The organism is Haloarcula sp. H-GB4, from assembly GCF_030848575.1.
Lineage (GTDB): Archaea > Halobacteriota > Halobacteria > Halobacteriales > Haloarculaceae > Haloarcula.
In genome coordinates this window covers 227062-281320 of sequence record NZ_JAVDDX010000004.1, presented here as the reverse complement: position 1 = coordinate 281320, position 54259 = coordinate 227062, and the positions used below count along the sequence as shown (strand labels likewise).

The following is a 54259-nucleotide window of genomic DNA, read 5'->3' as shown; positions in this document are numbered from 1 at the left end:
ACACGAACACGAAGCCTCGGTGGCCTCGCATTCTAAGCGAGTGACCCAATCCACCACGAGGGTGGCATTGGGGTGTCGTTCCGGGAACGCTGCCCGGCGCGACCTTCGCATTACATCCGATGGGAGGGGAGTATATAAATGGACGGTCTCAGACCCGCCGTGTTCAGGAACCACACGGCACACGTGTAGAATACACACGGGTGGGGTTCCAGTAGTGAATTAGACCAAAAAAGTTGAGCGACAGTTAGAAAAGTGTAGTCAGAATTTGAGGAATATTATCTGGATATCGGTGGAGAATTTCAGTTCTCAGGTTAGCACAATCCGCGGTTCAGAGGTGAGACCCAAATCAGTTGCGCGGAGGAGGTTTACTCTGTCACTGACGGGAACGGACTCGTTACGCTCCAGAGCGGTTGCAGCGATTGCTACATCTTTGCCAATACTAGGTCTTGGCACCTTTCGCGTGTATGCGCGACCCTTCACAACGCTGATGTACAGTTACAAGACTGTCCTCAATCTAATCACTAACGTAACGTTGGCCCTCAACACACATTCCTTCTCAACCGCCGCTTCGACATCGGCGACGATATCCAAAGTGAAGCTCGTATCGCCATCATTCGAATCGCTATGCGACATTACGGACTTCATTGCGGTCACCCTGACCAACTTGCCCGATGGCGTCTCGCATGTCGGCTACCTAGTTCTCATCGAACACACCGCGAAGGTCTCTAAAAGGGCACCCGCCGATGAGCCGTGCCACGGCGTCGCTGAGCGACTTATCGTCCACTTGTTTCTTTGATTCGTTCGTAGACAGCGGTCTTAAGACGGATTTGATGGGATATCTTGCTAACAGCGATAACGCCTGTCGGAATCAGCATTTGGGTGTTGCAAGTCTGGATAGCGGAACTTCCAGCGGCGATCCTACTCTCTGATGTGTTTTATATCGCCCGCGGCCAGATGGGGAAGTATTTTTATTTTGAGGAGTATGTACCACTATGCCACAGACGAACGAAGATGCTGTCCGGACGTACTACACGGCAATCGATGCTGAAGAGTACGATACAGTGTTTGGTCTCTTCGATGAGAATATAGTGTATGAACGGCCTGGCCAAGAAAACATTCGTAATAAAGACGCTCTCAAGGAGTTTTATATCAACCAACGGCCGCTATCTAATGGGGCGCATGAAATTAGCTCGCTCATCAACGAAGGCGAGACTGTTGCGGTGAGAGGGGCATTTAGCGGTATACAAGGTGATACCGAGGTCTCATTTGGGTTTGCCGACTTCTTTGTATTCAATGAGACTGGCCTTATTAAACGTCGGTATACCTACACAGACCGAGATACGGTTTAATTAGTCGAGGCCAATGGTCATAACTGGGATTAACACGCAGGCCGCCTATTTACAGGAACAGGTACAGTAAATCTGTTAATTTATACAAATTCGAGGAAGGGTACAACAAAAAACTCTTCGTTTATTTCTCACGTATGGATTCAAATTAGCAGTATATCTATTAACAGCACAGATATGGTACTATATATCGAGAGTGTAGATCCAACTGGTGGGTGATTCATAGTTATACAACAAAATGGAGAGCTATATGGTTCTTAAACCGTTTCAGCACCCCCGAAGCAGAAACAGTCAACGACTGTCTCAGGTCGTTCAGGTTTGCATGGAATCAGCTTATCTGAGCGCGAGGCAAATGACAGTACGCACGTTTAATAGTCGTGACTCCTTTCATTCGGGTAGAAACAGTATGGGATGTAAGGTCGATACACTTGCCGACCGGTACGACCTCACGGCTCCTGGATCAGGGGACCACTCTCTCGACGAGTATCTCGTGACTCGCTGGACCGGCCGTGACGGACGGTCTGCGGACGGATACAAGTCGCTCACAGAGTGGTTCAACAAACGAGTTCTCAAAGAGCTATACGCCGAAGCCGACCGGGAGACACTGAGTGTCCATCTGGACCGGGAGTACGAACTCATCATCGGTGAAGACGACGTAGCGTACGACGAGTTGGCGGCCGCGCTTGCTGCTGATGGACTCGACATTGAGCGCATCGAGAGCGAACTCATTTCCTGGAGCACGATGCGCCATCACCTCAAGGGGTGTCTCGAAGCAGAAAAAAACACTGGCGAGGCGAAGACCGATTGGGAGTCAAACACCGTCGAGGTAGCCAGACAGCGGACCGAGGAAAAGGCCCAGTCGGTTCTCTCCTCGCTGGCATCGAAGGAGCGACTCGCAGACGCTGAGTCCGCCGAGGTAGATGTCCAGGTGAAACTCGGCTGCTCGGACTGCTCGGTTCGGGTCCCGTTCGACGAGGCGGTCGAACGTGGCTACGTCTGTGAACAGCACGTCTCAGTTGAGGACGAAGAGGGAACTCCGTTGAACAGCTGGAAAAACACTCTCTCATCGGTTATTACACCCTATGGTGCGATCGAAGCGGTTCAGAGTCTGTTGCTCGAAGAACCGTCCCTCGTGGAGACACTCCTGCTCCCGGTACTCTGAACATGACGTGGGACCTCACAGTCGAAAATATCGCCGGGATTCGTAACGCAAACGAGGCAATTGAACCCGGAGTGAATGCCGTCCGAGCGAGCAACTGGCAAGGGAAATCGAGCTTTCTACAGAGTATCCAGACAGTATTCGGGACCGAGACGCCGCTCACCGAGGGGGCTGACCAAGGGCGGGTCGAACTCAACGCGGACGGCGACGCGTTCGAAGTTCGACTTGAACGGGATGGCGTGGCGGTCAGTCGCCGCGGGACCCCGTACCTTTCGTCCGAATACGACCGCATCTGTGCGGACCTGTTCGCGTTTCTCGACGAGAACAACGCTGTTCGAAAAGCAGTTCGGGACGATGAACCGCTGGAGCCGGTGCTCACGAGCCCGCTTGATTTCGAGGACATCGACAGCCAATTGGCTGAACTGCGATCCGAGCGAGATCAGGTCGAACACGAACTCGAACGGGCTAACAATGCGGCAGAGCGACTTCCCAAACTGCAGGAGCGGGAAACCAAATTGGAGGCTGAGCTTGAAGACCTACGAAGCGAATTGGAGTCACTCAACGCTGACAGCGGCGACACCGCGGATAGAGAAGAACTCAGCGACCTTCGTGCAGAGCGAGAACGTGTACAGCGACGCGTTAACCGGCTCGAGCAGACTGTCGAGCGAGTAGAAGACCGACTCGCCGAGAACCGCGACGAACTCTCTGAGCTTACCGTCCCCGAAAGGGGAGAGATAGAGACGGAGTTAGAGCAGGTCCGTGAGCGTCTCCAATCACTCGAGCGGGATCGGGAGCTGTTACAAGGGGTCTTCGAGGCCAACAAGCGGGTACTCGACTCGGACCGAACTGAGTTGCTAACTGAGGTCTCTCGAGATATGCTCGAGGACACAGTCGAGTGCTGGCTCTGCGGAACGGAAACGACGAGTGACGAGATGACAGATCGACTCGACGCACTCGACGAGCGAATTACTGAACTACGACAGGAGGAATCAGAGTACCGGACACGAGTCGAAGAGCTTGAAGCCCGCCGCGACGAGGTCAAAACCGCCCGCCGGCAGGAAGCGGACTTGACGGACCGTATCGGCGAGTTGGAGGCTTCTCTCGACGAAAGAACCGAGGAACTCTCTTCGGCCCGCGACCGACTGGCTGATTTGGAGGCTCGCGTCGACGAGATGGCAGACTCCGTAGAGACAGAATCGGAGCGGCTCACAGACATCGAGAGTGAGATCAAATATACAGAAGCAGAACTCGAAGATGTTCGGTCGGAACTGGCCGACGCCAAGTCTGTAGCCGAGCAGCGTGAGATGCTTAGCGCGGAGTACGACGATCTCACGGGCGAAATTGCTTCGCTTCGGAACCGTAAAGATGAGATTAAGCTGGAACTCCGCGAGTCGTTTTCGACGGCGCTAGCGGACCTGTTCGAACGCTTTGATACGGGATTCGAGATGGCTCGGTTGACCAGCACGTTCGACCTCGTCGTCGCTCGTGATGGACGCGAAACGACGCTCGATGCCCTTAGCGAGGGTGAGCGGGAGCTACTTGGTTTCGTCGTTGCACTGGCTGGTCACGAGGCATATGACGTGGGTGAACGCGTCCCGGTGTTGCTCCTTGACGGACTGGGGAGTCTCGCCAGCGAGAACATCGCCACCTTCGTCGAGTACACTGCGAATCGGGTTGACTATCTTGTCTTGACAGCGTATCCTGAGCACGGTGGGTTCGACGCGAATGAACTGTCACCATCTGACTGGAATGTCGTCTCTCATCAGGCCGAAACCAAAGTGTAACTCTCATCCAAGCAACGGCCTGTCTGGTTTGTGATAACGTGTAACGCCTTCTCGTCAGAATTATATCTCCGGTTACAATATCTGTTGACGCGGTGAGCGAGTTTACCGAGGCCCACCAGCGTGGAGTTCACGCGTTCACGCAGAGTTTACTCCACAAGGAACAGACGTGCAACAACTGTAGTTTCCACGACACAGTCCTTCACAGTAATTGGCAGACTCATGTCGAGACGGACCACCAGTCGGGCCACATATAGTATCAACTCACGCGTCCGGACTGTCAGACCCAGAAAGTGCTCGATATCGATATTTAAGTCCGATGGACCTGTGTGGGTAGTCCCGAGAGTGGCCAGTAATAACAATCCCTTAGTCATTGTTATAGACAGTCCGATAACTCGGAGTCCACTGTCCACTGTGTCACTCCTGTGGAACGGCGTATGCGCCGACGGCGAAAACCAGCGCGGCGAACACCCCCAGTACGAGCAAGTCAGATCCGGCTGGTTGATTGAGGTAGGTGACGTTCCTGACCCCTCGAGAAAAGTACGTGAGTGGTGACAGACTGATCGCCGGGCGGAACCACATCGGAAGCCGCTCCGGCATCACGAATGTCTCGGAGAGGAACACGAGCGGCAGTGCGACGGCGTTACTGGCGGCGACAACACCGTCTTGTGAATCGGTAATCCGTCCCAGTATGGCCCCGAGCCCGCAAAAGATTACCACTGCGAGGATGATAAACGGGAGTAACAACGGTGAGAGTCTGATAGTACCCCCCGCGAGCAGTTCCAGTACCCCTAATACCACGGTACTCGCGAGAACGATGATAGCGATATTGACGAGTGTGTGTGCCGCCAACCACTCGCTCGGTCTCGCAGGTGTGGTCGACAGCTTCTGAAACCGGTTCCCCTCGCGATATCGTGCCAATGAACTCCCGATTCTGGACAGCGGCGTAAAGAGGACAATAACCGCCAGATAGCCCGGCACGTAGAAGTTGGTCGGGTGTCCGAACAGACCACCGCCCGCTGGATTTGCCTGAACAACGATGCCGAAGATTGCGACGAGGATGAGCGGAAATCCGAAAGTGAAGAAGACCGCTGTCCGACGACGAAGGAACGTTCGCCACGCCGCGCCGGCCTCGGCAGTGACACGACTCGTCCGACTCATTGAGACTGACTCCTAGCGGTAATGGGCTCTCGCGAGGGCTCGTCCTCGTCGATACCCTCATCGGTGAGACTCAAGTAGACATCTTCGAGAGAGGGGTCCGTCCATGTGAGCGTCTCATACGTGACTCCTTGCGTGTCCAACTGTCCGACGATCCGCCCGATATCGGCTGTCGCAACGTCCGGAATTCGTATGCCGTCTTCCGTCGGCTCGACCTCAGCGTCAAGTCCCGTCAGTTGCTTCGGGGAGGTTTCTGTTTCGACGAGGAGATGCGTACCGCCGCCGTGGGATTCGATAAGGGCGGTCGGCGAGCCGACTTCGACGAGCATTCCGTCATCAAGCAAGGCGACTCGATCTGCGAGTTGCTGGGCTTCTTTCATGTAGTGGGTCGTGAGAAATATCGTCGTCCCCCCGGCTGCCAAGTCGGCGATGAGCGACCAGAGTGACTGCCGGCCAGTCGGGTCGATGCCCGTCGTTGGCTCGTCGAGGAAGAGAAGGTCAGGGTCGTTAATGAGGGCAATGCCGACACAGACACGCCGCTTTTGCCCACCCGACAGGTTCGTGTACCACGTGTCGTCGGCCGATTCCATGCCGACGGCAGCGAGCACGTCGTCAACGCGCCGGGGGTCGTCGTAGAGTCCCTGATAGTAGGTCACCAGTTCACGTGCTGTCAGCCGTTCCGGCGGCGTAAAAGACTGAGGCAGCAGTCCGACACGACTGTTCTCGACACGGGTCGGTGACTTGCCGAAGATGCTAACCGAGCCCGAATCGGGTGTCGTCGTTCCGGTAAGGGCTCCGACGAGGGTTGTCTTTCCCGCTCCATTCGGGCCAACTAGCGCGAATATCTCCCCGCTGTCGACATCAATCGACACGTCGTCGAGTGCGACTGTGTCGTCGTAGCGTTTGCTGATACTCTCCGCTAGAACTGCTGGGGGCATAACTGAACGTGTGCTGTCTTCGGACCTAAGCTATTCGCTTCGCAACGACGGTAGTACGAAAACGGCCGGACAGAAGAATTGATAACGGTTCAGTCTTAGCATCACTTATCGGAATGCCAGAGAAACCGGTACCATCGGTTATAGACGATCCAGCGATGCGTGACGCTCTCGCTACGGTGGTTGAGCACAGCGATAACGGAAACGAATCGCTCCAGTGGAACGACGTGAGCGAGTCGCTGTCCAGTGAGGAATGGGGACGGCTCGTACGGGAGGAGGTGCTTGTCAGTGACGGCACTGGATTTACCTTGACGAATCCAGAGCAGGTGCGGGAGGCACTTCAACCGGATGAACCGATGGACACAGCAACGGACGAGGGTGGAATCGAAGCCGAATCGTGGGCCTGGTACGATAAGGTAGCCGGACTGGTGACTCTCTCGCTCTTTGCGGGGTACTGGAGCACCGGTATCAGGGATACCATCGCATCGTACGACGACCTCCTTCTCGCGCCAGTCACGGATGCGCTCCCGTTTTTCGCCGTCATCATACTACTCGCAATCGTCACCGGACTGTATTCAACCGTGTTGCAGTCACGGCTGAGAGACACCGAGAAGATACAGGCCTATCAGGAACGGATGAAGGAGTTGAAAGAGCGCAAGGAGGCAGCAAAAGAGCGCGGCGATGACGATGCCCTAGAGGAGCTTCAGGCGGAACAGATGGAAGCCGCCGGCGACCAGCTTGGGATGTTCAAACTACAGTTTCGACCGATGGTGTGGATCATGCTTTTGACCATCCCGGTGTTCCTCTGGCTACGGTGGAAAGTTCGCGGTGGCCACCTCGGTGCGAGTGAATTCGGGTTGATTGTGCCGCTGGCCGGCGCCGTTGGCTGGCAAGAGCCGTTGTTCGGACCGATGAAAACATGGATTGTCTGGTACTTTCTCTGCTCGATGGTGGCGCGTCAACTCATCCAGAAGACGTTCGATATTCAGCCGTCCCCCTCGCCGTCAGATTGACAAGGGCTAAGTGGTTGTTAATCTGCGTCGAGAAAGCAAAGGCGAAACTGATTAACAACACGACGACAGGATGTCGAGTGATGCCGTCGTCACGCTTGCGTCTCCAATCACCGGTATCGATAGTTGTCTTCAGCATCGGCGTCTGTTTCCTCGTATTGGGAGCATTGGGGGTACTGGCCGACACTCACCCGGCGATCGGTGTCTCAGGGTGGGGACTGTATGCAGACAGGAATCTGGAAGTCATCGGAGTGCTTACCGGCAGTGTTGCACTCCTTGGGGAGTCTGTCCTTATACCGGCGGGCTGTGATACACCGCCAACGCTCGATTGCCAGACAGTGTACATGACCGAGCCATTGCAGGAGATGCTCCTTTCGCTTGCCGCGGAAGCAGAGCCGGACACAGTGTCGTTCGGCCTCGCGGTCACACCGGCGGGCGACCTCGCAGCCGGTACCAACGTACCTGATCAGACCCCGGTCTTTTCAGACGTCTATCTGCCCGAAGAGCCGAACTCAGTCAGTTCCGTGTTCGGCATCGACTTGTCGACACCACCACAGCGGACACAGGGTCGGTTCATCTCTCACCCACACTCCGGACTGGAGGTGACCAAGCGCGATGACTTACACGAAGTCGTCTTTGTGGCTGTGCCACCCTGGGACGATGCATCTATTGCGGCGTTTGATCGGGCAGGCCGGCGCCACCGTCTCGAAACGGTGGACGCTACGGCGCTCCCAGACGTTCCCGAACCAGTAAACATTTGAAAGGCCACACAAGAGATACCGACAACCACCGCGTCAGCAGTATCATCGGCAGCGCTACGTAGAGTAGCAGCCGTAGAGCCGTCTGTGACCTGTTCTGGCGTGGGGTCCCACAAGCATGACGCATATGATTCGTTGTCGGTATAGCTGTCAGTATGGTATCGTCACCTGGCCATGCGCTGGAGGACAGCGATGAGCTGGAAAGACACTGCAGAACCCGTGCTTGTCCGGATGCCAGCCGTCCGTAAGCCGGACCGACACATCCCGTTCAAACGGAAACTGGCATGGACGGCAGGCGTGCTCTTGTTGTATTTCTTCCTGACAAACGTGATGTTATTCGGGCTTGATATCACCCGTGACCAAGCCGTGTTCGGTCGTTTCAGCTCGATACTTGCGTCCGGCCAGGGATCAGTGCTGCAGCTCGGTATCGGACCCATCGTCACGGCGAGTATCGTCTTACAGCTACTGGGTGGGGCTAATCTCCTCGGACTCGATACGCAGAACGATCCACGCGACCAGATACTCTATCAGGGCCTTCAGAAGTTGCTTGTGCTGGTGATGATTTGCCTGACCGGCTTGCCGATGGTGTTTGCAGGGAATTTCCTGCCCGTGGACACCCAGGTGGCCCAGTCGCTAGGTGTTGGAACCGCCGGTGTCCAGTGGCTCATCTTCGCACAGATGTTCGTCGGCGGGTTGCTCATTCTCTTCATGGACGAAGTGATCTCCAAGTGGGGGGTCGGCTCCGGTATCGGCCTGTTTATCGTCGCTGGCATCAGTCAGCGGCTCGTCGGTGGGTTGCTTACACATCCAGCTATCGGCGGCCAACAGTACGGTATCATTCTGACTTGGATACGGATGGCAACCGGTGCCGTTTCCATCGGCCCCGTGTTCAGCTCTGAGGGGCTACAGGCACTCCTATTCACACAGGGCCATTTGCTCCAACTTTTCACGACACTCCTCATCTTCGCTATCGTGGTCTACGCCGAATCCGTGCGTGTGGAGATTCCACTTTCGAACGCGAGAGTAAAGGGTGCGCGTGGTCGGTTCCCAGTGAAACTGATTTATGCTAGCGTCCTCCCGATGATATTCGTCCGCGCGATACAGGCGAACATTCAGTTCTTGGGCCGTATTTTGCGGGCGCAACTGGACAGTATGCCATCGTGGCTCGGAGTCTACGCGAACGGGCGCCCCGTCGAGGGGCTGTTTTATTATCTCGCACCAATCCACTCACCGCGTGACTGGATGTGGTTCCTCGGTGGGGTTACCCAACCTGTCTGGAAAGTACTGCTTCGGATGGGAATCGACCTCACATTCATGATCGTTGGTGGCGCTATCTTCGCCATCTTCTGGGTCGAGACCGCTGATATGGGACCTGAGTCAACAGCACAGCAGATACATAGCTCTGGGATGCAGATACCTGGCTTCCGCCAGAACGTCGGCGTCATCGAGAAGGTTCTGGAACGGTATATCCCACAGGTCACAGTCTTGGGAGGCGCGCTTGTCGGTCTGCTCGCGGTCCTAGCGAACATGCTTGGTACCATCGGTGGTGTTGGGGGGACGAGCCTTCTGCTCACCGTCTCAATCACTTATAAATTGTACGAGGAGATTGCTGAAGAGCAGCTCATGGAGATGCACCCCATGATGCGCCAGCTGTTCGGGTAGTCTCACAAGGGCGTGTGTTCGTCTTCTTCAGATAACCGAGGCCAGCGCCTCAGGGAACGGCCCCGTGTGAGCCATGCCTTCCGAAGCTGGGGAATTACACGGACGATCAATAAAAACAATCACTCAGCCCCTGTTAATATGTTCTAACTTCGAGGGGTATAGCAGCATGGAGTACGTTATGGTCTGCATGGGCAAAGAGAACAGTCCTCCAGCACCACCCGTGGACTTGCCGGATGACATCGGTTCTGTATTACAAGATGCCACTGTTCATGACCTCCGGGAGAGTTTGATATATGCACAGGAGCTACTACAGTATAATCATGAACCGACCGAGCAGATAGAGCCGTTACCGGGCGAAGAAATCGTCGAAATCAAAGGCGAAGGCAAGCGGTTCACGGTGCTGAAACGCCAGCCGTGTGCGGATAGTTGTCCCAACTGTCCACACGGGCCGTACGTTTACGAAGTGACACAAGAAAAACGACTGAACGGCGATACGCACTTTCACTGGGCGTTTATTGGCCCGTATGTTGATGAGGAATAGATCATTCGTTGCCGCCATTGCTATGCGGTGGTTCGGCGTATTTGAGTTGGAAACGCTGTACCTCCGACTGTCTGGGCGAACTGCCATCTATCCATCCACATTCCGGTCGGCTATTGGGATGGCTGAGTGGCATCATATTCTCGTTATGATGAGGACTGCAGGCCTGGTTGCGAACGCAATGCTCGAGTGCACCCAGCGACTCTGCCCGAAACATGGAAGCATTAGTGACTGCACTTGCATCGAGCAACGTGCCGGTCAAAGAAACGCCGAGATAATGCTCGAAAATCTCGAACAGCCATTCGACAGGCCCGTCGAAACGAGAGTTGCGCACGACTCCGTCGAACGTTTTCTCGAACGCAACGCTACTAATTATGACCTTGTCGTAGTCGTGGCGAGCACCGATCGTAGTTCGTTTTCGCGCTTGCTCTCTGAACGACACACGAATCGCTTTGTAACCTCGATTGAGACCTGGCTGTCGTCCACCAGAGTTAATTGTCCGCCGTGAAGCGAAAGAGCTGACGAGAACCGTACTACCAAAGGACACGAGCTGTACGACTCTCGTCGTTCAGAACCGCTCTCGCGGTCGGCGGCGTATTGGATTGCCGCACGGTTATGTTAGTATGACAGCCACTTAGTGGTTGTTACTCGATGAGCGGTGTAACGCTCTCCAGATGGGGAGCCTAAACAGCTCCGAGACGCTTCCCCGTATTTTCATGCTGGTAAACAGTGATTTGAACTACGCCTTGCGTGAGCTGAGCAGTGCACTCCCGCAGCGGCGACCATGTTTCCCGAGATGCGGATAATCCATCTGTGTGGTTGTGTTCATACAGCAGTTGATGACTACAACGGGTGGCAAACGATTGGTATCGGCCCGCGGAGCCGAGTGCACAGGTGAATCAGTCCCGTCGGTCGGACACCCGCTCGTAGACGACGAATCCGTTGTGTTCCGCGACCGGTTCGTAGTTGGCCTCGATGTACGCGACTAGCGGCTCTCGTGCGTTGGGGTAGTAGCCATGGGTCGAATCGATACGACCGTCACCGACCTGCTCGCTCCTTACGAGCACGTAGGGTACTTCGTCTCGCTCGAGTTCCGTCACGACCCGGTCAGCGAGTGGTTCCCCGTAGGGGGGCGTAATGAACGTCCGTACGGGGCGAGCCTCGCCGAAGTATGCCAGTTCGTAGCTCGTGGGTGGGCCAAGCGAGTAGAATCGTCCGTCGACGACTTCGTCGAGTTCCTCGGCGGTAGCCGATTGCGTTTCGATGTGTTCGCCGCTGAGCCTGATTTCTCTAACCCCATCAACGGCCACCGTCCCTCCAAGCGCGGAGAGCACGAGGAAAACACCAGCGACCAGTGCAACCCATTGGCTGGTGTCAAGTCGGCCGAGGCTCCCGGCCCACCGAACGACGCTGTAACTCAGGACGATAGCACCGACGAACATCATAGCGAAGCCGAATTCTAAAAGGAACAAGTACTGATACCCACTGTTTGCCGCGACGAGTGTAAGGACTGTCTCGGAGGCAGCGACAGCGACCGTCAGACCGGCCCACTCCCCCCGTGAGAGTCGCCTCGGCCCGTTAGCGAGGAAGCTGACAAGCCGGCGAAGGCCGACGCCGGCGAGCACAGCGGCCGCCGGCATGACAAAAATATACCGGTGGCCGCCATGGAACGCCTGCAGGCCCGGAACCGACATGACGACGAGCCACAGCGAGAGAAATGCGAGTCGGGTGTCGAACGACCGCGAAGGTATCGACCGGAACACGTAGAGGGCGGTCCCGCCCGCGAGCAGCCACACCGGAAGGTAGGAGGCCGCGCTCAGCAACTGCCCGTCGAGGAAATACGGCGGGTTGTAGTGGTTAAGGGGCAGAACGAAGGTGTACCAGAGCGTCGCATCAAGAGTTCCCCGGCTCGCCATGAACAGCGCCACGAGCCCGAGCGGCGTGAGGAAGGCCGCCCCGACTCGGCTGTAGCGGCCCGCGACGGTCCGCAGGTCGGTCTCGCCAGCGTAGAGGCAGGTGAGCGACCAGCTGATGATGACCAGCCCAAACAGGAGAACGGTCTGGTTGAACAGCACCCCAAACGCAAGTGACAGCCCAACGAGGAGGTCGGTCATGCGCCGCTCGGCGAACAACCACAGCACCGCTACGGTCAAGAACAGTGCGGCGAACGGCTCAGTCATGACGATGAACCCGTCGAATACCGGCGCGTACACCCCGAACAGGTACGCGAGAGAGCCGACGGCCGCGACCGGGCGTCCCCACAGCGAACCGAGACGGAAGACGAGCAGTGCTGTCGTCGCGTGGACCGCGTAGACGAGTATCCGTCCGGCGAGGTACGGTTCAGGAACCGTCTCCCAGAGCAGTGCTGTCAGGTAGTATATGGCTGGGGTCTTGTGGTCCGCGATACCAGCGTAGAGCGTCCCTCCGGAGGCTATCTCACGGCCGATGACGAGATAGGTCATCTCGTCGTGCAACAGCGGCTGTCGGAGGTAAATCAGAGGTGGGATGACCGCCAGCGCTATGAACACGACGTAGAATGCCGGCATTCCCCAGGACTCGAGAGCGCTCCGAAAAGTGAGGGCGGGGCTACGTTCCGTCTCGAGCATCGGCATGCTTATCCGCCGTATCGTCAACTATCTGTTTAGTTACTCGGCGGTTAACTCCAATACGCTCGTAGCCGGTAACATTATGCGTCAGGCTGTCTCCGGCGTGCCTCAGATTAAACCGGTAGGACCAAGCTACGGGGACGCTGCCGTCCAGAGAAATCGTTGAGCGTGGAGGAGTGAGCGTTTCTGCGTGATTTCGTTCCCGACGCCGTTGACACGTAGCTGGAGTCATATCTGGAACTGATCGAGATCTCTCCAGGGGTTGCTCACACCGATCGTAGGAATCGGAGCCATTTTCGTCTCTTTTGGGGGTTTCCAGTTACTCTCCTACGAATACACCGACATCAAAGTGGTATCAAAACTATGAAGGCGAGAATTTACCCTTCGATAGCCATATCGACAATTATCTACGTCCACGTCGCGTTCGTGACGACGACAATCTTATCGCCCGAGGGATACTCCAGTTCAACGAGACCGTGCTCGCTGTTGCGGCGAGCAGGCTCTTTACCGATTCGCTGATTCAACAGGCAGCTTTCGTTCTCGTCGCGGTTGGCGCGCTGTTTTCGACGACGTCGGCGATTAACGCCACGCTGTTCGGCACAGCACGACTCGCACACAAGGTAGCGAATGCGGGTGCCCTGCCACAGCCGTTCTCGTTCCGGAACGAGAAGGGGGTCCCCGCGTGGAGTTTGCTCATCATCGCCGGCGAGCGCGTCAACCTCGGTGAGACACTCATCGCAGGGGTGTGTCGCCACAATGGCGCGCGGATCGTTACGCGTGGCAGGCGCTTTGACCGCGTTCAGGGCCTAGAAGTTCAACAGTACTGATGAGCGAAGATTTCTGACTTGGGGACGCTCTCGCTGCAGTCGCCATCGATGGCACTGATTTCGTAGCAGGCCGTCACCGCAGGCAGTCAGCTATCGCCGTTGATTATGTCCGCCACCCGTTGCCGGTCGAACAATGTCTCATCGGAAAATTCGTCGGAGTAAATCCGCTGGGCCGCGACTTCTGTCTGAAAGAGATTGATGATCGGCCCCTGATCGAGATAGCCACCACGGTAGACCGCGTCATTCTGGACGGCGCTCAGTTCACTGGCGACAGGGTTGTTCCGTAGCGACTCAACGATAGTCTCCTCGAAAGTCGCCTGATCCTTTTCGACCTGCCCGCGGACCAGCAGGACATCCGGGTCAATATCCAGCAGCGTCTCGAAATCCACTTTGAGACTCGTGTTGCCCGAATAGTGTCCGACGTCGGTCCCCTCGAAAGCGTCCCGGAGCCGTAGATCACGCCAGTGTTTCTTTCCGACACCACCGTCGTAGAGCTGGTAGGGGTAGAACGTCTCCGGTGTCTCGTCTGCGGGGTAGAGCAGTGCCGCTTCTGGAGTCGTTTCGGGCAGTCGCTCCTGGAGGTTCGTCAGGAACTCCTCGTGGAACGACGCGAACTGCTGGTAGCGCTGCTCGCGGTCGAAGACCTGTGCAATCTTCTCGAAGGCCTCATACAGCGAGTAGTATGGGTAGTCGTGCCAGTCGTCGCTCCGCCGCCGGATGAAGTTCCCGAAGAAGGGACCGATGTTCTCTTTGACTTCCTGAATGTCCCGCTCGTCCCAGTCGTACCAGTTGCGTAGCTGGTTTGGTTCCATGAAGTGGACGTCAGCATCCATCTGGTAGAACCGCTCCTTGTCGACACCGTCCTGATTGAGTGTCGTCACCGCATCGGGGTCGTACTCGACACCGGGAAGTTCTTCGTAAAACTCGGTGGCATACCGGTATGGCAACTGTATTCCGAGCGTCTGGCCTGCGTCAAGGGCCATTCCCATGTCGGCGTAGCTCGGGAGCAGTGCCACCCAATCTTCGGGAGGCCCATCGAAGGTTACGGGCCCCATAGGTTCCATCGAGACAGTGTAAGAGTCGGCCGCTTCGGGCGTTGACTCACTCTCACTGCTCCCACTACGACAGCCTGCCAGCAGACCACTTGCGATTACTGTTCCACTTGCGAGATAGGTTCGTCGTCGCATATTTTTAGGCTTGCCTAAAACAATAAAAGCCTATTGGAATGTGTCTCCAACTGAAATTAGTCTGCCCTGCTGTGCAGAACCACAGCATCCTCCGCCGACTGTCGTTACTCCGGCGTGTCCGAAGCACAACGCTTATTATATTTAGGCCTGCCTAAAATTTTATGAATGACAGCGAGGCGACATCGGTGACGAGGCGTCGCATCCTGCGAACGAGCGTCGGTGCTGTTGGGACGCTGGGGGTAGCTGGTTGCCAGTCCGGGGCCGAAGAGGCGGCGTCCGCAACTGGAGATACGCCAGCAGAGAACGATGGCACGGCGACAGTCACCGATGGGCAGGGGACTACGACCGGGGACGCGGCGACCGCGAGCAGTTCTTACTCGGTGTCGATGGAACCGGTTGGGGAGGTCACCTTCGAGTCCGGCGTCGAGCAGTTGCGTGACGACCCGGTCGGAAGCCAGCTAACCGCCGTCGACGAGGACCGACTCTACCGCGGCGGCACCGAGTATCAGGGCCCAATCATCAACCTCTTCCAGACGGAGGCCGCCGCAAAGCAACTGTATCCCGACCAGTTCGGCGCGTGGAATGGCCTCGGGGAACCCCTGCCCGAAGCGGAGCGCCTGTTCGACTACCAGCGCGTTGCGGACGCGATCAACGGCCGGGTCTGAGGGGAAGCGACTGGCGCTGTGTCGGGGCCTACACCTCTTCTCGAGACAGCGATGTTTAGAGCAGGTCCTGTGTGGTTGTTTCCGGCGCGCTGCCCTCACTCGTGATCTCTCCGGTCTTCTACGCTGGCTACCATGTGATACTTTGTCCGCTCGAAACCGAGCTTCTCGTAGAAGGCGTTGGCTCGGTCGTTGTCTACGTGCGGGTCGAGACTGAACTCCTCACACCCGGCGTCGTGTGCCCAGTCTCTTGGACGGTCAAACAGGTCGTCTGCTAGTCCCGTGCCGCGATATGGTTCGCCAACGTAGATGTCACAGATGAACATTCGGTCGGGGCGGTCAAAAACACTCGGCGCTTCATCTATTTCGGCCGCGATATACCCGGCAAACTCGCCATCGGTATCGGCAAGCGGAGTCCCGTCGGTGAATCCATCGATGGCGATCCATGTCCGATATTCCGCCGAATCGAGGCGGTCGACGCGGAACGGGAGTTCCGCTGCGACGAGGTCGACATCGTCGGCGAGTGAGAACGTATCGACAGTTGCTTCGAGTTCGCGGTAGTACGGGAGCCAGAGCTCCTTGATAAAGCGACGGACAGCAGCCTCCTTCGGGGGGAGTTCCACAATCTCCATACCTGTCCGGACCAGTCTCCGGCACTTATTTCTGTTACTCTCGGCGTCGACGGTGGTTGACATGATTCCCATATGCTACGTACGCGTCACCTCGAATCGGTGAGGCCACAATGTCACTCGATTGAGGACGACAAACGGTACTCAAGATCTGAACCAATCTATGGGTTGGAACTGATTCACAAATTCGCTGGTTGCCGTGCGGTACCCAGTGTGTCGTTGAACCACCCTCCGTCGTAGATCTCTATGCACAGCCAAAATAGTCGTCTCACGGAGCGGATGTTCTGTATAAGTGGCTCTGTTGGAACCCTAGTTTCGACACTTCTGACGCTGAAACAGCCGTGAGGTAGCTACTGCATATAATACAGAGCTTTCTAAGAAGAACCAGTCAACAATATGAATCAATCGTCGTCTTCAACGATCTCCACCACGTTGTTAAGCGGTTCCAGAGCGTGTTCCAGTTCTTTATTCAGTTCAGGGTCGTCTATATCTTCCTTGACAATCCGAATCTGCTTTATTGCTTCCCCCAGTCTGTTTAGCATTTGTGCTTGACAAATCAAACTCCAATCATAATAATGTCTGTGTTTGCTGTATTCACTATAATCGGGTCAGGAATTGTCACCTGTTAAGGGTTTCAGCAGAGCCGTATAAGTAGATGGTACAGAGGGCGAGGATAGCCTCAGCTGCCTTTGAGACGACAGCCAGCGGATTCAGGTTCCCCTGCATATAGAACGCGTCAAGGCTGAAACCCTGAAATGCAAACAGTGCGAGAATAGTGGCAATGGCATATCCCGCAGCGACAAGAAACAGTTCTGGTCGCCAGTATCGGCTACTATACAGGAAGATCCCTCCAAGAAATCCAAGCCCATTCAGGATGAACAGCGACCCTAATGTCTGGCTGAATCCCATGACACGTGGACCAAGCAGTAAGTGGATACCAGCAGTGGTAAGCGTAGCTACGATTGCGAGGTACCCCACCGGATGCGATGGGAGCGTAAAAAACGAGTCTTGTCGTTGTGTCGATTGAGCAACCATAATTCAGAACTGTCACCGAAATGTATTAAATCTATGTGAGTTTCCTAACAGTACGGAATCAGGCAGAACGCATATCATCGGCTACGGTACTGGTTCAACACTGGGAGCGAGAAGTTATCAATCCAGACATTTACTGGATGACTATGTAGCTGGTACCCCCCTGCAGGAAGTCGCACCGTTTACCACACGGTGGATTCCATCCCAAGGATTATAAGACGAAATCAGAGACGCTCTATGCCGGTCTATCGGTCTCTCTGATCGCTCCTATCGAGAGACATTCGATGCATGGGAATTATTGCTTCCGGCTCGTTATCTCCTTGTTCGACTGTCCCATCAGGTTCGGAGATATTCCAGTAAATCAGCAGCCAATCCAACATCAAGAGACTGGTTATACGAGGGGCCGTAATTTTCCTCCACCTATATATGCCGCTTGATCGAAAGCAGGGTATGTACTGTCAATTGACGCCACTCGACCGTTATTCACTCCGATAGAATGAGTGGGTTGTTTCGCCGATATCTAGTCGTTTTCATCCGGTTTCTACCCTTCGCGCTGGCATTTCTCCGCGATCGGCGGCGGTTCATCCTATTTGGCTCACGACGGCAGGTCCCGGACGAGAACCATCGACAACGGGCCGAGGAGATCCGGGACACAATGCTCGAACTCGGGCCGGCATTCATCAAAGTTGGGCAGGTACTCTCGACCCGCCCCGATATCGTCCCGCCGGTCTATGCCAACGTTTTCGGAACCCTTCAAGACGAGGTTCCCGAAGGCGCGGGGGGAGATCCAAAGCACGTCATTGCCGAAGAGCTTGGCGACGAACTCGATCAGTCGACACTCGAGCCGGTCGCTGGCGGGTCGCTCGCGTACGTCTATACCGCTGCCTACCGAGGTGAGCGAATCGCGCTGAAGGTGCGGCGTCCTGAATTGAAGCCCGTGATTACGCGTGACCTTCGAGTCGTCCGGGGACTGGTTCCACTGATTCGCCCCTTCGCTACCGAGCGCCAGCAGTATTCGATCGAAAACGCGGCTGACGATTTTGAGGACATAATCCTGGACGAACTGGATTTTGATCGCGAAGCGACGGTCATGGCTGATATCAGGGAGAATTTCGACGGCGATGAGCGAGTCGTCATCCCTGCCGTCTATGAAGACCTGTGCTCGGAACGGGTGCTGGCGATGGAGTATCTGACCGGACAGAAGATAACCGACAGCGACGCCTTCGACGGTATCGACATGACGCCACACGAGATGGCGACACGGGTGATCAATGTGTATCTAGAGATGGGGCTCATCGACGGTGTGTTCCACGCTGATCCCCATCCGGGTAACCTCGCCGTCACGGACGACGGCCGGCTGTTGCTCTTCGATTTCGGTATGAGCGAACGCCTTCCACCCACGGTTCAGGAAGATATTATCGCGCTCTATCGGGCACTCGTCCGTCGTGACGTGGACGACTTGGTAGACGCGCTCGTCGCGCTCGATGTCCTCGAGCCACACGTCAACCGTGCCGAGGTCGGTCGGGTGCTTGAACTCGTCATCGAGAACCTCGAAGGCCGCTCAGAGATTACCTGGCGGATGATCATTACGGAATTGACGACGAACCTCCGTGCGTTCCCATTTCGAATTCCGCCGGACGTAATGTTACTCATCCGGGTTGGGACCGTCGGTGAGGGTGTCTGTCGGCAGCTTGATCCGGAGTTTGACTTTCTCACCGCTGTGCGTTCATTCCTCGTCGACCAGGGGCTCATCGAGAGCGAACTCGACGCACTCATCGAGGAAACGCGGGCAGATATTCGCCGGTCGCTCCCCGCACTGGCACGGGTCCCGTCCCGTGTCGATAGAACGTTGGCCCGGCTTGAGCGGGGCGAACTGGTCGTCCGGACAGACCCTGTCGAAGGTCGCGGAACGGGTGAGCAAAAGCTTGGATACGCGGTGATCGCCGGCGCGCTCATCGTGGCCGCAGCGGTTCTGACATTCCACGAGCGCCCGTACGAGATTCCTGCAGTTGCCGTCGCAGCCGGCTTTCTCCTCGTCTATCTCGTCGATATCGAGTCATGACTCCCAGACACACCGGTTCCCCAGAGGAACAGACAGCAGTCCGACCTCCAAACAACTCAAACCGAGCACGGTCCCGTAGCAACCACAGCAGACAATTGATTCGGCCCTCACACCCGAAGTTTGACACCTTGGAGGATTGAACTATAGAGAATGGTAGAGATCATCGACTCACTCCTTCTTCGTCTCCTCGTTGCATTCGGTATTGGCGCTCTCATCGGACTGGAACGGGAACAGGCGAAATCTGGAGGAACGTTTGCGGGCAGCCGGACATTTCCGCTGTTTGCCCTCGTCGGCGCAACCGTGCAGGCGTTCTTTCCTGCTCTCTTCCCCGTCACAGTCCTCGCTATTGCGATCCCTCTAACCGTCGCGTATGGCGGGAAAGTTCTGACCGAAGGGGATATCGGACTCACAACGGTGACCGCTGCGTTGCTCACTGTCCTCCTAGGCGCGTTAGCAGTGTCCTCCGAACGAGGGACGCTCTTCGCGATCATTCTCGGCGGACTTGTCACTGTCCTTTTGTCAGCAAAGCCGACGATCCACAGGTTCGTCGACCAGATTGACGAACGGGAGCGCCGTGCTTCCCTCAAATTCATCCTCGTCGTATTGGTCGTGCTGCCGATCCTGCCTGATCGTGAACTCGATATCCTGTACGGTCTCAATCCACGGTTCATCTGGGTAATGGTCGGCTTCGTCACCGGGCTGAGCTTCGTTGCCTACATTTTGAGCCGGGCTGTCGGAGCCAAGTGGGGAATCGCCCTCACGGGAATCCTTGGCGGATTCGTTTCTTCAACCGCGACGACGGTCTCCGTGGCCGAGCGAATCAGTGAAACTCCCGATCTCTACAGGATCGGCTCGTTTTCGATTGTTGTCGCATCTATCGTCATGTTTCCGCGCGCACTTCTTGAGGTCGCTGTCGTGAACCCGGCACTCCTTCCACAGGTCGCTGTGCCGCTCGGAGTGATGACTGGTGTCGGCGTGTGTATCGCCGGCATCGTCTACTGGCAATCGACCACAGAGTCGGCGGTCGAAAGCGATCTCAAGAACCCGTTTCGTCTCCGACCGGCACTGTTTTTCGGCGCTGTCTTCGCGATTGTGCTCCTAGTGTCCGAGTCCGCAAATACCTGGTTCGGCGATTCGGGGATCTATGCAACTGCGTTTCTCTCGGGGCTCGCTGACGTCGATGCAATCACGCTTACGCTGAGCACACTCGAAGCGGACGGTGATATCTCTGCCACAGTTGCGACTACCGGTATCGTCATCGGCGCTATCGCGAATACGCTCACGAAGGCCGGCCTCGCGTGGCTACTGGGGACGGTCGAACTGGGCCAGCGAGTAACGGTCGCTCTTGGGGCCGTCGCCGCCGCTGGCATTGTTGTCGTCGTCCTGTGATTCGCTACACCATCGGAGCCACATCGGCCCGAAAACCGCGCCTGAAATCCCGTATAGACTGCGGTCACACAGCTCTGGTGTCGAGAAGGTCTCAGAATAGTATGTACGAGAGTGACAGGGTAACGAAACGTCAGGCGTCGACTTGCCGGTCAGGCTTGATCCGTGACAGCCGCATCGCGTTTCCGGTGACGCCAGGGCTCATCCCCATATCGCCGAACGGGTTCTCGCATACGCATTGTATGGAGCGGTTCGATAAAACACGTCGGCGCGGGACTGGCCAGCGATGGCGAAGGTCAGAGCACGCCATCGGTATCAGATAGGCCCTATATTTGTTAGCTCTCGGTGGCGTGTTACCAGCTGTCAGGAATTACGTCAATATGGATAGTATACTCCTGCGCTCCGTCTAACAGCGGAACCAGTGGGGTAGCTAACAGCGGAACCGGTGGGGTTACGGGCTTTTTTTCAGGAGTTCTGACAGCCCCGTTTTGATCGAACTGATGGATTGCTCTAAGTCGAATTCCTTGTACTTGCCACCGCCTTTCCCTCGGTTGTATTCCGTTGAGGACACAATTCCGAGTTGTGTGAGTTCGCCGAGATAGTCGCGGACCGAACGCTCTGAAACCGGGTCCAGACCCTCCTCACGTGCTAACTCCTGATACGCACCCAGGATATCTCGTGTCCGGGCCGGTGTGTCATCTTCTTCGGCGAGTCCAGTGAGTGCATAGAGAACGAGCTGGCCGTGATCAGAGTAGTTGCGGATCCCTTCGACGACCTGGTCAGTTTGAAGCCGTTGCCGGGCTTCGCGTACGTGGTGTTCAGTTACGAGCTCATCATCATACTCCCGGGCAAGGTCACCGGCCTCAAGGAGGAGGTCCAGCGCCTGGCGGGCGTCGCCGGAGTCCTTCGCACCGTACGCAGCACACATTTCTATGACGCCGTCATCGAGGACATCATCCTGAAAGGCGACGGCCTCACGTTGTTTCAGAACGAGCTGTAGCTCATTGGCGTTGTAGGCCGAGAACGACACTTCCTTTTCACAGAGACTCGACCGGACTTTCGAGGACAACTGGTTGCGGAAATCGAGATCGTTTGAGATACCGATGACACCAAGTTTCGCTTCGGAGATGTCACCATTCGATCTGGCACGGGGAAGTTTGTACAGTAGCGAATCGTCCTCAATGTGATCGACTTCGTCGAGGACGATAAGTACCGTTCCGCCCAGATCATCAAGTGCATCGAAGAGGAATTGATACACTGAAGCCTGTGGATACCCGGTATTTGAGATTTGATTCGCTGGATCACGGAGTGTGTTGACGATTGCGACCGCGGCCTGATAGCTCGAATTGAGTCCATCGCAGTTGACTTCGACCGTACTGAGGTCCAGTCCGTCGACATCTGCTGCATCACGTTCTAGAGCGGAGAGAAGGTATCGAGTGGCAGCCGTCTTCCCGACTCCGCTTTTCCCGTACAGAAAGATGTTTGACGGAGTTTCGTTGTTGATGACTGGCTGGAGCGCAGCGTGATACTTCTGGAGCTCCTCGTCACGTCCGACAAGCTCCTCAGGGGTCCACTCTTCAAGTAATGCCTCGCGTCGTTCGAATATTGTGGATGTCGGCGAGAACGTAATATCGCTCATTTGCATGTAGTTGTAACACGAACTGTCTTAACCTTTGGTTCCGCTGCTTCCGCTGTTCGGTTGAGTATATAAATGATCTACCCCGCCACTTCCGCTGTTAGCTGAGAACTGGAATAGCTGCCCTGCTACACCCCCACCCCACTACTTCCGCTGTTAGAGTGGAAATGGAGTGGCTACCCTACGACACACCCACCCCACTGCTTCCGCTGTTAGGACGGTGGCCGGATGGTGCGTTCTTTGAGGAGCGGGACCGGATTAACTATGAGTGGACAGGGAATGGGAGTTCAGTAACAGAGCGACACACCCACCCCACCACTTCCGCTGTTAGCTCGATAATAATGGGAGTGGGTTTGACGCAGTCCGCTGTTTTTACACTCTACATAGGTCGAGCTCCGTGGGTATTGACTCCAAGACGGTTCACTGCCACCGCTGGAACGACTTTGTTGCATGAGGCTGCTGATATCTCAGAACCTCCACTGTGAATCAACAAGACAGAGTCTGCTGTATGAGAGAGGACACACCCCACTGCTTCCGCTGTTAGAACTACCCCCCAGCGGTGGCCCACTCCAACTACAGCCTGAATATTTCTAGAGCTAGTGAATAACTTCAAGTGTATCGGCAGGAAACCACAACCGTAGCACGTTACCACAAAATAGCAAAACACCCCCTCCCATGGGGGTGGTGCCGCCTATTTATCTCCTAACAGCGGAACCAGTGGGGTGGGGGTGTGAAGCCACTCCAACTACAGATGCCGGGCCCCAATCCACTAACTCCACTTCGGTCGGAGAGTCAACTTGGACGATCATAACAGTCCGCGCCTCAATCCATTCGAATACACTTCGGAGGCCACTCCCAGCAACCCCAGAACGGTTCGACGACGGTACATATATGCTATTGGAACAAGAGGTTGCTAAGAACATCAGTAAACCAACTGAGGGCAGGTAATGTCGAGCCACTACATCACGTCAACAGACCATCTCCCTGAGGAAGCACAGACAGAAACCACACTACAGATCACGGATGCCAAGACGAAACGCATTTTTGAGGCGCGCGTTCGCATCGCCAAGGACCCTGCTGAACTCACTGATCCAGAACCGCTGACAATCGTTGCCGGGCCACACGAGAGCGTTAGCGAGACCAGATACGTCGAACTACTTGATGAGACTGATGCGACCGGTATCGATCATGAGCTAGTGGCCCATCTGGCGGCCGAACAGGAGGCGGCGTCGAATATCCTCAACACCCGGTCCGACGATCTGAAGGTACTCTTGCAGTATCTCGTCGAGACTGGCGAGTATAAGTCAACGTCCGATGCGCTTCGCGAGATCGCGTTCGACCACCTCGCCACAGAGCGACCGGCCCTGCTTGACGCCTACGCGGAGGTCCGTCGCGAACGTGATGACGACCCACTCAGGCGTGTGCTCGAGAAACAGGAGTGATAGATGGCCGTCAATTCGCTCCGCGAGTATCTCGATTTGCTCGACACGACTGGCTGGCTTCGGTCCTTCGACCAACCGGTGTCGTGGGACCTCGAAGCAAGTGCAGCCACAATGCTTGCCAACATCCGTGACGGCCCGATTCCGGTGTTCGAGTCCATCGCAGGGATAGAGACGGAGTCGAAACTGGTTGGCGACCCGTACCGCGGCTCCCAGACTCGTCCCTGGGATCACTTCGCTCAAGCGCTGGGATTCCCAAGTGGCCTTTCAGGCCGTACATACTACGATCGAGTGATTGATCGCCTCAACGCGCCGAAAGCGCCCCAGACCGTCGCAAATCGAAGGGCACCCTGTAAAGAAACAGTGCGGACGGGCAACGAGGTCGACCTCCTCTCGTTCCCGTGGCCGTATATCCATGAGGGCGACGGGGGGCGGTACTCGAATCACCACACCATCGTCGCACCGGACCCCGACACAGAGTGGGGGACTTGGTCGAGCCATCGAATGATGATCCACGACAGCTCTCAGGCCAGTCTGTTGCTACTGGCCGGTGAGCAGGTACCCAACCGCTACTACTACGACTACGAACCGCGGGACGAACCGATGCCAGTCGCGGTCGTTATCGGTGCGGAACCCACCGTCGAGAGTACTGCAGACATGTGGATCCCGACGGGGCGGAGCGAAGCGGCCTTCGCTGGCGGCTTGAAAAACGCGCCTGTGGAGCTTGTCCAGTGCGAAACCAATGATCTGTACGTCCCGGCGACGGCCGAGCTAGTGCTTGAAGGCCACGTTCGGCCTAACGACCGCCTAGATGAGGGACCGTTCGGAGACTACTTCGGATATATGAACGGCCCGCGGCGCTCCATGCCGGTGTTTGAGGTCGATGCGATCACCCACCGCCACGAACCGCGGCTACCGTTTTGCGTCGAGGGGAGCGGTGTCGGATACGGGCAGAACTCGACCAGTACGCTTCGGCTCGTCGCAGCCGGTCCCGACGCGACTGTCGGGCTCCGAGCCGCCGGGTTCGACGTTGCGATGGCGGTCCCATGGCGATTCACCTCCCGCACTGTCTGGGTCATCGCGACGGACCGACCGTATCCGGGGTATCTCCACGAACTGGCGAACTTTATTTTCACGACGTGGGGGATGCTCCACATCGACTTCTTCGTGTTTGTCGACGCTGCTGTCGACCCGCTCGATCCACGGGCAGTCTTGACAGCTATCGCGCTTGAGGCCGATCCAGACGCCGACTTCCACCAGTTCGGCGTCGAGCGGATGCCGAAAGTCCCGCTCAACATCTACCAGACGCCCGATGAGAAGGGAAGTGCAGATGTGGGAACGTCGAAGGCGAAGACGGCCAAAGCCTACATCGACGCAACGACCGACGGTGACGCGACGGACACGACGGCGACCACAGAAACACGGAAGCGAGCTCAGGAGCGGCTGGTCGAAGCGGGACTAAACTCTGCGCGGTTCGACCGGCTTGACGAGCGGGAGGGGAAATCACAGTGATACCGTTCACGCAGTACGTCCGCGGACTGGCTGGCGACGACGACCTCGCCCGACTTGACGGCCCATTCGAGGTCCCGATTGACGTGCTTGCGGCGGAGGCCCTCCGCGCAAGTGGGCCGGCGCTTCGGTTCCAGCGACCCACGGGCATAGATCTAGTTAGCGGTGTGTTTAGCGGCCCGGACCAGACACAGCACCGCGAGGCTCGGCCGTGGTCGCGACTGGCGCTCGGCCTCGGACGTGATCCGGACGCCACGCTCGTTGATCTGCTAGAGACAATCAGTGATCTCGGTCCAACCGGCGGGAATCCGGAGCCGACATATGCGGGGCAGGCGGCCTCGGAGACAGCCATCGAGGTACAGGACCTGCAGCTCCCCCAGGGCGAAACCGACACGTGGCCCGCAGTGACGCTTGGTGTCGCATCGATCTCAACCGCTGACGGCACACACTGGGCACCGGTTCACGGCTCGGTTGTCGGCGGCGACACGCTCAGAGTACGCGTCCCGGACGCGCTGTCGACGCTTGTTGCTGACGGGACCACGATGACGATAGCGCTTGGCGTGCCGCCGGCGGCGATTACGACGGCATACCTGCTCGCGGTCACTGAGCAAACTGCCACGCCGATCCAGTCCTGTGGGGTAACTGGAACTGTCCCGCTTGTCCCGACCAACGGCGGACTCGTCCCGAGTGCGACGGAGGTCGTCGTCGAGACAACGGTTGTGGACCGCCAACCTGACTTCCGCTCCGACCGCCGAGAAGGCTGGGAGTACGTCGTTGCGAGCGGGCCGCTCTCGCTGTCGGTCGAGCGCGTTCGCGCTACTGAAACTCCAGTCATCCCCATCTCCCCGGTCGGCCGCCCACTCGCGGATGATATCCAACTCACAGGGCTTGCGACCGCCGCAACGCTCTATCACCGGGTCAACAACTACTGGGGCATCTCACCAGTCGAATGGGTCATGTTACCAGCAGAGGCTGAGCTCGGTATCTGTTTCGTGGCTAGTGACGTGCTGTATGGTGGCTTCGAGTGGCAGCTTGCGAATATCCTCTTTTCGTTCTCATCGCTTTTCGACACTGTGGTTATCGTCGACAAAGACGTTCCGCCGCAGGATTTCGGCCGCGTCCTGGCCGACGTCTGGCTAAAATCTCATCCGGCTCGCGACTGGACGTTCAGCGAACCGGACGCACCGGCGGCGACACGGCCGCACTATCGACGGGACAACGAAACCGGTTCGCGTCTGTACGTGAACGCGGCATGGGACCCGCGCTGGAAGGAAACGTACATCGCGCCCCGAGTCACGTTCAAGAACTCCTTTCCGGACAGCGTCCGCGAAGTGGCGCGCGTTTTGTGGGACGAACCCCACACCGGTCCCGAAGACACGACTGAAAGCGGCTCACCCTACTGAATATGTCTCTCGCATGTATATAATTTCGAGTATGTTGTAATCAGATCTGTTTTCGCCACACAAAACCCAAATAGTGCCTACAAAGGAATCCGAATAATGATTAATGCAATATATTAATGCGAAAAACCAACCGGTACAGTTATACGGGAAACCGGTATTCCGAGCGGTGTATGGTGACTAGCCACAACCTCCCGGACTACGACACAGCACGGCAAGAATTCTCTTGGGACGACATTTATGCGGAAGCGGACTGGGATGCACCGAATGACCTGAACATCGGGCACGAAGTCGCTGACCGACACGCGAGCGACCGGGGACAGGTCGCACTCTATCAGGTCGGGACCGACGGAGAACTGTCGAAAATGACGTTCTGGGAGCTTGCTGACCGCTCAAGCCAGTTCGCCAACGTCCTCGACGACCTTGGGGTTGCGCAGGGTGACCGGGTCTTCTCGTACATGCCCCGGATCCCCGAGCACTACGTGGCGCTGGTCGGAACGCTCAAACACGGTGCTGTCTGGGGAAGCGTCAACGAGCGCTTTGGGCCCGATGGCATCTCGTACCGTCTGGACGACTGTGACGCGAAGGTCGTCGTCACCACGACTGATAATCGAGACACGGTCGAAGACGCACTGGACGATGCGCCCACGGTCGAACATGTGATTACCGTTGACCGCGGCGGCGGCGCACCTGCCGATGACGTGGTTTTCAATACCGCGCTCGACGGCGCGAGCACTGCCTACGAGGTTGCCGAGACCAGCGGGGAAGACGACGCACTGCTGTACTACACCTCAGGGACGACCGGGCTGGCCAAAGGCGTCCTCCACAAACAGCGCTGGATCGCCGGTGTCGCGGCAACACAGAAGTACGCCGTGGATCTCCAGGACGGCGACCTGTACTGGTCGACCGGCGACCTCGGCTGGCTGACGGGTGCAATCAACACACTCGGTGCCTGGTTCTGGGGTGCGTCGCTGTTCACGTACGAGGGCGAGTTCGACACCGACGAGTGGGCCGACCTGCTCGACGAATACCCGATCAGCGTCCTGTTCTCGGTCCCGACGGCGTACCGGATGCTCCGAGAAAACGAAGACGTGCTTGCCGATGTCGACCTCGATCTGCGTCATGCGCTCTCTATCGGCGAACCACTCAGCGCCGGCGTCGTCGAGTGGGGGGAAGACGAACTCGGCGTCACGATTCTCGACACATATGGGCAGACTGAGACCGGGAACATGATTATCAACAACTATCCCACGATGGAACTCAGGCCCGGATCGATGGGGAAACCACTCCCCGGAATCGAGGCCGATATCGTCGACCCACAGAGCGGTGAGGTCTTGGAACCCGGCGAAACAGGCGAGATCGCACAGCGGGGGGATTACCCGTGTTTCTTCGCCGAGTTCTGGAACAAGCCTGAGAAGACCCAGCGGGCTTTCATCGACGGTCCAGACGGGAAATGGTATCTTTCGGGCGATCTGGCACATAAGGACGAGAACGGCTATTTCTGGTTCGAGGGACGGGCAGACGACGTGATCCTTTCCTCCGGCTACCGCATCGGGCCGTTCGAGGTCGAGAGCTCGCTGGGCGAGCATGAAGCGGTCGCTGAGGCGGCCGTCGTTCCCAAGCCACACGAAGCGCGGGGCAACATCGTCAAGGCCTACGTTGTGCCAAGCGAGGACGCGGAGCCATCCGACCCCCTCAAAGAAGACATCCAGAGCTACGTGAAAGAAGAGCTCTCAGCACACGAGTACCCACGCGAAATCGAGTTCCGCGAGGAACTGCCCAAGACCGTGACTGGAAAGATCCGCCGAACCGAACTGCACGACGACGCCGAAGCAGAAGCTGAAGTCGAACCCTGACATAAGATATCAAGCACCACGAGTGCAAACACATACACAACACCAATGAATTTCGAAGATACAGAGGAGCGTTCGATGATTCGGTCGACCGCAGCGGACGTGGCGGCCGAGTACGGACCGGAGTACTGGCGCGAGAAAGAGGAGGCAGGCGAGTTCGGAGAGGAATTCTGGGACGAACTGGCCGCGGCCGGCTTCCACGGCCTGTTGGTCCCGCCGGAGTACGAAGGGGCCGGGATGGGAATCCAGGAGATGGGGCTGGTCATGGAGACGCTCTGTGCCGAGGGCTGTGGCATGGCGGGCACCTGGTATCTGGTGCTCACCGCTGGTATGGCCGCTGCCGGTATCAAGGAGAGCGGAACAGAAGCGCAGAAACAAACCTACCTGCCGGACATCGCCAACGGCAAGCGAAACTTCTCTATTGGCATCACAGAGCCCGAAGCCGGGACAAACACGCTGAATGTCGCCACCCGAGCCGAGAAAGACGGCGACGAGTACGTGCTGAACGGGAACAAGGCCTGGATTACCTTCGCGGACCGGGCCGACAATATGATCCTCGTCACGCGCACGACCCCACGTGACGAGGTTGAGCGCGGGACTGACGGCATAAGTCTGTTTATCATTGATATGGACGACCCCGGCATCGACGTATCACCAATTCCCAAACACGGCATCAACTATTCGAAGTCCTGTGAGGTCTTCATCGAGGACGTTCGGGTTCCCGAGGAGAACCTGCTAGGCGAGGAAGACGATGGCTGGTGGACTCTGGTCGATATGCTGAACCCGGAACGAATAGGCTTTGCGGCCGCCGGGACCGGTATCGGCAAACTAGCCGCCGACACTGCTATCGAGTACGCTAGCGACCGGGAGGTGTTTGGCGCGCCCGTCGGGAGCCATCAGGCGGTCTCGTTCCCGATCACCAAGGCGTACGCCCGCATGGAAACAGCGGCACTCATGCGTGAGAAGGCGTCCTGGCTCTATGATCAGGGCGAGGAGTGCGGATACGAGACAAACGTCGCGAAGGCGACGGCCGTCAGTGCTGGTATCGAAGCAGTCAAACAATCGATGCAGGCGTTCGGCGGCTGGGGCTACGCGAAGGAGTACGACGTTGAGCGCTGGTGGCGTGAAATCAACCTGACACGGCTGGCCCCGGTTTCCCAGCAGATGGCGTACAACCATATCGGGCAGCACCTCGGCTTCCCCAGATCCTACTAATGTTCGAGAAAGTCCTTGTCGCAAACCGCGGCGAAATCGCGGTTCGTGTGATGGCTGCGTGTGAAGAGCTGGGTATCGAAACAGTCGCCGTCTACAGCGACGCCGACCGCAACGCCGGCCACGTTGAGTACGCCGACGACGCATACAACGTCGGCCCGGCACCTGCAAGCGAGTCGTATCTCGACCAGACCGCTATCCTCGATGTCGCTGAGCGAGCCGGGGCCGACGCAATTCATCCGGGGTACGGCTTCCTCGCGGAAAACGCCGAGTTCGCTACCCGCGTTGAGGATACCGACGGAATCACGTGGGTCGGCCCGCCAAGCGACGCGATGGAGACGCTGGGTGAAAAGACGAAAGCCCGGACAGTGATGAAGGAGGCTGGCGTCCCGGTCGTCCCTGGCACGACGGATCTGGTCGACGAGCCGGATGAAGTACGGGAATTGGGCGCAGAGTACGGCTACCCCATCGCGATAAAGGCCGAGGGCGGCGGTGGCGGTCGCGGCATGAAGATCGTCCGGAGCGAGGCCGAGGTTGCGGAGGCGCTCAAAAGCGCAAAACGCGAGGGTGAAGCCTATTTCGGCAATGACTCGGTGTACGTCGAAAAGTACCTCGAAGCCCCAAAACACGTCGAGGTGCAGGTGCTTGCGGACGAACACGGCAACGTCCGTCACCTCGGCGAGCGCGACTGCTCGCTGCAACGTCGCCACCAGAAGGTCATCGAGGAAGCCCCGAGTCCGGCGCTCGATGCCGAACTACGTACGGAGATCGGGGAGGCCGCCAGACGCGGTGTCAGTGAAGCCGGGTACACGAACGCCGGCACCGTAGAGTTTCTCGTCGAAGACGGGGAGTTCTATTTCATGGAGGTGAACACCCGAATCCAGGTCGAACACACCGTCACCGAAGCAGTGACGGGGATCGACATCGTTCGCTGGCAGCTCCGGGTCGCCGCGGGCGAGCAACTGGCCTTCACACAGGACGACGTGTCGATAGACGGGCACGCCGTCGAGTACCGGATCAACGCGGAGAACCCGGCGGAGGACTTCGCGCCGACGCCGGGACCGCTGACGACGTACGCGCCGCCAAGCAGTATCGGTGTCCGGCTCGACCACGCAGTCTCCCAGGGCGACGATATCGGGGGCGACTACGATTCGATGATCGCGAAGCTCATCGTCGCCGGTGAGGACCGGGAGCACTGTCTGGACCGGTCGAGGCGTGCGCTCGACCATTTCACTGTCGAGGGGGTCCATACGACCATCCCGTTCCATCTGTTGATGCTTGATGACGACACCTTCCGCGCCGGAACGCACACGACAAAATACCTCGATCAGGAACTCGCCGACGAGGCCCTTGACGAGGCTGTTGCACGATGGGGGACCGACGAGGTCGGCAGCGACGGCTCGTCGGCGGCGACGGATGAAATTGCTGTCGAAGTCGATGGGAAGCGCTTCGATGTGGTCGTTACGGACGGCCTACCCCGCGTATCCCGTGATGGCAACGCCAGTGGCGGCTCCGGCAGTAACGCTTCGGGCGGCAACTCATCCGGTGGCGGCACGGTGGACGTGACCACGTCGGGTGCAATTACGGCTGAGATGCAGGGAACCATTCTCTCGACCGAAGTCGCGCCCGGTGACAATATCGCTGCGGGCGATGTCGTCTGCGTGCTGGAGGCGATGAAAATGGAAAACGACGTGGTGGCATCCACGGGCGGCACTGTCGCGTCCGTCCCGATTGCGGAGGGCGACTCCGTAGACATGGGTGACACCCTGGTTGTACTGGAGGAGTAAGTATGCAAGTCAGAATTTCAGACGACGCGACCGAATCGGAAGCACAGGCCATTGCCGAGGCACTGGCGACACACTTCGAGGACGACATTACTCTCGTCATCGACAGCGGCGAAGCAGTCAGCAGTGCCACGTACGACGGCGATCGACGGGACGAATCCACGGAACCGATCGACGACGACCTCGGCCCGACTGAACGCGAAGAGACCCTGCGCGAGGAGATTGAAGAGATCCTCGAAGGCGGGCCGGAAAAGTACAAAGAGCAGTTGCCTGAGGAGGGCAAGCTGTTTGTCCGGGACCGTATCGACCTGTGGTTCGGTGACGATTTCCTGTTCGAGGACGGGAAATTTGCGGAGTTCGACGCTGACGACCAGCTTCCGGCAGACGGGCTCATCACGGGGGCCGCGGAGTTCGAGGGCCGTGACCTGCATTTCATGGCCAACGATTACACGGTCAAACGCGGCAGCATGGCCGCAAAGGGTGTCGAGAAGTTCCTCCGGATGCAACAGCGGGCACTGAAAACCGGGCGACCGGTGCTGTATCTGATGGACTCCTCGGGCGGCCGTATCGACCAGCAGACGGGCTTTTTCGCCAACCGCGAAGGGATCGGGAAGTTCTACTACAACCACTCGATGCTCTCTGGGCGAGTCCCACAGATCTGTGTGCTGTACGGTCCCTGTATCGCCGGCGCGGCCTACACGCCAGTTTTCGCGGATTTCACCGTTATGGTCCGGGATATGAGTGCCATGGCGATCGCCAGCCCCCGGATGGTCGAAATGGTCACGGGCGAAGAGATCAGCCTCGAAGAGCTCGGCGGCCCTGACGTGCACGCACAGCACTCCGGGAGTGCGGACCTCATCGCTGACGACGAGGAACACGCCCGCGAACTCGTCGCGAAACTCATCGGCTATCTGCCCGACAACGCTGACGAGGACCCACCACAGACCAGCGGGATGGCCCCGAAGCGTTCGCCGGAGGGTATCGATTCCGTTGTGCCAGAAAAGCCTAACAAGGGCTATGACATGTTCGACGTGATCGAGCGGGTCGTCGATGCCGGATCGACGCTCGAACTCCGGCCCGAGTACGGCAAGGAGATCATCACGTCGTTTGCCCGGATAGACGGCCGTCCGGTCGGGGTCATCGCCAACCAGCCAGCCCAGCGCGCGGGGGCCATCTTCCCGGACGCGGCGGAGAAAGCCGCCCAGTTCATCTGGACCTGTGACGCCTACAACATCCCGCTGCTGTACCTCTGTGATACGCCGGGGTTCATGGCTGGCTCAGGTGTCGAGAAGGAGGGTATCCTCGAACAGGGCAAAAAGATGATCTACGCCACGTCTTCGGCGACAGTGCCCAAGCAGTCCGTCGTTGTCAGGAAAGCCTACGGCGCGGGTATTTACGCGATGTCCGGTCCCGCGTACGACCCCGAGTCGACGATCGGCCTTCCGAGCGGGGAAATCGCAATCATGGGTCCCGAAGCGGCTATCAACGCCGTCTACGCCCGGAAGCTCTCCGAGATCGATGACGAGGACGAACGACAGCAAAAAGAGCAGGAACTCCGCGAAGCCTACCGCGAGGATATCGACATTCATCGAATGGCCAGCGAAGTTGTCGTTGACGACATTGTCCCGCCAAGCGACCTCAGAACGGAACTGGTGAACCGGTTCGCGTTCTACGAAACCGTCGAGAAAGACCTCCCGGACAAGAAACACGGAACCATCCTCTGAGCTATGTCAGGACTATACTACGAAGAGTTCGAGGTCGGCGAGACCATCGAACACGAGAAGCGCCGCACGATCAGCGAGCGCGACAATCAGCAGTTCTGCGATATGACGATGAACCAGCAACCGTTGCATCTGGACGCCGAGTTCGCGGCCGAGACGGAGTTCGGCGAGCGACTGGTCAACGGGCTCTACACGATGAGTTTAGCTGTCGGACTGACCATCCCCGAGACGACCGATGGCACTATCGTCGCGAACCTCTCCTACGACAGCGTCGAGCATCCGAACCCGGTGTTCCACGGCGACACGATCCGCGTGCAGTCGACTGTGACCGACAAACGCGAGACCAGCGACGGTGACCGTGGCATCGTCACGATGCACGTCGAGGTGTTCAAACTCACAGATTCGGACGATGTCCTCGTCTGTGAGTTCGACCGCACCGTGCTGTCACTGCGACGTGACCACGCCGAGTGACGCCGGGGCCGCTTAACGGACGAAGCCCAGATCCCATTCACCTATTCTGGGACACCGATGACCCACCGCCATCGTTGCTCGAACGTGCCATCGAGAGAGCTGAGGAGTTCACGGGCTCGCAGAACCCGTTCTTCGGTGTCGAGTTTTGGATAGAGCCGTGCGGCCATCGCGGGAATCGCGTGAAACAGCCGGATATCTTCGGCAGTCGTCGAAAACCGCCACGTTCCTGTCGTCGTCGAGAACTCACCCGCGAGAGCGTCTTGGAGAGCCGATGTCTCGGCCGGGGAGCGTGACTCGCGCTCGAACTGTTCGAACACGTCCGTGCCGTCAGGACGGAACCAGCCAAGCGGTGCGACGGCCCCGACCACTCCACCAGACCGGAGCACTCTGGCGGCTTCCCGTACTGCGGCCGCTGGCTCAGGGACCAGAAAGAGCGAAGCGGTAAATGCCACCCCGTCGACTGACTGGTCACAGAGCGGCAGGTGGTCGAAATCAGCTTGCAGTCGGGCAGTGGAAGCGATTTCGCTCAGCATCTCGCGGCTGATGTCGAGCGCAATAGTATCCGCCGCCGTCTCGGCGAATACGCGCGTGCTCACACCTGTGCCTGCGCCCGCATCGAGCACTGTCCCGAGTCCGCTGTCAGTACGAGCGTTCATCTCAGCGGCGAGCAGACGAGCGAGCGAGGTGAACCGATTGGTCCGCCGCTCGTAGGTCGCGTAGGCGTCGACGCTGGCATCGAAGTTCTGCCGGACGACGTCTTTCATACACGACAGCACTGGCAGGTCTCGGATAGGTGTTGCCGTTGGCTACCGCTGACCGGCCTCGCGAGCGCGGTTGAGGACACGCTTCGCCTGTGCGATGAGCGGTGCGTCGATCATTTCTCCGTCGACCTCGAAAACCCCGGCGTCCGTCTCCTCATCGGCCGTGACGACGCGTTCGGCCCATGCGATGTCCTCGTCACTGGGCGTAAATGCGTCGTTGATGACCGCGACCTGATCCGGGTGGATCGCCATCTTCCCGTCGTACCCGAGTTGGGCAGCGAACTCAGTCGCCTCGCGGAGGCCGTCCAGATCGCCGTAGTCGGGGTAGATCGTGTCGATTGTGTCGATTTCCGCGGCGCTGGCCGCAACGACGACCCGCTGGCGTGCATAGAGTACCTCCCGCCCCTCGCTGGTCCGACTGGCACCGATGTCGGCCGCGAGGTCCTCGGCCCCAAAGAGGAGCGCATCGGTGGAATCAGCGGCTGCAATCTCAGCCGCGTTGAGGACGCCAGCGGCTGATTCGACCAGCGCAAGCACCGGGAGATCCGCACTGTATTCATCGAGGAGCCGCCCTAATGCTGAGATGTCGTCAGCGGAACTGGCCTTCGGGAGCATCACACTGTCGGGACCGGCGTCTGTCAGTATCGCAGCGAGGTCGGCTGTGGCACTTACTCCTACTGGGTTGATACGAACGCAGATGTGGCTGTCCGAACTGACAGTCGAGAGTACCGACTGAACTGATTCACGCGCCCGCTCTTTATCCGTCGGTGCAACCGCATCCTCGAGGTCAAAGACGACGACATCAGCGTCGCCATCGGCCGCTTTCCGCATCAACTCCGCATTGTCACCCGGTGCAAACAGAACACTGCGACGAACCATAGCCGTGCCTTCACCCCCCAGCAGTAAGATGGTAGGGGATCGATGCCCGGCTACTCCCCGAGTGACCGTGCATCTGCCGACCCGTTCGCCTGTCGCAGTCAGCACTGACTCTTCTCGAATCAGCTATTTGTATCACGATTCCATCCACTCTGGCGGGTCTGCTGCACGGCACAAACAGCATGGATTTTTATGACACTGGGTAAAATCTCTCTCTGTGACAACCGACCTCCCTGGTGTCGACGACAGGCAACTGTTCGACACGCACGCGCACCAACCGACCAGTGAGTTCCTCCACGACGCCGGCGGCGAAATGATGCAGGACGCCGCCGACCGGTTCGGCACTGACTTGGAGACGTGGGACTACGAGGAAATGCTCGCGGAGTACCACGAGTCGGGCGTCGGTGGCGCTGTCCTGCTTGGCTGGGATGCGGAGACGAACACCGGGAACCCACCCGTCCCGAACGACTACGTCGCCGAGGTTCGGGACGAGTATTCCGACTTCTTCGTCGGGTTCGGGAGCGTCGACCCACTGAAAGACGACTGCGTGCAGGAGGCGATCCGGTGCGTCGAGGATCTGGACCTTTCGGGGTTCAAGTTCCAGCAAATCGCACAGGGCTTTGACCCCTCGGACGAACGCCACGACCATCTGTGGAGTACCATCGAAGACCTCGGCGTCCCCGTTGTCTTCCACGGCGGGAACTCGACACTGGGGGCCTGCAGCGCTGGCGGCCGCGGCCTGAAAATCAAGTACGGCAACCCGATGCTAATCGACGACGTGGCTGCTGCACATCCGGACCTCGACATTCTCATCGCCCACCCCGCCTTCCCATGGGAGAAAGAGCAGTTGGCCATCTGCCAGCAGAAGGGCAACGTGTACATGGACCTCTCCGGCTGGGTGCCGAAGTATATCGACGATCAGGTACTCCATTATGCCGGGACAGTCCTCAAAGACAAGGTGATGTTCGGCACCGATTATCCGATGATTGACCCCGAAACGTGGCTCGAATCGTTCGCTCGCGACACTGACTTTGATACGGATGTCCAGCGGAAGATTCTGTTCGAAAACGCGCAGGAGTTTTTCGACCGCTAGTCGAAATCCGGGGTCCGTCCATCAAGAAACGCCTCGACACCACGCGAATGTGCTGGCGTATCGTAGGCCAGTGACTGGATGCGTGCTTCTCGACGTAGCCCGGTTTCTAGGGGCTGGCCAATGTTGTCGTGGATCGCTTCCTTCGCCAGCCCGAGGTTCTCCGTCGGCTGTGCCCGAAGCGTTTCGAGCAGGTCAGTTGTCCGTGCATCGAGTTCGGCCGGGTCGACAGCCTCGTTGATCAGATCCATTTCAGCGGCGCTCTCGGCATCGATCAGCTTCCCGGTGAACGCAAGCTCTTTCGTTTTCCTGAGCCCGATGAGACGGGGGAGGATGGCGGTTGCGCCCATGTCCGGCACGAGCCCGACGCTGATGAACGATGCGCCGAACCGCGCGGATCTGGCGGCGTACGCGAAATCGGCAACAGCCACCAGCGACAGCCCGGCACCGACTGCATCGCCGTTGACCTTTGCGACGACAGGCACCGGGGCTGAGAGGACATTGCTGGCCACCCGGCCCAGCGTTGTCTGGACTCGCTCGTAGGCCTCGGTTGTGGTCTCCTCACGCTCACTCATCGCCTCGATATCCCCGCCGGCACTGAACGCATCACCGTCGCCGGTCAGGACTACAGCATCGTGTGTCGCCGGGTTGAGGTCGTCGAGCGCATCGGCTAATTCAGTTGCGACCGCCCCGGTCATCGCGTTTTTCACGTCAGGACGATCGAATACGATCCGTCGAACAGCGCCGTCTTCAACGCGCATGGTCGTACTCAGACGCGCGGGTACTTTACTCTCCGTCGTCGCTCGAACGGTCGTCGCCGTTACTCACCGCTGTCGCTTGAAAGGCCATCGCCGCTACTCGCCGCCGTCGCCTGGAGGGCCGTCGCCGACGCCGCCGAACAGCTGTGTGAACAACGAATGCTGTGCGCGGTGGAGTCGTTCGAGGAATGCAGACTTACTGATACCGAGTTCGGAAGCAACTCCGCTCGCAGTCGTCTGTCGTGGGACGACAAAGTAGCCCATCTCGACTGCGTATCGAAGACTCTCCTCCTGTGCCGGGGTCAGGTCCCACTGCTGTGCGATAGATGCGTCTTCTGTCGCACGCAGTGCGTACACCCGCTGTAGTTTCACACCAACAGTTTCACCGGCGGTCTCCATGACCGTCTGAAGAATCTCGTGGCCCACCACAGCGCCAGTTAAAATCGCGTTTCCGTCCCGATACGTTAGCGATTCCACCATGAAGCCTGCGCTGATAAGTTTGTGGACGACACACTGCTGGAGCGACAGACACCGGTAGTTGTACCGACCCTCGGTAACTGACTGGTAGAGATAGCGGATCCGGTCATCCCCGTCGAGGTAGTCCCTGAGGTCGTCGTTCGCCTGTGCGCTGAACCGCAACAATACGTTACGGTCAGCCCGGAGGAGTGGCGGGGCCGCCTCGATGGGCGTGCCAGTGGCACTACTCGCATCTGCCAGTGGGCAGTCGTCACCCTCGATGCGAAATTCGACCATCAGACACTCCTCTATCATTACCTCGTATGTGTGCGAACGCCTTTATAAAACCCGTCTATATAGGGGCAAATTAGTAAGAACATTCCTCACGATTTATGAAATACATATGAACGTTGACGAAGTCAAAGCTCGCGCTGGACCCCGGGAATTCAGCCCGAAAGACGACCTTCCCGAGGAGTATCGGAAGGCAGCCACGCGGATGCTCGAATTCCACGCCAACAGCGAGATTATGGGGGCGTACCTCGAACGGCCCTTCATCAGAAAAGCCCCAAGTATCGAGCGAAAGATGGCCTTCAGCGCGAAGGTGCAGGACGAAATCGGACACGGACAGATGCTCTATCGAGCGGCGGAGTCGCTCGGGATCAAGACCCGCGACGAGATGCTCGACGATCTGGCGAACGGGGACGGAAAGTTCCTGAACTGCTTCCATTACCCGATGGAGAGCTACGTCGAGACGCCGATGATCGCCTTCTTCGTCGACGGGGCCGCAATGCGTCGTCAGGCAACCCTGAAAAAGTCTAGCTGGGAGCCATACGCCCACGCGATGGACAAGATCTGCTTCGAAGAGGGGATGCACGTCAAGCACGGTGAGTCGATCCTCCGCGAACTGATGAACGGCTCCCGGAAGGAACAGCGCATGACTCAGGAGGCCTTCGAGGAGTGGTGGCCACGAATCCTGCAGTTCTTCGGACCGACCGACGACCAGAGCACCCATCACGACTTCGCCGCAGAAGTCGGGCTGAAGACGTGTACGAACGACGAACTTCGAAACGCGTTCCTCAACACGTACATCCCGAAGGCCAAGAAATACGGGCTGGAGATGCCCGATGAGCCACGCATCCGGGACAACGGTGACGGGACCTATGAGGTCGTTGAGGATGATCTTGACTGGGACGAGTTCTTTACTGTCTCACAAAACGAATACGATGGCAGCATTGAGCAGATTTCTGGCCGCCGGCAGGCTCAGGAAGCGGTTCAGTGGGTCCGGGACATGATGGACGACCAGACGACGACGAACAGCGGCCCGCAGTCACAGGCAGCGGACTGAGAACAATGATCTGGGAAGTATTCCGACAACAGAGTCCGGACACAGATTTCGTTCACTGCCGGGACGTCCACGCACCCGACCGGGAGATGGCGAAACAGTTCTCGGTCATCCAGCATGGACGGCGGAAGCCAACCCATGCACTCTGGGTTGCCCCGCAGGAGAAAATCACGCAGGTCGATCCCGACGCAGAGCGCCATGACGAGAGCGGAGACGGCGCCGAGAAACCGTGGGCCGTCTTCCGGCAGGACAAGCCCGGTGGGTATCATACGCACTGCGGTGATGTCGACGCTGCTAGCGCTGCCGACGCAGAAGCGGCGGCGATCGCGGCGTTCACTGACGACGACCCGAACAGTCTCTGGGTCCTCCAGCACCAGTACATCGGCGAAGTCACAGCGGATGACGTAACGTTCGGTGGGACGACCAACAAGTCCTACCGGTTCGCACAGACGTACAACGTCAATCCGGCTGCTGAGGAGGTCGAAGCCTCCGAGTCTGAGCAGATCGAAGCGGAGAAACAGCGAGGTGAAATCTAATGGCAACAACAGAATCCGACCTCGGCGGTCCAACTGACCTTTCCGAGGAAGAACAGCGCGCAGTTGAGGCACAGCTGCTCCGGCTCGCTGACGACGAGTTGGTCCAGGCCGAACGTTACACGTTCTGGCAGGTGCGCGCACCGACACTGGAATCGGACCTCTCGATATCGAACAACGCACAGGACGAGCTGGGCCACGCACGGCTGTGGTACGATGCAGTGCAGCAACTGGGCTATTCCGAGGAATCGCTGATTTACGAAAGCGATCCCAGCGACTTCCAGCACAGTACGTTCGTTGAGCTACCGTTTGCGGAAGGCGACTGGGCTGACGCCATCGTCAGAGCGTATCTCTACGATGTTGCTGAAGACATCCGTCTCTCCGCGCTTGAGGACTCATCATACGAGATCATCCGGAACAGAACAAGCCGCATCCAGGGCGAGGAAGGCTATCATCTCGAACACGCTGAAAGCTGGCTAGACCGGATGGCACTGGACGAGGAAGCCAGCGAACGCGTTCAGGCGGCTGTCGATGAACTCTATCCGTACGCCCTCACGCTGTTCGAGCCCGTCGGCGACGTGGAGGCCGACATCGACCGGCTGGGCATCCGAACGATGACCCTCGACGAGATGCGTGCCGAGTGGGAGACCCGCGTCGAATCGTTCTTGACCGAACTAGGATTCGACGTGCCGACCGATGCTGCCCCCGCAACGCCGACGGGCCGGGACAACGAACACACCGACCACTGGCATGACCTGCACGAACAAATGACTTCGAGCTACCGGAATCTGGGACGCGACAAAGCGACGCTGATAATGGCGGACGACGATGAGTAGCGACTACGATCGGCCACGCGCAGACGCTGATGCCACCGCGTGTTCGTACACTGACTACGAGACCAAAGACCACGCGGCGGACGACGTGCCAGCCACGGGCGAAGGCGCTGACGGCATCGAACGCGACGTGTGGGCGGCCCTGTATCAGGTTGAGGACCCGGAGATGCCGGTCAGCATTGTCGATCTGGGCCTCATATACGGCCTCGACGTGTCCGACGGCGACGTCACGGTTGACATGACCCTCACCTACAGCGGCTGTCCGGCACGCGAGATCATCCTTGAGGAGGTCGAAGACGCCGCCGAGAGTGTCGACGGAATCGAGACCGCGTCGGTCCGACTGGTTTGGGCCCCGGACTGGTCGATTGATCTGGTCACCGAACAGGGCAAAGAAGCGTTGCGTGACTTCGGGATGAGTTTCGACGGATGAGTGAGCCGGACCCCAGCGTTACGACCAGTGGTGAACAGACAGGCGCGGAGTGCCCATATTGTGGCTCGACCGACACCGAACGGAAGCATCCACGCGGGCCGTCACGGTGTCAGTCGATCCATTACTGTAACGAGTGCCTGCAGCAGTTCAAGAAGTTCGAGTAAGCTGTTATTACTCGCTAGTTCTGGCGGCGCATTTTATACCGTGAAACAGAGCGGCGGTTCCATTGATGGCACTGTGACTGGCTGTGTGACGGCGACTTGCCAGAGGAAGCTTCAGCCGAGATTGATGTGGACGTTTTTCACCTCGGTGTAGCTCTCGATGGCCTGCTCGCCCTGTGCGCGACCGTGACCGCTCTGTTTCGTGCCGCCGAAAGGCGTCTGTGGCCACGTGTTGGGCGTCTCGTTGACCATCACCATCCCGTAGTCCAGTCTGTCTGTAACGGTGTGAGCGCGAGTCAGATCGTTCGTCCAGACACAGGCGGTGAGGCCGAACGGCGAGTCGTTCGCAACGTCAATGGCCGCTTCCTCGTCGCTAACTTCGATTGCAGAGAGAACGGGGCCGAAGATTTCCTCCTGTGCAATCGTCATCTCGTTGTCCACGTCGGCAAAGACGGTCGGCTCGACGAAGTGGCCGGTTTCTTTGTCCGCAGGAACGCCACCGCCGGCCACAACAGTCGCCCCCTCTTCCTTGCCGGTCTCGATATAATCGAGAATCTCCTGTTGCTGGCCTGCGCTGACAACTGGTCCCATCTGCCCATCGTCGTCGATGCCACCACCAAGCGGGATGTTTTCGGCGATCTCGGCCATTCGGGAGACCATCTCGTCGTAGACGTCTTCGTGGACAACAATACGCGAGTTCGCCCAGCACATCTGCCCGGCGTTCATGAAAATCCCGTACTGGATGCCGCGGGCGGCGGCATCGAGGTCAGCGTCGGGGAACACGACTGCCGGACCTTTCCCGCCGAGTTCGAGCGTTACGTCGGCGACCGCATCGGCAGCAGTGCGCTGGACAGTCTTCCCGATGCCTGTACTCCCGGTGAAGGTGACGTGATCGACGCCCTCGTGTCCGGTGAGTGCGTCGCCGGCCTCGGAGCCCTTCCCGGGAACGACGTTGACGACGCCGTCCGGAAGGCCCGCTTCTTCGGCGGCTTTCGCGTAGTACAGCGCTGACAGCGGCGTCATAGCGGACGGTTTGAGGATAACGCTGTTTCCTGTTGCTAGCGCTGGAGCCAGCCCGCGGCCGGCAAGCTGGAATGGATAGTTCCACGGCGCGATGTGTGCGGTCACGCCGACCGGCTCACGAGTGGTGTAATTGAGCCGGCCGTTCTCGACAGGAATCTCGTCACCGCGGATCTTGTCCGTCCAGCCGGCGTAATGGCGGAACGTGTCGGTGACCATGTCGATTTCTAGCCCGGCTTCGAACGGCGTTTTCCCGTTGTCATGGGATTCAACCATGGACAGTTCGTCTTTCATCTCCTCGATGGCGTCAGCCATCGCATGGAGGTTCGCTCGGCGCGTTCCCGGATCCATCGTCGCCCACTCGGAACCGTCTTCGATGGCCGACTGTGCCGCCTGCACCGCGTCATCGATATCGGACGCCTCGGCCTTCTGTACCGATGCGTAGGGCTGTTCAGTCGCTGGGTCCTCCGTCTCAATACTGTCGCCGTTGGTCGCTTCTCGCCATTCTCCGCCGATATACAGGTCTGTCGGGCCGGTGTACTCCATTGCAATAACAGAGGGAGTGCGCGGCGTCTTAGTTGTTATTATTGATTATTAATGTCTGGACGACGAGAACGTTGTCTTCGAGCTTCAAGCCGCAAAATTGCGGTACTATCCGCTACCGATGCATTGCTTTCGGACGCGTCAGTGTACTCACTCGCGTTTCTTGATCAGGAACTTCATGTCGCCTTCGAAGACGACGGTCCCGTCTTGGTTTTCCATTTCAGTGTCGAGGACGACTAGCCCGGCGTCGTCGCGCCCGACTTCTTTGGTGTTGTCAACGACAATCTCCAGTTGGAGTGTGTCGCCGATGTGGACCGGATTCGGGAGGTCCATGTAGTTCATCCCGAGGAACGCGAATGCGGTCCGCTCGACGATACCGGTCCGGTAGACGAAGCCGGTCGCCTGCACGAACGTCATTGGCCCGTGTGCGATCCGCTCACCGAACTCCTGTTCTTCCGCGTATTCCTTGTTCGTATGCAGCTCTGTCCAGTCTCCTGACAAAGCAGAGTGCATGACGAAATCGGACTCGGTAACCGTCCGGCCAACACTGATAAACTCCTGTCCCTCTTCGAAGTCCTCGAAGTGGTGTGGCTCGTAGCTGTATGCCATAGTTTTTCATCTAATAGCAGCCATTTATATTTTTACGCTCCGTTGACAGCAGCAGTGACCGGTATATATTTATTATTAGTGATAGAATCACGACCCGTATGTCCGGTGTCGCCGACGAAGTCAGAGAGCATATCGAATCGGATGCGTACTGCGAAACCCTTGGTATCGACGTAGTCGAACTTGACTCGGGGTACGCCCAGACTGAACTGACGATTACCGAGGACCTGCTGAACTTTCATGGGACGCCCCATGGCGGTGCGATCTACTCACTCGCCGATGCGGCATTCGCCGCGGCGTCGAACTCTCACGGCGAGGCGGCGGTTGCACTGGAGACTAACATCTCGTATCTAGACGCCGTCGACACCGGTGAGACGTTGTCTGCGACCGCTGAAGAAACACATCTCGCGGACAGCACCGCGGAGTACGAGGTAACGGTGACTGCACAGGATGGCGAGCGCATCGCGACGTTTCGTGGACGAGTCTACCGGCCCTGACAGTCAGTCACGGTGGTCGTAAACGCGTTTTACTTTGCCGACCTGCGTTCGTTCGATGCTGCCGGGCGCAACGAGTTCGAGTTCGTCCGGGGTGAACGCGAGCACGTTTTCGAGGCGCTCGATGATTTCGGCTTCCAGCGCTTCGTCGCCTGGCCCTTGCTCTGGAGTCCGTTCGATGGTGAGTTCCAGGATGTCGAGGTTGTCCTCTCTGTAGAGGTCGATCCGGTAATGCGGAGCAACGCCGTCGATATCCAATACGGCGTGTTCGATTTCGCTGGGATAGAGGTTCACGCCACGGACAATGAGGAGGTCGTCTGTCCGACCGGTGACGTTGTCCATCCGTACCATCGTCCGTCCACACGCGCACTCGTCGTAATTCAGCGTCGTGAGGTCGCCCGTTCGGTACCGGAAGACCGGCAACGCTTCCTTGGTGAGTGTTGTCAGAACGAGTTCACCCTCTTCGCCCTCCTCGACCGGTTCTTTCGTGTGTGGGTCGATGACTTCCGGGTAGAAGTGGTCCTCCCAGATGTGAAGCCCGTCCTGCGCTTCGTGACATTCACACGAGACGCCGGGACCGATGATCTCCGAGAGCCCGTAAACATCGATGCCGTCGACACCCAGCCGATCTTCGATTTCTGCCCGCATCGGATCGGTACACGGTTCCGCTCCGAAGATAATCGTCGAGATCGGCAGGTCGCTGGGGTCGTGGCCCATTTCCTCGGCCGTTTCGGCGAGGTACAGCGCATACGACGGGGTGCATGTGAACACATCGCTCTCCAAGTCGGTCATCAACTCGACCTGTCGCTGGGTCTGGCCGCTCCCGATAGGGATAACTGTGGCCCCCAGCTCCTCGGCTCCGTCGTGGAGTCCCAATCCGCCGGTGAACAGCCCGTATCCGTAGGCGTTCTGGACGGTGTCGCCCGGTTCGGTCCCGCTCGCAGCCAGCGACCGTGCAACGACTTCACTCCAGTTGTCGAGGTCGTCATCCGTGTAGGAGACGATTTTCGGCTTCCCGGTCGTCCCGGACGACGCGTGGATGCGGGCAACCTCCTCGTCGTCTACGGCGAAAAGCCCATCAGGGTACTCGTCGCGGAAATCCTCTTTTGTCGTCATCGGCAGTTTCGTGATGTCGTCGATACTCTGGATGTCTTCGGGCGAGACGCCCGCCTCGTCGAGCTTCTCCCGGTAAAACGGGACGTTCTCGTAGGCGTGCGAAACAATCCCCTGTAATCGGTCGGTTTGCAACGCACGCAGCTCTGTGCGGTCGGCCGTCTCCAGTTTCTTGTACACCATCTTCAATGATAGAGTTGAATGTTAATGATAAAATGGTTTGGGATTGGTCACTGCGCCGCCAGTTGCGCGCTTGGCCTGTGGTTGTCAGCAAACGATGCAAAGCTATTTTTCAGTACCCTCAGAGTTCCATGTATGCGGGATGCGTATCTCATCGGCGCGGGGCAAACGCCATTTGGCTCAATGCCCGAAGAGAGTTACAGATCACTGTTCGACCACGCAGTCAGTGAAGCCTTCGACAGTGTCGACCACGGTATCGACACGGAAGCGATAGATGAAGCGGTCGTTGGCTCACTCGGCGTGGGCGGTCGACAACTCGGTCTCTCGGGACCGGCAGCAACCGAACACGCCGGGCTCCACGGCGTCCCCAGCGTGCGCGTTGAAAACGCCTGTGCCGCGTCGGGCTACGCCGTCCGACAGGCAGTGCAGGCGGTCAAAAGCGGGATGGCCGACGTGGCGCTGGCTGGTGGCGTCGAAGTGATGACGGACATGAGCAGCGACGTGACGAAGTACTGGCTCGGTGTCTCCGGCGAAACAGAGTGGGAGCGGCTGACCGGGACGACGTTCTCTGGCGTTTACGCACAGATGGCAAGTGCGTATCTACGGGAGTACGAGGCCAGTGAGGAGCACCTCTCGATGGTGGCGGTCAAGAACCATCGAAACGGCGCACAGAACCCGAAGGCGCATCTTGGATTTGAATGCTCGCTTGAAGACGCCGTCGACGCACCGGTTGTCGCAGACCCATTGAACCTCTATCACTGCTGTCCGACCTCTGACGGCGCAGCAGTCGCGCTCATCGCCAGCGAGGATGTTGTTGAGCAGTACACTGACGACCCGGTCCGGGTCGCCGGGGTCGGCGCGGCCAGCGACCGCGTTGGTCTGTTCCAGCGGGACAGCTACACTTCGATTTCTGCCTCGGAAATGGCCGCGGACACAGCCTATGACCGCGCCGGGATCGGCCCTGACGACCTCGATTTCGCCGAGGTCCACGACTGCTTCACCATCGCCGAACTACTTGCATACGAGGACCTCGGGTTCTGTGGCCGTGGCGAGGCACCGCAGTTACTCGAAGCGGGAACGACTGAAGCTGACGGAGCGATGCCGGTCAATCTCTCCGGGGGGCTGAAATCAAAAGGTCACCCTATCGGCGCAACCGGTGCCGGACAGCTTGTCGAAGCGTTCAAACAGCTCACCGGCAGTGCCGCGGACCGGCAGCTAGCGGCCCCGAAGTACGGGCTCACGCACAATGTGGGTGGGAGCGGCGGCAGCGCAGTTGTCCATGTCCTCGAACGGGAGGCTGCACGATGACTGCCTCAGGCCTTGCGGCTATCGGTGCGTACGCGCCCCGTCTGCGGATCGATGCCGCGGAGTTCGAAGCCGCGTGGGGTCGGTTCGATGCAGCGGGGATCGACGAGAAGGCGGTCCCCGACGCGGACGAGGACGCCGTCACGATGGGTGTCGAATCGGCTCGCCGTGCGCTCACTGCGGCCGACGCGTCCGGCACGGATGTCGCGCATCTGGCCTTCGCGACGACGACGCCACCGATGGCTGAAGAGGACCTCGCAGCGAGGCTCTGCAGTATTCTCAACGTCCCCGACGATGCGAAGACCCAGACGATGACCGGCTCCACGCACGTCGGTGCACAGGCACTGGACGCAACCATGGATGGCGGGCCGTTCGGGGACGGTGTCGGCCTCGTCATCATCAGCGACTGTCCGCGGGGCGATCCTGACAGCGAGATCGAACACGCCGCCGGTGCCGGGAGCGTTGCGCTCGTTGTCGATGATAACGGTCCCGGGACCGTAATCGAGCGGGCATCACACACGGAGCCGTACCCCGGAACGCGTTTCAGAACGGGTGGAAACGACCGGACGACTGGGCTGGGCGTTACACAGTACGACCGCGACGCGTTCACGACCACGCTCAACAGTGCGGCGGACAGACTCGACGTGTCGATGGATACGGTCGATGCGGCAGCGGTCCAGTCTCCGGACGGAAAACTCCCGTATCGGGCGACAGGTGCGCTCGGGGTCGACGCAGAGACTATTGCCGCTGCGGACACAGTCAGTACGCTCGGGGACACCGGCGCGGCAAGTGCATTTCTCGGAGCGGCGACAGCGTTTGAAGACGACGCCGAACGCGTGCTGATCGCCGCGTACGGGAGCGGTGCGAGTGCGACGCTGTTTGTCGCTACTGGTCCCGTTCCGGTCGAAACTGCGCTGGACAGTGCTGTCTCCCTGTCCTACGCCGAGTACCTCAGGCGGCGAGGCGAGATTACACGCGACGAACCCGAGGGTGGCGGAGCCTACGTCAGCGTCCCGTCCTGGCAGCGGACGATTCCGCAACGGCACCGGCTCGTCGCCGGCCGGTGTTCCGCGTGCGGTGCGTTGAATTTTCCGCCGACCGGGGCCTGCACGGACTGTCACGAGCGCACCAGTGATTTTGAGGCTGTCGAACTACCCGGGACAGGGGCGGTCGAGGCAGTGACGACTATCGAACAGGGCGGTGCGCCGCCCGAATTCGTCGCCCAGCAGTCCAAGAGCGGCCAGTTCGACAGTGCTATCGTCGCGCTCGATAGTCCATCGGGCGAGCAGACCGTAAGCGTCCCTGCACAGGTGCTTCAGGCGACGGACGAAGTCACGATAGGCACACCTGTCGTGCTGACGACGCGACGCATCTACACGCAGGAGGGTGTCATCAGATACGGCTTCAAAGCACAGGTCGCCAGTCAGCGCCGGTAGCCGCCTCTGTCAGTCACGTTCGAACACAACCGCGACACCCTGACCGAAACCGACGCACATCGTCGCCAGTCCATGCGTCGCGTCCTGCCGTCGCATCTCGTGCAGTAACGTTGTGGTGATTCGTGCTCCCGAACACCCAAGGGGATGTCCTAACGCGATAGCCCCGCCGTTGACGTTGAGCCGTTCGGCCGGAATCCCCAGTTCGCGCTTGCAGTGAAGACTCTGCGCGGCAAAGGCCTCGTTGAGTTCCACGAGATCGATATCGTCGATTGTCAGGCCGGCGTCGTCCAGTGCAGCACGCGTTGCCGGAATCGGCCCCCGCCCCATTACCAACGGATCGACACCGGCGACAGACCGCGTCTCGACCCGGCCGAGGACATCGAGATCATGTTGGTCTGCGTACGCCGCCGAAGTGACGAGCATCCCAGCAGCCCCGTCAGTCAGCGGCGATGCGTTCCCCGGCGTGACCGTCGCCGCCTCGTCGTCGCGGAACACCGTTGGGAGTTCGTTCAACTGCTCGACTGACGTATCTGCCCGTGGCGTATTGTCGGTCTCTATCGCTGTCTCGTCGGTGTGGACTGGCACGGTCTCTGCATCGAACCGCCCGCTTTCCATGGCAGCGACCGCACGCTCGTGTGACCGCAGCGCGAACTCGTCCTGGGCGTTACGGCTGATATCGTGATCCCGTGCGATGGTTTCGGCCGTTTGCCCCATCGGCAGCCTGTCGGGGTCGTACCGCTGTTCGATAGCGGGATGCAGCCAGTCGGAGAAGGGGACGGTGCTCATGTGTTCGACGCCGGCGACCGGATACACTGCACCGTCGCCCGCCTCGATGGCGCGAGCGGCGTCAACGAGTGTTGTCAGTGACGAGCCACACAGCCGGGTCGTTGTCGCTCCGGGCACCGTCTCGGGGAACCCGCCGGCGAGTATCGACTGCCGGGCGAGGTTTCGTCCCTGCTCTGCCTCCTGATTTGCACACCCGAGCCGGAAGTCGTCCCACTCAATCGCTGGGACACCGGTCCGATCAACAAGTGCAGTGAGCACAGTGGTGACGAGGTCTTCGGGATGTGTCTCAGCCAGTGCGCCATCCTTCGGTGCCTGTGGCGTTCGTACGGCGTCGACAACAACGGCTTGCGAGTCGGAAGTGGTCATCCTCACCGACTTCTATCGTAGCCGCTATATTAAATGCAGGCCACACCGCGGTGAGACGCAAGCAACGTTTTTATCCTTCGCTACTGTGCTGAGAAATGATGCACGTAGCTATCCTAGGCGCCGGTACCATGGGCCACGGTATCGCTCAGGTGTCGGCAATGGCCGGTCACGATGTCTCTCTCCGTGATATCGAGGCGGATATCGTCGACGACGGCCTGGCCGCCATCGAGTCGAATCTGGAGGAGGGTATCGCCCGGGAGAAAGTGACCGAATCCACGGCCGAGGCAACCCTGGACCGCCTGACCGGAACGACATCGCTGGAGGAGGCCGTGACCGGGGCAGACCTCGTTGTGGAAGCAGTCCCCGAAAACATGGAGATCAAACACGAGACGCTCACTGCGGTCGAATCCCACGTCGACCCGGCAACGCTTATTGCGTCAAACACTTCCTCGCTATCACTGACTGAGATTGCGAGCGTCCTCGACTCTCCTGAACGAGCTATCGGCCTCCACTTCTTCAATCCGGTACACATCATGGCACTCGTCGAGATCGTCGTCGCGGAACAGACGAGTGCCGAGACGGTTTCGCGTGCCCGGGAGTTCGTGAACGGGATCGACAAGACACCGGTAGAGGTGGCCGATGCGCCGGGCTTTGCCTCCTCCCGTCTTGGCGTCTCGCTGGGCGTCGAAGCGATGCGGATGGTGCAAGAGGGCGTTGCAACACCGCAGGACATCGATGCTGCGATGGAACTCGGCTACAATCACCCGATGGGACCGATCGAACTCGGTGACGTCGTCGGTCTCGACGTCCGACTCGACATCCTCGAATACCTGCGGGAGGAACTCGGTGAACGGTTCCGCCCGCCACAGATCCTGAAACGGAAGGTCCGAGCCGGGAAGCTCGGCAAGAAATCCGGCGAGGGATTCTACGTCTGGGAGGACGGAGACATCGTCGGCACCAGCGGCGATTGGGGGGACGCATGACGGACCTCGCTGACGCCGCGGCGGACTGTGAAACGGTTTCGGTGAGTGTCGGGGACCGCGTGGAGAACGTCGCCACCGTCGAGTTGCACCGCCCGGAGGCTCGAAACGCGCTCAACGCCCAGTTGCGGTCAGAGTTCAAACAGGTCTTCGACGCAATCCCGGACAGCGACGTTCGCGCCATCGTGTTGACTGGCGCGGCAGACACGGGCGCATTCGTTGCGGGTGCGGACGTGACAGAACTCCGCGAGCGGGATATGCTAGAGCAACGGGAGGCGAGTAAGCGACCACGGGTCTACGAATACGTCGACGAGTGCCCGATGCCGGTCATCGCCCGTATCAACGGGCACGCCCTCGGCGGCGGCTGTGAACTGATTCAGGCGGCTGATATTCGGATCGCGCATACCGATGCGAAGTTCGGCCAGCCGGAAATCAACCTCGGCATCATGCCCGGTGGTGGCGGAACACAGCGACTGCCGCGTCTGGTCGGTGAGGGCCACGCAATGCGGCTTATCCTCACTGGCGAACTCATAGACGCGACGGAGGCCGCCGATATCGGCCTCGTTGACGAGGTCCACGATGACGATTCCTTCGATGAGCGGGTGTACGACATCGCGTCGTCGATTGCAGAAAAAAGCCCAGCGGCGCTCGAACTCGCGAAGAAATCAGTCCGTGCCAGCTCCCGAATGGACCTCGAAGCCGGCATCGAGTACGAAGCTGAACTGTTCGCAACTGGTGACAAGGACGAAGGGATCGACGCGTTCCTCGAAGACAGAGAGCCGGAGTGGGCCAGCGAGTGACCTCACCTCGTCCCCAGAACGGGGGACCCCGTTCGGGCGCAGCCACACTCGGGGAAGTACACCTCGAAAACTGCCCGTTGCTCCGCTAGAACTGCGCTGGCGGCCTCATGGGTGGGCCATATTGATGCCGATCTCGTTGACAACACCCAGTAACAGCGTCGGTAGTTCGTCTCGGAGAATGGAGCCCTCAAGACGGCTCGCCGGACCGGAAACACTGATCGCCCCGATGGCAATGTCGTTTTCGTCTGTTATCGGCGCTCCGACCGCATGCAGACCCTCCACAGACTCCTCAAAGTTGAACGCGTATCCGCGGTCGCGTATCGTCTCGATTTCCTCCCAGAGTTCGTCTCTTTCGGTGATTGTCTGTGGCGTCTGGCCGGGCAAGCCGTGCCTGTCGATGGTCTCTGTGATCTGGCTATCGGGAAGGTGTGCCAATATTGCCTTCCCCGCGGCGTGCTGGTGGAGATAGTTCCGATGGCCAACCCGGGCGTACGTCTGCACCGAGTGTTTGCCCTGCGCGCCGTAGATGTGGACGCTCCGGCCGTGTTCTTCAACGGCACACCAGATTTTTTCCTCGGTTTCCTCCGCGAGTTCGTCGACCCGTGGCTTCGCCTCGTCGTAGAGCCGGTATTTGTTCCGTGCCACTTCGCCATAGTCCAGAAAGCGAATACCGAGCTGATACTCGTTGTCGTCCTCGATGAGGAGACTGTTTGCTGCGAGCGTCTTCAGGTATCTGTGTGTCGTACTCTTCGCACAGTCGAGGTGGTCTGTCATTTCTGACACCGTGGCCGTGTCGTTTTCCTTGAGATACTCCATGATCTCGATTGCTCTCTCGATCGTTCCGACCGGCCTGTTGACAGCGGGCGGGATTGCCATACGTACACACATGACTAATCGGCTTACAAGTGTTTTGTTCGAGTAGCTTGAATCTGTGGCGGCCCTGTCAGACCGGTAGGTAAAAACCAACCCGTGACAATATGGTGTACGTATGACAAAAATCGTTGATTTGCTCATCCGGAGAGACGGTTACACGCATGAGGAGTTCGCTGACCGATGGCAAGGCGACCACTCGGAGCTAGCGAAGGATCTGCCGGGACTGCAACGCTACGTGACATCCGTACCAACGGACCCGGAGCGCGCAGCCTACGACGGTGTGCTTGAGCTATATTTCGAGGACATGGACGCACTCAGCGACGCGTTCGATTCAGACCTTGCCGAGACGGTCCAGGCCGACGCGGCTGAGTTTATCGATCTGGAGGCCGGCCCCCGGCTTATCGTCGAGGAAACGGTCCAGCTCGACGAAAGAGACGACTGATAGCGATCCGCCTGTTTTACCGATCGACGCGTTTTCCGAGAGCGAACCGCTGCAGATATCAGCCGTCAAGTCGGCTTCCATCGACGTAGAGCTTCCCAGTAGGTGGCCGATCACCCTCGTAGCTGTCGTGATACTCGAACAGTTGAAAGAGCGCCCCGGTCGGGTTCGATGGCGGCACAAACGCCTCGGTCCAGTCCTGATACTCGCGGTATTCGACGACGCTGTAGCCGTTGCGCTCCAGTACTGCTTTCACTGCGTCGACAGCAGCCACTTCGAGCGTGACGTGGTGTAGGCCCGGACCGTGGTTGTCGAGATACGACGTGAGGAACGTGTCCGATGCCTCCGGTGCGATGAGTTCTAGCCGCGACGCGTCCCGATTGAAGTCGTACTGCGCCCAGCGAAACTGCCCCTCGACAGACTCCTCAATGAGTTTCCGACAGCCGAGTGCGAACAGGAACGGTTCAGCGTCGCCGATGTCCTCGACAGCGATTCCGATGTGATCGACGCGGATCGGCGTCTCCTGAGACATGGCGAGGACTGCGGCAGGCTCCCAATTATATGCTTGGGTCGGGAGTATGGGCCGTTAGTACGGCTTCATCCGTGGCCGCCCTCGTAGTGGCGGAAAGTGCTATCGAACTGTAAGCCAGCCCTCAGCCGCTCTGTTCTGTGCGGTCACCATACCGCCAGTCATCTGCGCTGGTGGTCCCCGAACTTTTTCCGGTGCTAGTCGAAGCGGCTGCGTATGTACCACAGTAACGAGTGTCTCGACCGCGCCGAGCTTGGGAGCGTGCAGAGCGAGCGGCTCCAGTCAATCGTGAACTATGCATACGAGAACGTGCCGTTCTACCGAGACCGATTCGATGCCGCGGGGGTCTCTCCGACGGATATTGACGGGATTGCCGACATCAGTTCACTACCGATGACAACCAAGGAGGACTTCGAAGACCACTATCCAGACGGACTCTTCGCCGTTGACGACGACGAGGTCAGCCGTTTTCACGCCTCCTCCGGCACGACCGGGAAGCCCAAGATCGTCTCCTACACCGATGCTGATCTGGAGTTGTGGGGCAAGACGATGGCGCGGTCGCTGTCGGCTGCTGGTGTGGGGCCCGACGATACGATTCAGAATGCCTACGGCTATGGCTTGTTCACCGGTGGGATGGGCTTTCATGAAGGCGCTGAAGAACTCGGAGCAACCGTCGTCCCGACCAGCAGTGGCGGCACGCAGCGGCAGGTCGAACTCGCCGCTGACCTCGACAGCGACGTACTTGGCTGTACCCCGTCATACGCACTGTACCTCGCCGAAACGGCCGAGGAAATGGGATATGACCCGCAGGCGCTTCCGATTTCAGTTGTCACCTACGGCGCTGAGACGTGTACCGAGCCGATGCGAACGGAAATCGAGACCGCACTGGACGCCACCGGGATCAACAATTACGGGCTCTCAGAGATTATCGGCCCCGGTGTTGCTGCGGAATGCCACGAAGCGCAGGACGGACTCCATATCTGGGAAGACCACTTCTACCCGGAGGTTATCGATCCACGCACGAAAGAGCCACTGGAAGAGGGCAAAGAGGGAGAACTCGTTCTCACAACGCTTACCAAGCAGGCACAGCCGGTGATACGATACCGAACAGGTGATCTGACGACACTAAATTACGACGAGTGTACGTGCGGGCGGACGATGGTACGGATGGACAACGTCACTGGTCGGACCGACGACCTTCTGATTGTCCGCGGTGTGAACCTCTATCCCAGTGAAATCGAACACGCTGTGCTTGACATCGATGGCGTCGCGCCATACTACCGGATCGACCTCTATGAGGAGGACAATCTCGACGTCATGGAACTCACTGTTGAGCGAGCCGAAGCGTCCAGCAAAGACCACAGCGAACTCCGTGACGACGTTCTGTCTCGCCTGCAATCCGTGCTTTCGTTCACTCCAGACCAGCTTGATCTCGTCGACCCCGGGACTGTTGAGCGAACCGAAGTCGGCAAGATACAGCGCGTATACGACCATCGCAACTGAGTGGCAGTTGCCGACAGCTGTCGTCTCGGTCACCCATTGCTACGGTATTTTGATACAGTCATTGGGAGAATAGCAGCCGCTGAGCGACTTGGTCCAGCGCGCCACTGGGTCGTGAAGCGGAAATCGATACCAGAACTGGAGAGCCGTGCCGTCGGTGTGGGCAGAAATGTCCCCAAATATTTATTAAATATCCAGACTGTCAATTACGGGATGCCAGCACAGCACCAGCAATCGTGGCAGCACCTCTCGCGACGAACGCTTCTGAAGACAGGCGCGGCGGTTA

The 54259-nt window shown here is 58.6% G+C and carries 50 protein-coding genes and 3 pseudogenes (1 of these 53 cut by a window edge); 34 read left to right on the top strand and 19 right to left on the bottom strand.

Annotated features, from left to right (window positions below):
- Positions 1–992 precede the first annotated feature (992 nt).
- The 3 genes from RBH20_RS19280 to RBH20_RS19265 all read left to right on the top strand — a co-directional run bounded on the left by RBH20_RS19280 (position 993) and on the right by RBH20_RS19265 (position 4289).
- Positions 993–1349, top strand: a complete 357-nt coding sequence (locus tag RBH20_RS19280) for a nuclear transport factor 2 family protein (RefSeq protein WP_306711716.1) — start codon at positions 993–995, stop codon at positions 1347–1349.
- A gap of 403 nt (positions 1350–1752) precedes the next feature.
- Positions 1753–2508 carry a rod-determining factor RdfA gene (gene rdfA, locus RBH20_RS19270; RefSeq protein WP_306711714.1) on the top strand — a complete coding sequence of 252 codons (756 nt, stop codon included), beginning with the start codon at positions 1753–1755 and terminating at the stop codon, positions 2506–2508.
- Positions 2509–2510: 2 nt separating this feature from the next.
- Positions 2511–4289, top strand: a complete 1779-nt coding sequence (locus RBH20_RS19265; RefSeq protein ID WP_306711712.1) for an archaea-specific SMC-related protein — start codon at positions 2511–2513, stop codon at positions 4287–4289.
- A 414-nt stretch (positions 4290–4703) separates the two neighbouring features.
- On the opposite strand, the gene RBH20_RS19260 is transcribed toward RBH20_RS19265, so the two are convergent.
- Complete coding sequence (locus RBH20_RS19260; protein ID WP_306711710.1) at positions 4704–5447, bottom strand: ABC transporter permease; 744 nt, start codon at positions 5445–5447, stop codon at positions 4704–4706.
- Positions 5444–6382, bottom strand: a complete 939-nt coding sequence (locus RBH20_RS19255) for an ABC transporter ATP-binding protein (protein WP_306711708.1) — start codon at positions 6380–6382, stop codon at positions 5444–5446. Before RBH20_RS19255 ends, RBH20_RS19260 begins: the two co-directional genes overlap by 4 nt.
- 113 nt (positions 6383–6495) lie before the next feature.
- On the opposite strand from RBH20_RS19255, the gene RBH20_RS19250 reads away from it, so the two are divergent.
- From RBH20_RS19250 to RBH20_RS19235, 4 genes are all read left to right on the top strand, one after another.
- Positions 6496–7392 carry a DUF106 domain-containing protein gene (locus RBH20_RS19250; protein WP_373567981.1) on the top strand — a complete coding sequence of 299 codons (897 nt, stop codon included), beginning with the start codon at positions 6496–6498 and terminating at the stop codon, positions 7390–7392.
- Positions 7393–7733: 341 nt separating this feature from the next.
- Positions 7734–8150: a hypothetical protein gene (locus RBH20_RS19245; RefSeq protein ID WP_306711740.1), complete on the top strand. Its 417-nt coding sequence runs from the start codon at positions 7734–7736 to the stop codon at positions 8148–8150.
- A gap of 189 nt (positions 8151–8339) precedes the next feature.
- Entirely contained in the window at positions 8340–9809 is a 1470-nt protein-coding gene (secY, locus tag RBH20_RS19240; RefSeq protein ID WP_306711704.1) for a preprotein translocase subunit SecY, read from the top strand.
- Positions 9810–9975: 166 nt separating this feature from the next.
- On the top strand, positions 9976–10350 hold the full coding sequence (locus tag RBH20_RS19235) for a hypothetical protein (RefSeq protein ID WP_306711702.1): 375 nt from the start codon (positions 9976–9978) through the stop codon (positions 10348–10350).
- Between the two features lies 1 nt (position 10351).
- Here RBH20_RS19235 and RBH20_RS19230 read toward each other — a convergent pair whose 3' ends face one another.
- The gene (locus RBH20_RS19230; RefSeq protein ID WP_306711700.1) at positions 10352–10789 is read right to left on the bottom strand and encodes a hypothetical protein; all 438 of its coding nucleotides are present in this window, start codon (positions 10787–10789) and stop codon (positions 10352–10354) included.
- 457 nt (positions 10790–11246) lie between these two features.
- Positions 11247–12953, bottom strand: coding sequence for a glycosyltransferase family 39 protein (locus RBH20_RS19225; RefSeq protein ID WP_306711698.1), 1707 nt, complete (start codon positions 12951–12953; stop codon positions 11247–11249).
- Positions 12954–13429: 476 nt separating this feature from the next.
- Here RBH20_RS19225 and RBH20_RS19220 point away from each other — a divergent pair, with 476 nt between their 5' ends.
- A complete protein-coding gene (locus RBH20_RS19220) occupies positions 13430–13780 on the top strand; it encodes a hypothetical protein (RefSeq protein WP_306711696.1) in 351 nt (116 codons plus the stop codon).
- Positions 13781–13866: 86 nt separating this feature from the next.
- Here the strand turns inward: RBH20_RS19220 and RBH20_RS19215 are convergent, their stop codons facing one another.
- Positions 13867–14967, bottom strand: coding sequence for an ABC transporter substrate-binding protein (locus RBH20_RS19215; protein ID WP_373567980.1), 1101 nt, complete (start codon positions 14965–14967; stop codon positions 13867–13869).
- Between the two features lie 431 nt (positions 14968–15398).
- Between RBH20_RS19215 and RBH20_RS21390 the strand changes: the two are divergent.
- Positions 15399–15632: pseudogene (locus tag RBH20_RS21390) on the top strand (ABC transporter substrate-binding protein); the annotation flags it as partial.
- Between the two features lie 95 nt (positions 15633–15727).
- Here RBH20_RS21390 and RBH20_RS19205 read toward each other — a convergent pair.
- From RBH20_RS19205 to RBH20_RS19195, 3 genes are all read right to left on the bottom strand, one after another.
- A complete protein-coding gene (locus RBH20_RS19205; RefSeq protein ID WP_306711693.1) occupies positions 15728–16261 on the bottom strand; it encodes a GNAT family N-acetyltransferase in 534 nt (177 codons plus the stop codon).
- 398 nt (positions 16262–16659) lie between these two features.
- Entirely contained in the window at positions 16660–16800 is a 141-nt protein-coding gene (locus tag RBH20_RS19200; protein ID WP_306711691.1) for a hypothetical protein, read from the bottom strand.
- 76 nt (positions 16801–16876) lie between these two features.
- Positions 16877–17293 carry a hypothetical protein gene (locus RBH20_RS19195; protein WP_306711689.1) on the bottom strand — a complete coding sequence of 139 codons (417 nt, stop codon included), beginning with the start codon at positions 17291–17293 and terminating at the stop codon, positions 16877–16879.
- Positions 17294–17786: 493 nt separating this feature from the next.
- Between RBH20_RS19195 and RBH20_RS19190 the strand changes: the two genes are divergently transcribed.
- Together RBH20_RS19190 and RBH20_RS19185 are read left to right on the top strand one after the other, a co-directional pair.
- On the top strand, positions 17787–19352 hold the full coding sequence (locus RBH20_RS19190; protein ID WP_306711686.1) for an AarF/ABC1/UbiB kinase family protein: 1566 nt from the start codon (positions 17787–17789) through the stop codon (positions 19350–19352).
- 150 nt (positions 19353–19502) lie between these two features.
- Positions 19503–20741, top strand: coding sequence for an MgtC/SapB family protein (locus RBH20_RS19185; RefSeq protein WP_306711685.1), 1239 nt, complete (start codon positions 19503–19505; stop codon positions 20739–20741).
- Positions 20742–21189: 448 nt separating this feature from the next.
- On the opposite strand, the gene RBH20_RS19180 is transcribed toward RBH20_RS19185, so the two are convergent.
- Positions 21190–22377, bottom strand: coding sequence for an orc1/cdc6 family replication initiation protein (locus RBH20_RS19180; protein ID WP_306711683.1), 1188 nt, complete (start codon positions 22375–22377; stop codon positions 21190–21192).
- 944 nt (positions 22378–23321) lie between these two features.
- Between RBH20_RS19180 and RBH20_RS19175 the strand changes: the two genes are divergently transcribed.
- The 8 genes from RBH20_RS19175 to RBH20_RS19140 all read left to right on the top strand — a co-directional run bounded on the left by RBH20_RS19175 (position 23322) and on the right by RBH20_RS19140 (position 33763).
- Positions 23322–23816, top strand: a complete 495-nt coding sequence (locus RBH20_RS19175) for a ubiD operon protein (RefSeq protein ID WP_306711681.1) — start codon at positions 23322–23324, stop codon at positions 23814–23816.
- A 3-nt stretch (positions 23817–23819) separates the two neighbouring features.
- A complete protein-coding gene (locus tag RBH20_RS19170) occupies positions 23820–25325 on the top strand; it encodes a UbiD family decarboxylase (protein WP_306711679.1) in 1506 nt (501 codons plus the stop codon).
- Positions 25322–26725, top strand: a complete 1404-nt coding sequence (locus RBH20_RS19165; protein WP_306711677.1) for a UbiD family decarboxylase domain-containing protein — start codon at positions 25322–25324, stop codon at positions 26723–26725. Before RBH20_RS19170 ends, RBH20_RS19165 begins: the two co-directional genes overlap by 4 nt.
- A 170-nt stretch (positions 26726–26895) precedes the next feature.
- Positions 26896–28578 (top strand): acyl-CoA synthetase, encoded by a 1683-nt coding sequence (locus tag RBH20_RS19160; RefSeq protein WP_306711674.1) that lies wholly within the window; start codon positions 26896–26898, stop codon positions 28576–28578.
- Between the two features lie 45 nt (positions 28579–28623).
- Positions 28624–29790, top strand: a complete 1167-nt coding sequence (locus RBH20_RS19155; RefSeq protein WP_306711672.1) for an acyl-CoA dehydrogenase family protein — start codon at positions 28624–28626, stop codon at positions 29788–29790.
- Positions 29790–31574, top strand: a complete 1785-nt coding sequence (locus RBH20_RS19150) for an acetyl-CoA carboxylase biotin carboxylase subunit (protein WP_306711670.1) — start codon at positions 29790–29792, stop codon at positions 31572–31574. The genes RBH20_RS19155 and RBH20_RS19150 overlap by 1 nt, the downstream gene beginning before the upstream one ends.
- Positions 31575–31576: 2 nt before the next feature.
- Positions 31577–33295 carry an acyl-CoA carboxylase subunit beta gene (locus tag RBH20_RS19145; protein ID WP_306711668.1) on the top strand — a complete coding sequence of 573 codons (1719 nt, stop codon included), beginning with the start codon at positions 31577–31579 and terminating at the stop codon, positions 33293–33295.
- A 3-nt stretch (positions 33296–33298) separates the two neighbouring features.
- Positions 33299–33763, top strand: coding sequence for a MaoC family dehydratase (locus RBH20_RS19140; RefSeq protein ID WP_306711665.1), 465 nt, complete (start codon positions 33299–33301; stop codon positions 33761–33763).
- A gap of 41 nt (positions 33764–33804) precedes the next feature.
- Here RBH20_RS19140 and RBH20_RS19135 read toward each other — a convergent pair whose 3' ends face one another.
- Positions 33805–34527, bottom strand: coding sequence for a class I SAM-dependent methyltransferase (locus tag RBH20_RS19135; RefSeq protein WP_306711664.1), 723 nt, complete (start codon positions 34525–34527; stop codon positions 33805–33807).
- A 42-nt stretch (positions 34528–34569) separates the two neighbouring features.
- Positions 34570–35403 (bottom strand): CoA ester lyase, encoded by an 834-nt coding sequence (locus tag RBH20_RS19130; RefSeq protein ID WP_306711662.1) that lies wholly within the window; start codon positions 35401–35403, stop codon positions 34570–34572.
- A 214-nt stretch (positions 35404–35617) separates the two neighbouring features.
- Here RBH20_RS19130 and RBH20_RS19125 point away from each other — a divergent pair, with 214 nt between their 5' ends.
- Complete coding sequence (locus tag RBH20_RS19125) at positions 35618–36493, top strand: amidohydrolase family protein (RefSeq protein WP_306711660.1); 876 nt, start codon at positions 35618–35620, stop codon at positions 36491–36493.
- On the opposite strand, the gene RBH20_RS19120 is transcribed toward RBH20_RS19125, so the two are convergent.
- Together RBH20_RS19120 and RBH20_RS19115 are read right to left on the bottom strand one after the other, a co-directional pair.
- Positions 36490–37251, bottom strand: a complete 762-nt coding sequence (locus tag RBH20_RS19120; RefSeq protein WP_306711658.1) for an enoyl-CoA hydratase/isomerase family protein — start codon at positions 37249–37251, stop codon at positions 36490–36492. The genes RBH20_RS19125 and RBH20_RS19120 overlap by 4 nt on opposite strands.
- Positions 37252–37344: 93 nt before the next feature.
- A complete protein-coding gene (locus tag RBH20_RS19115) occupies positions 37345–38001 on the bottom strand; it encodes a helix-turn-helix domain-containing protein (protein WP_306711736.1) in 657 nt (218 codons plus the stop codon).
- A gap of 106 nt (positions 38002–38107) precedes the next feature.
- On the opposite strand from RBH20_RS19115, the gene paaA reads away from it, so the two are divergent.
- The 6 genes and pseudogenes from paaA to paaE all read left to right on the top strand — a co-directional run bounded on the left by paaA (position 38108) and on the right by paaE (position 41006).
- Positions 38108–39049, top strand: a complete 942-nt coding sequence (paaA, locus tag RBH20_RS19110) for a 1,2-phenylacetyl-CoA epoxidase subunit PaaA (protein WP_306711656.1) — start codon at positions 38108–38110, stop codon at positions 39047–39049.
- 5 nt (positions 39050–39054) lie between these two features.
- Positions 39055–39228 (top strand): annotated as a pseudogene (locus RBH20_RS21385) (PacF protein); the annotation flags it as partial.
- 48 nt (positions 39229–39276) lie between these two features.
- Positions 39277–39582 (top strand): annotated as a pseudogene (locus RBH20_RS21380) (PacF protein); the annotation flags it as partial.
- Positions 39582–40415 (top strand): 1,2-phenylacetyl-CoA epoxidase subunit PaaC, encoded by an 834-nt coding sequence (gene paaC, locus RBH20_RS19100; protein ID WP_306711652.1) that lies wholly within the window; start codon positions 39582–39584, stop codon positions 40413–40415. The pseudogene RBH20_RS21380 and the gene paaC, both read left to right, overlap by 1 nt.
- Complete coding sequence (gene paaD / locus RBH20_RS19095; RefSeq protein ID WP_306711650.1) at positions 40408–40842, top strand: 1,2-phenylacetyl-CoA epoxidase subunit PaaD; 435 nt, start codon at positions 40408–40410, stop codon at positions 40840–40842. The genes paaC and paaD overlap by 8 nt, the downstream gene beginning before the upstream one ends.
- On the top strand, positions 40839–41006 hold the full coding sequence (gene paaE / locus RBH20_RS19090) for a 1,2-phenylacetyl-CoA epoxidase subunit PaaE (RefSeq protein ID WP_004594293.1): 168 nt from the start codon (positions 40839–40841) through the stop codon (positions 41004–41006). Before paaD ends, paaE begins: the two co-directional genes overlap by 4 nt.
- A gap of 111 nt (positions 41007–41117) precedes the next feature.
- Here the strand turns inward: paaE and RBH20_RS19085 are convergent, their stop codons facing one another.
- Both RBH20_RS19085 and RBH20_RS19080 read right to left on the bottom strand, forming a co-directional pair.
- Positions 41118–42569, bottom strand: a complete 1452-nt coding sequence (locus RBH20_RS19085) for an aldehyde dehydrogenase (protein WP_306711646.1) — start codon at positions 42567–42569, stop codon at positions 41118–41120.
- Positions 42570–42716: 147 nt separating this feature from the next.
- Entirely contained in the window at positions 42717–43175 is a 459-nt protein-coding gene (locus RBH20_RS19080) for a MaoC/PaaZ C-terminal domain-containing protein (protein WP_004594295.1), read from the bottom strand.
- A gap of 98 nt (positions 43176–43273) precedes the next feature.
- Between RBH20_RS19080 and paaI the strand changes: the two genes are divergently transcribed.
- Entirely contained in the window at positions 43274–43669 is a 396-nt protein-coding gene (gene paaI / locus RBH20_RS19075) for a hydroxyphenylacetyl-CoA thioesterase PaaI (protein ID WP_306711637.1), read from the top strand.
- A gap of 3 nt (positions 43670–43672) precedes the next feature.
- On the opposite strand, the gene paaK (RBH20_RS19070) is transcribed toward paaI, so the two are convergent.
- Positions 43673–44962 carry a phenylacetate--CoA ligase PaaK gene (gene paaK / locus RBH20_RS19070; protein ID WP_306711635.1) on the bottom strand — a complete coding sequence of 430 codons (1290 nt, stop codon included), beginning with the start codon at positions 44960–44962 and terminating at the stop codon, positions 43673–43675.
- A 132-nt stretch (positions 44963–45094) separates the two neighbouring features.
- Here paaK (RBH20_RS19070) and RBH20_RS19065 point away from each other — a divergent pair, with 132 nt between their 5' ends.
- Positions 45095–46267, top strand: coding sequence for a thiolase domain-containing protein (locus RBH20_RS19065; protein WP_306711633.1), 1173 nt, complete (start codon positions 45095–45097; stop codon positions 46265–46267).
- Positions 46264–47700: a zinc ribbon domain-containing protein gene (locus RBH20_RS19060; protein WP_306711631.1), complete on the top strand. Its 1437-nt coding sequence runs from the start codon at positions 46264–46266 to the stop codon at positions 47698–47700. Before RBH20_RS19065 ends, RBH20_RS19060 begins: the two co-directional genes overlap by 4 nt.
- A 9-nt stretch (positions 47701–47709) precedes the next feature.
- Here RBH20_RS19060 and RBH20_RS19055 read toward each other — a convergent pair whose 3' ends face one another.
- The gene (locus RBH20_RS19055) at positions 47710–48852 is read right to left on the bottom strand and encodes a thiolase family protein (RefSeq protein ID WP_306711629.1); all 1143 of its coding nucleotides are present in this window, start codon (positions 48850–48852) and stop codon (positions 47710–47712) included.
- Positions 48853–48950: 98 nt separating this feature from the next.
- Here RBH20_RS19055 and RBH20_RS19050 point away from each other — a divergent pair, with 98 nt between their 5' ends.
- Positions 48951–49835: a 3-hydroxyacyl-CoA dehydrogenase family protein gene (locus RBH20_RS19050; RefSeq protein ID WP_306711627.1), complete on the top strand. Its 885-nt coding sequence runs from the start codon at positions 48951–48953 to the stop codon at positions 49833–49835.
- Positions 49832–50632, top strand: coding sequence for an enoyl-CoA hydratase/isomerase family protein (locus tag RBH20_RS19045; protein WP_306711625.1), 801 nt, complete (start codon positions 49832–49834; stop codon positions 50630–50632). Before RBH20_RS19050 ends, RBH20_RS19045 begins: the two co-directional genes overlap by 4 nt.
- Positions 50633–50737: 105 nt before the next feature.
- On the opposite strand, the gene RBH20_RS19040 is transcribed toward RBH20_RS19045, so the two are convergent.
- Complete coding sequence (locus tag RBH20_RS19040) at positions 50738–51508, bottom strand: IclR family transcriptional regulator (protein WP_306711623.1); 771 nt, start codon at positions 51506–51508, stop codon at positions 50738–50740.
- Positions 51509–51620: 112 nt separating this feature from the next.
- On the opposite strand from RBH20_RS19040, the gene RBH20_RS19035 reads away from it, so the two are divergent.
- Positions 51621–51947, top strand: coding sequence for an EthD domain-containing protein (locus RBH20_RS19035; protein WP_306711621.1), 327 nt, complete (start codon positions 51621–51623; stop codon positions 51945–51947).
- Between the two features lie 58 nt (positions 51948–52005).
- On the opposite strand, the gene RBH20_RS19030 is transcribed toward RBH20_RS19035, so the two are convergent.
- On the bottom strand, positions 52006–52476 hold the full coding sequence (locus RBH20_RS19030) for a VOC family protein (RefSeq protein ID WP_306711620.1): 471 nt from the start codon (positions 52474–52476) through the stop codon (positions 52006–52008).
- A gap of 213 nt (positions 52477–52689) precedes the next feature.
- On the opposite strand from RBH20_RS19030, the gene paaK (RBH20_RS19025) reads away from it, so the two are divergent.
- Together paaK (RBH20_RS19025) and RBH20_RS19020 are read left to right on the top strand one after the other, a co-directional pair.
- Positions 52690–53976: a phenylacetate--CoA ligase PaaK gene (gene paaK, locus RBH20_RS19025; RefSeq protein WP_306711618.1), complete on the top strand. Its 1287-nt coding sequence runs from the start codon at positions 52690–52692 to the stop codon at positions 53974–53976.
- A 210-nt stretch (positions 53977–54186) separates the two neighbouring features.
- Positions 54187–54259: the beginning of a penicillin acylase family protein gene (locus tag RBH20_RS19020; RefSeq protein ID WP_306711615.1), read on the top strand. It continues 2777 nt past the right edge of the window; 73 of the gene's 2850 nt are visible here — the first part of the coding sequence; its start codon is at positions 54187–54189; its stop codon lies beyond the right edge, outside the window.

Coding starts and splice junctions, on each gene's coding strand:
- RBH20_RS19040 (WP_306711623.1), bottom strand. CDS start 51,508: ATGGCAATCCCGCCCGCTGTCAACAGGCCGGTCGGAACGATCGAGAGA.
- RBH20_RS19180 (WP_306711683.1), bottom strand. CDS start 22,377: ATGAGCGATATTACGTTCTCGCCGACATCCACAATATTCGAACGACGC.
- paaK (WP_306711635.1), bottom strand. CDS start 44,962: ATGGTGTACAAGAAACTGGAGACGGCCGACCGCACAGAGCTGCGTGCG.
- RBH20_RS19170 (WP_306711679.1), top strand. CDS start 23,820: ATGGCCGTCAATTCGCTCCGCGAGTATCTCGATTTGCTCGACACGACT.
- RBH20_RS19080 (WP_004594295.1), bottom strand. CDS start 43,175: ATGGCATACAGCTACGAGCCACACCACTTCGAGGACTTCGAAGAGGGA.
- RBH20_RS19060 (WP_306711631.1), top strand. CDS start 46,264: ATGACTGCCTCAGGCCTTGCGGCTATCGGTGCGTACGCGCCCCGTCTG.
- RBH20_RS19055 (WP_306711629.1), bottom strand. CDS start 48,852: ATGACCACTTCCGACTCGCAAGCCGTTGTTGTCGACGCCGTACGAACG.
- RBH20_RS19030 (WP_306711620.1), bottom strand. CDS start 52,476: ATGTCTCAGGAGACGCCGATCCGCGTCGATCACATCGGAATCGCTGTC.
- RBH20_RS19255 (WP_306711708.1), bottom strand. CDS start 6,382: ATGCCCCCAGCAGTTCTAGCGGAGAGTATCAGCAAACGCTACGACGAC.
- RBH20_RS19050 (WP_306711627.1), top strand. CDS start 48,951: ATGCACGTAGCTATCCTAGGCGCCGGTACCATGGGCCACGGTATCGCT.
- RBH20_RS19225 (WP_306711698.1), bottom strand. CDS start 12,953: ATGCTCGAGACGGAACGTAGCCCCGCCCTCACTTTTCGGAGCGCTCTC.
- RBH20_RS19195 (WP_306711689.1), bottom strand. CDS start 17,293: ATGGTTGCTCAATCGACACAACGACAAGACTCGTTTTTTACGCTCCCA.
- RBH20_RS19235 (WP_306711702.1), top strand. CDS start 9,976: ATGGAGTACGTTATGGTCTGCATGGGCAAAGAGAACAGTCCTCCAGCA.
- RBH20_RS19265 (WP_306711712.1), top strand. CDS start 2,511: ATGACGTGGGACCTCACAGTCGAAAATATCGCCGGGATTCGTAACGCA.
- RBH20_RS19185 (WP_306711685.1), top strand. CDS start 19,503: ATGGTAGAGATCATCGACTCACTCCTTCTTCGTCTCCTCGTTGCATTC.
- RBH20_RS19065 (WP_306711633.1), top strand. CDS start 45,095: ATGCGGGATGCGTATCTCATCGGCGCGGGGCAAACGCCATTTGGCTCA.
- RBH20_RS19160 (WP_306711674.1), top strand. CDS start 26,896: ATGGTGACTAGCCACAACCTCCCGGACTACGACACAGCACGGCAAGAA.
- RBH20_RS19260 (WP_306711710.1), bottom strand. CDS start 5,447: ATGAGTCGGACGAGTCGTGTCACTGCCGAGGCCGGCGCGGCGTGGCGA.
- RBH20_RS19155 (WP_306711672.1), top strand. CDS start 28,624: ATGAATTTCGAAGATACAGAGGAGCGTTCGATGATTCGGTCGACCGCA.
- paaC (WP_306711652.1), top strand. CDS start 39,582: ATGGCAACAACAGAATCCGACCTCGGCGGTCCAACTGACCTTTCCGAG.
- RBH20_RS19280 (WP_306711716.1), top strand. CDS start 993: ATGCCACAGACGAACGAAGATGCTGTCCGGACGTACTACACGGCAATC.
- RBH20_RS19145 (WP_306711668.1), top strand. CDS start 31,577: ATGCAAGTCAGAATTTCAGACGACGCGACCGAATCGGAAGCACAGGCC.
- RBH20_RS19085 (WP_306711646.1), bottom strand. CDS start 42,569: ATGGAGTACACCGGCCCGACAGACCTGTATATCGGCGGAGAATGGCGA.
- RBH20_RS19130 (WP_306711662.1), bottom strand. CDS start 35,403: ATGGTTCGTCGCAGTGTTCTGTTTGCACCGGGTGACAATGCGGAGTTG.
- RBH20_RS19115 (WP_306711736.1), bottom strand. CDS start 38,001: ATGGTCGAATTTCGCATCGAGGGTGACGACTGCCCACTGGCAGATGCG.
- paaE (WP_004594293.1), top strand. CDS start 40,839: ATGAGTGAGCCGGACCCCAGCGTTACGACCAGTGGTGAACAGACAGGC.
- RBH20_RS19215 (WP_373567980.1), bottom strand. CDS start 14,967: ATGCGACGACGAACCTATCTCGCAAGTGGAACAGTAATCGCAAGTGGT.
- RBH20_RS19200 (WP_306711691.1), bottom strand. CDS start 16,800: ATGCTAAACAGACTGGGGGAAGCAATAAAGCAGATTCGGATTGTCAAG.
- RBH20_RS19245 (WP_306711740.1), top strand. CDS start 7,734: ATGACCGAGCCATTGCAGGAGATGCTCCTTTCGCTTGCCGCGGAAGCA.
- RBH20_RS19035 (WP_306711621.1), top strand. CDS start 51,621: ATGACAAAAATCGTTGATTTGCTCATCCGGAGAGACGGTTACACGCAT.
- RBH20_RS19205 (WP_306711693.1), bottom strand. CDS start 16,261: ATGGAGATTGTGGAACTCCCCCCGAAGGAGGCTGCTGTCCGTCGCTTT.
- RBH20_RS19150 (WP_306711670.1), top strand. CDS start 29,790: ATGTTCGAGAAAGTCCTTGTCGCAAACCGCGGCGAAATCGCGGTTCGT.
- RBH20_RS19250 (WP_373567981.1), top strand. CDS start 6,496: ATGCCAGAGAAACCGGTACCATCGGTTATAGACGATCCAGCGATGCGT.
- RBH20_RS19045 (WP_306711625.1), top strand. CDS start 49,832: ATGACGGACCTCGCTGACGCCGCGGCGGACTGTGAAACGGTTTCGGTG.
- RBH20_RS19120 (WP_306711658.1), bottom strand. CDS start 37,251: ATGCGCGTTGAAGACGGCGCTGTTCGACGGATCGTATTCGATCGTCCT.
- paaI (WP_306711637.1), top strand. CDS start 43,274: ATGTCCGGTGTCGCCGACGAAGTCAGAGAGCATATCGAATCGGATGCG.
- RBH20_RS19135 (WP_306711664.1), bottom strand. CDS start 34,527: ATGAAAGACGTCGTCCGGCAGAACTTCGATGCCAGCGTCGACGCCTAC.
- secY (WP_306711704.1), top strand. CDS start 8,340: ATGAGCTGGAAAGACACTGCAGAACCCGTGCTTGTCCGGATGCCAGCC.
- RBH20_RS19175 (WP_306711681.1), top strand. CDS start 23,322: ATGTCGAGCCACTACATCACGTCAACAGACCATCTCCCTGAGGAAGCA.
- paaK (WP_306711618.1), top strand. CDS start 52,690: ATGTACCACAGTAACGAGTGTCTCGACCGCGCCGAGCTTGGGAGCGTG.
- paaD (WP_306711650.1), top strand. CDS start 40,408: ATGAGTAGCGACTACGATCGGCCACGCGCAGACGCTGATGCCACCGCG.
- RBH20_RS19140 (WP_306711665.1), top strand. CDS start 33,299: ATGTCAGGACTATACTACGAAGAGTTCGAGGTCGGCGAGACCATCGAA.
- rdfA (WP_306711714.1), top strand. CDS start 1,753: ATGGGATGTAAGGTCGATACACTTGCCGACCGGTACGACCTCACGGCT.
- paaA (WP_306711656.1), top strand. CDS start 38,108: ATGAACGTTGACGAAGTCAAAGCTCGCGCTGGACCCCGGGAATTCAGC.
- RBH20_RS19190 (WP_306711686.1), top strand. CDS start 17,787: ATGAGTGGGTTGTTTCGCCGATATCTAGTCGTTTTCATCCGGTTTCTA.